Origin of the sequence: Pseudomonas sp. P108 (assembly GCF_032613195.1) — a bacterium.
GTDB lineage: Bacteria > Pseudomonadota > Gammaproteobacteria > Pseudomonadales > Pseudomonadaceae > Aquipseudomonas.
In genome coordinates, this window is sequence record NZ_CP126691.1 from 5,687,141 (window position 1) to 5,744,365 (window position 57,225).

Consider the following 57,225-nt stretch of genomic DNA (forward strand, 5'->3'; position numbering starts at 1 on the left):
GGTCGCGACAATGCCCGGATCAGCATGCGCCACGGCAATGCCGTGTACTTGCTGCAACCAGGCAGGCTGTATAGAGAATTGCTCGGTCAGGCGCCGACGGTTCTCGGCCACAGCCTCAGGACGATCATCAACATGATCGCCCAGATTGAGGCTGTCGAACGGCGCCTCGCTGACACCGCCCTCGCGGGTGGTGACGCAGGCTTTGACGCTGGCCGGCGCAGGCCAGTCCGGCGTCAGCCAGTTCATCCGACGAATGCCTCGCGATCCTGCTTGAGCAGGGTCAGCAGCCAGACGAAATCTTCTGGCAGCGGCGATTCCCAGCTCATGCGTTCACCGGTCGTCGGATGATCCAGCTCAAGGAAGCGCGCGTGCAGGGCCTGACGCGGGAAATGCTTGAGCGATTCAACCATCGTCGGGTTCGCCGCTGGCGGAATGCGGAAACGACCGCCATACGCCGGATCACCGACCAACGGGAAGTTGATGTGCGACATGTGCACGCGAATCTGGTGAGTACGACCGGTTTCCAGTTTCACCCGTACATGGGTGTGGGAACGGAAGCGCTCCAGCACGCGGTAGTGACTGACGGCTGGCTTGCCGCCTTCCATCACCGCCATGCGCTGGCGCTGCTGGCCGTGACGACCGATCGGGGCGTTGATCTTGCCACCCGCGGTGACCACACCAATCACGATGCACTCATAGATGCGGCTGACGCTGCGACTCTGCAACTGAGTAACCAGTTTGGTCTGCGCCTGAATGGTCTTGGCCACCACCATCAGACCGGTGGTGTCCTTGTCCAGACGATGCACGATGCCGGCGCGCGGGACATTGATGATGTCCGGCACGTGGTGCAGCAAGGCGTTGAGCAAGGTGCCATCGGCGTGACCGGCAGCCGGGTGCACCACCAGGCCCGCAGGCTTGTTGATCACCAGGATGTCGTCGTCTTCATAGACGATGTCGAGTTCGATGTCCTGGGCGATCCACTCGCCCTGGGCTTCCTGCTCGGCAGTCAGCTCAAGGATGGCACCGCCGTGCACGATGTCGCGCGGGCGGATGACCGCCCCGTCCACAGTCAGGCGACCTTCTTTGATCCAGGCGGAAAGGCGCGAGCGAGAGTGCTCAGCGAAGAGTTGGGCAGCGACTTGATCGAGGCGTTGGCCGCCCAATTCGGACGGCACCTCTGCGCGAAGTTCAATTTTATCGGACATGCTCTGACTGTGCGTCGGCACAGCTTTTGGTTTCGGCTGCGCGCTTGTGGTTAAATACGGCGTCTTTTGCCCCGAGGCTTTTCAACGGGGCGCTCATCATAACAGGACGGCCCCGCCCAAGACAGCGGCCGTCATAGGGACGCAAGCCGCCATGCAAGTGAAACACCTGCTGCTGATCGCCATCCTCGCATTGACCGCTGCTTGCTCATCGAAGGAAGTCGTAGACGAAAACCTCAGCGAAGCCGAGCTGTATCAGCAGGCTCAGACTGACCTGGACAACAACAGCTACACCAGCGCCACAGCCAAGCTGAAGGCTCTGGAGTCGCGTTATCCGTTCGGTCGCTACGCCGATCAGGCACAGCTGGAGCTGATCTACGCCAACTACAAGAACGCCGAGCCGGAAGCTGCAAAGTCTGCCGCCGAGCGTTTCATTCGTTTGCACCCGCAGCACACGAACGTGGATTACGCGTACTACCTGAAAGGTCTGACCTCTTTCGACCAGGACGTCGGCCTGCTGGCGCGCTTCCTGCCGCTGGACATGACCAAGCGTGACCCGGGCGCCGCGCGCGACTCGTACAACGAGTTCGCCCAGCTGACCAGCCGCTACCCGAACAGCCGCTACGCGCCGGACGCCAAGCAGCGCATGATCTACCTGCGCAACCTGCTGGCGGCCTACGAAATTCACGTGGCCGACTACTACCTGACCCGTCAGGCTTATGTAGCCGCAGCCAACCGTGGTCGTTACGTCGTGGAAAACTTCCAGGAAACCCCATCGGTCGCCGACGGCCTGGCGGTAATGACTGAAGCCTATCAGCGTCTGCACCTGGACGAACTGGCGGCCACCAGCCTCGAAACCCTGAAGCTCAACTACCCGAACCACCCGAGCCTGCAAGATGGCCAGTTCGTGCCACGGGTTGCCGAAGCCGACAACCGTTCGTTCCTGAGCAAAGCCACTTTGGGCCTGATCGAATCGCGTCCACCGCTGCCGCCGGGAGAAACCCGCGCCAACCAGGACGTGCAGAAGCAGTTCCAGGACGCGAAAGACGCGATCCCGAACGAGCTCAAGCCTAAGGACGAAAACGGCGACGTGATCGAAGAACCGGAGCCTGAGTCGAGCAGCACCGACCGCTCGTGGTTCAGCTACATGACTTTCGGCGTGTTCGACTGATCGCACCGGCAGTAGAGAAAAGGGAGATCTGCGGATCTCCCTTTTTTATTGCCACGCATTAATAGGCTGTGCGCTGGTCGGGAGCTTGGCTAAACTGCCGGATCATCAGTCGGAAAGCCGCTCATCATGCTTCGTTTATTGTTCTGGATCGTCGTGATTTTCGCCGCCATATGGTTGTGGCGTAAATTCAAGGCACCCGCCGCGTCCTCTCAGTCCAATCGCGCCCCTCGCGAACAGGACGCCCCGCCGATGGTGCGCTGCGCCCATTGCGGCGTGCATCTGCCGCGCGACCGCGCGCTGAGCGTGCAACAACAGTGGTATTGCAGCCAGGCTCACCTTGAGCAAGGCCCGGGTGCCAGTGATCGCTGAGGCCACCCACGCCGACAGCAAACAGGCTCAGCGCCTGCTGCGCCTTTATCATCTTTACCGTTTAAGCGTCGGCATCACCCTGGTGTTGCTGATCTCCAGCAACATGGACAACCGCCTGCTGACGTCGGCCAACGACGAACTGCTGCGCGGCGGCAGCTGGCTGTATCTGATCCTCAACATCTTGCTGGTAGTGTTCCTTGAGAACACCCGACGGCCGGCGCAGCTGTTCAGCCTGGCCCTCGTCGATGTCCTGCTTTTATGCGGTGTGTTCTTTGCGGCAGGCGGTGTTGGCAGTGCGCTGGGCAATTTGCTGATTGTCTCGGTGGCGATCAGCAACACCTTGCTACGCCGACGCATCGGCCTGTTGATCGCCGCCATCGGCGCGCTGGGCATCGTCGGTTCGAGTTTCCTGCTGAGCTTCAACCATCCCCTGAGCGCCAATGAATACCTGCAAGCCGGCACCCTTGGCGCCCTGTGCTTTGCCGCCTCGTTGTTGGTGCAGGGACTGATCCGGCGCCTGGAGGTCAGCGAAACATTGGCCGAACAGCGCGCCAGTGAAGTGGTCGGGCTCGAAGCGCTCAATGCGCTGATCCTGCAACGCATGCGCACCGGGATTCTGGTCCTCGACGAGGAGCGCCGGGTGCAACTGGCGAACCACAGCGCACAAACCCTGCTCGCGCAATCTCACCTTCAGGGACATTTGATCGACGACTATTCCAGTGCGCTGGTCGATCGCCTGCAACTGTGGATGAACAACCCGACCTTGCGCCCGCAAAGCCTGAAAATCCCCGGCAACGGCCTCGAACTGCAACCGAGCTTCATTGCCCTCGAGCAAAGTCCCAACCAGCAAACCCTGGTGTTTCTCGAAGACCTTGCGCAAATCGCCCAGCAGGCCCAGCAATTGAAACTGGCCGCGCTCGGGCGCTTGACCGCCGGGATCTCCCACGAGATCCGCAATCCGCTGGGTGCCATCAGTCACGCTGCACAGCTATTGGGGGAGTCCGAGGAACTCGACAGCGCCGATCGGCGTCTGACGCAGATCATTCAAGATCACTCCCAGCGCATGAACCGAGTCATCGAAAACGTCCTGCAACTGTCCCGGCGCCAACAGAGCGCGCCGCAACGACTGGATCTCAAGCCGTGGCTGGAGAATTTCGTTGCCGAAAGCCGCGAACAGGCGGGCGAGCGCCAGCAGATTCATCTGCGGATCAATTCAGGGGACTTCACCACGCTGATGGACCCCAATCAGCTCACGCAGATTCTCGACAATCTGTTGCGCAATGGCTGGCGCCACAGCGCCCTGCTGCACGATCAAGCCGAAGTCTGGCTGGCCCTGTTCAGCGATCCCGACAGCCAATTGGCGGTGCTCGAAGTGCAGGACAACGGCCCCGGCGTGCCTGCCGATGAACAGACGCATCTGTTCGAACCGTTCTTCACCACCAGCAGCCAGGGCACCGGCCTTGGGCTTTATCTGTCCCGTGAGCTGTGCGAAAGCAACCAAGCGCGCCTAGACTTTCAATCACGCCAAGGCGGCGGCTGCTTTCGCATCACCTTTGCTCACGGACGGAAACAAAGTTGAACACGAGCCCACGGCAAAAAATCCTCATCGTCGACGACGAACCGGACATCCGCGAACTCCTGGAAATCACCTTGGGACGGATGAAACTCGACACCTACAGCGCGCGCAATCTGACTGAAGCCCAGGCGCTGTTGCATCGCGAAACATTCGACCTGTGCCTGACCGACATGCGTCTGCCCGACGGCACGGGACTGGAACTGGTGCAGCACATTCAGCAGCGTTATCCACAACTGCCAGTGGCGATGATCACCGCCTATGGCAGCCTGGAAACGGCGATCAACGCCTTGAAAGCAGGCGCATTCGACTTTCTTACCAAACCAGTGGACCTCACTCGCTTGCGCGAGCTGGTCGGCACGGCACTACGCATGCCGGCGGCGGGCGGCAGCTCTACCTCGATTGATCGACGCTTGCTCGGCGATTCAGCACCGATGCGCAACCTGCGCAAACAGATCGACAAACTCGCCCGCAGCCAGGCACCGGTGTACATCAGCGGCGAATCCGGCAGCGGTAAAGAACTGGTCGCGCGACTGATCCACGAACAGGGGCCGCGCGCCAGCCAGCCGTTCGTACCGGTGAACTGCGGGGCGATTCCCTCGGAGCTGATGGAAAGCGAGTTTTTTGGTCATCGCAAAGGCAGTTTCACCGGCGCAGTCGAGGACAAACCCGGGCTGTTTCAGGCGGCCCATGGCGGCACGTTGTTTCTCGATGAAGTGGCGGATTTGCCGCTGTCGATGCAGGTGAAGTTACTGCGCGCGATTCAGGAAAAAGCCGTGCGCAGTGTCGGCGGCCAGCAGGAAAGCGTGGTCGATGTGCGGATTCTTTGCGCCACCCACAAGGATCTCGATGCAGAGGTCGCGGCCGAGCGTTTTCGTCAGGACCTTTATTACCGCCTGAACGTGATTGAATTGCGCGTGCCGTCGCTGCGTGAGCGCCGTGATGACATTGAAGTGCTGGCGGCACATATGCTCAAGCGTTTGGCCAAGGACACCGGCCAACCGGCAGCACGCTTGCATCCGCAGGCGTTGGAAGCGCTGAAGAACTACCGCTTTCCAGGGAATGTGCGGGAACTGGAGAACGTGCTCGAACGAGCGCACACCCTGTGTGAAAACCGCACGATCGAGGCTGAAGATTTACGTTTGAGTGAAGGCAACTGCGCGGCGGATGGTGGGATTGCCGATCTGACCCAGATCGATAATCTTGAGGATTATCTGGAGAACGTTGAGCGGAAGCTGATTTTGCAGGCGCTGGAGGAGACGCGCTGGAATCGTACGGCGGCGGCGCAGCGGTTGAGTCTTTCGTTCAGATCGATGCGCTACAGACTGAAGAAATTGGGCCTGGATTGAGGCCCCCCTTCGCGAGCAGGCTCGCTCCCACATTGGATTTTGTGAACGACAAAGATCAACTGTGGGAGCGAGCCTGCTCGCGAAAGCGATCTGCCAGGCTACAGAGAAATACCTGACTAAATACGGCCTTCCGGTGCATACGGCGCCGGATCAATAATCGGCGCCCTTCCCAGCATCACATCGGCAAACAGCTGGCACGACGCTGGCGCCAGTACCAGCCCATTGCGGTAATGCCCGCAGTTCAACCACAACCCGTCGAACCCCGGCACCCGGCCAATATACGGAATGCCCTCCGGCGAGCCCGGGCGCAACCCCGCCCAGTGCCCGACCACTTCGGCATCGGCCAACGCTGGCAATAACTCCACTGCCGAAGCCTTGAGGCTTTCCAGCGCAACGTCGGTCGGCGTCTTGTCGTAGCCCTCGTGCTCCAGCGTGCTGCCGATCAGAATATGGCCATCTCGGCGCGGGATCGCATAACGGCCCTTGGCCAATACCATACTCGGCAGAAAATCCGCCGCACACTTGTAGAGAATCATCTGGCCTTTGACCGGTTCGACCGGCAATGTCAGATCCAGCGTCTTGAGCAGATCACCGCTCCACGCCCCAGCGGTCAGCACGACCTGATCGCCCTTGATCACACCCTTCGACGTCTCGACGCCAGTAACTCGCCCGTTCTCGCGGACAAACCCGCTGACTTCGCATTGTTCGTGAATGGTCACGTTCGGCAATGCCTGCAACGCCGCTTTCAGCGACTTGACCAGGCGCGGATTGCGCACGTTGGCGACATCCGCCATGTAGATCGCCCGGGAGAAACCGCCACCGAGCACCGGCACCGCATCATGCGCCGCCGAGATATCCACAGCCCGCAACGGGCGATTTTCCCGCTCGGCCCAGGCCAGCGCTTCGGCTTCATCGTCCAGATCCAGCCAGTACAGGCCGGTGGTGTGTACTTCAGGATCCACCCCGGTGTCAGCGAACAAACGCTCGCCGAGCTGTGGATAAAAATCCTGCGACCAGTGCGCCAGCGCGGTGACTGCCGGGCTATAGCGCCACGGATACAGCGGCGAAACGATACCGCCGCCCGCCCAGGACGATTCCTGGCCGAGGTTCGAGCGATCGAGCAGCACCACGCTGCGCACTTCGGAGGCGAGATTGTAGGCGGTCAGCAGGCCAATCACCCCGCCACCGACAATCACCACTTGCTGTTGCCTGGTCATGTTTGTTCCAACCGTAAAAAAGACAGTGGGCGCAAAAGGCACCCGAAAGAAAGCGTCTCAGCGGCCCCAGCAATCCTTGGTGGTCAGCCCGGTAGTCGCGTTGTTCATGCTTCTGACACCGGTGTTGGTCAGGGTGAAATCCCCGCACTTGTCGGTGGCCATGGACGTACCCGTCTTGCGGGTAGCGGTCAGCAGGAAGGTTTGGTCAGCAATGGTCGGGGTGAGGGTGTAGAAATCATTGCCCGTGCTCAGACCGGTGATACCGGTGTAGACATTGTTCTTGGTGTAGAAGCGTTCGAGGCTCTGTGCCTGCTCCGAGAGCAGCGACACCACTTCGGCGCGGCGGCCCTTTTTCAGGTACTCGGTATAGCTCGGTGCGGCGATGGTGATGACGATCCCGATGATCGCAATCACGATCATGATTTCGATCAGGGTGAAGCCTCGGTTGAATCTGCGCATGCCTCAAACTCTCGCTTACTGTATTTGTCGCCACATGATACGACGGCTGCCACCGCCGCCCTTTTCCACCAGGGTGGTGATGTTACCGCTGGAATCGTTAACAATTTTGCGTGTTGCGCCGTTGACGATGGCGTTCAGGGTCGGAATGCCACCGGTAAATATCACACCACTGGAAATCGTGTCGCTGCTGTCAACCACTCCATCCCCGTTGGTATCGAACACCGCATAGTTGAGCATCTTACCGCTGAACGCATCGAGTTCGGCCACTTTGCCGGTTCCGAAACTGGAACAGGGATCGGTGGTATCGACGCTGGCGGTGGTGAAGACGATTCGCCCAAGCACCAGACTGGCCTGATTGATCACGCGCTCACCGATCAGCGCGTTGTTATACACCAAGGGCAGGTACCAGCCCTTCTCTCCCGGATAGGTCGTGTCGTTCTGGGTAGTTGTCACAAACTGCCCGGTACTGCCGGAGAACACGCCAGTCACCGCCTGCGCCTGCAAACTGCCAACAGTGATGTTTCCGGAGCCGCCATCGGCATCCCACACCGAATAGAACGCCTGCAAATCCTTGTTGGTTTTGTCAGCCGTCTCGTTGAATTTACCGGTACCGACGAAAATCTGTTTGCCGCCAAGCGCGTTGTCCGCCAGTAGCGGTTGCGCGGTGATCGGTTGAGTCGCCCCGCCCGCCGTGGTGAATAACGGCTTGCCGGAAAACGCTAAACCCCAACTGTCCGTCGAGGTCGCGCTCAAGTCGAACTTCCATAAGCGCCCTTTCAAATCACCGCCATAAGCGGCCTGCACGACGTTCTGTGAGTTGACCTTGAGTTTCACCGAGGACAAACCATTAGTGGTTTCGGTACTGTCGATGACGATTTTCTTGATCAGCGACCCATCACGTACGTCCAGCACATACAACGCCGCCACGCCGGAGTTGCTGCCGTAGCCATTGGCAATGAAAGCAGCCCAGCGACCATCGGCCAAGCGTGCCACTTCCGGGCGTGCGTAGGCGTAACCCAGATCATTGAAAGCGTTGGCGGTGCTTGCAGTCGCCGGCGCACTGACTTCCCACAATGCGCGCAAAACGTTACCCGCCGAAGCGTCAAACAGTTGCAGCGCGTAGAACGTCTTGCCTCCGGCACCGGTTCCGCCGATGGCCAGGGTTTTCCATGCGCTATTGAGCTGGGCGTCATACACGCCGACCTGGCCGTCGACCAGAAACTTGTGGCTGACGCCGTTGAAGTAGTTCGGATCGGCAATCAGCCGCAGCGACGGTAATACGCTGGAAGGCATATAAGCGTAACGACGGCTGCCGTTGGCCGAGTTGATGACGTTGACGAAACCGTCGTTGGCGTTCACCACCAGACTGGCATTCATGTTTGCCGCTTTGGTGGTCAGGTAAGCGGTGTACGTGGTGTCGCCCGACAGATCGGAGGCTGTCTTGTCCGTCGGTGAGGCCAGCACCAACGGCGAGTTGATGATGTCGCCGAGCAACACGCTACGCACTTTGAGCCCGGTCTTGTTGGTGCCTTTGCTCCACTCCACCAGATCACTACCGGTAATACCGGTGGGCAGGCCTTGGCTGAGTGTCGTCTGCTGGGGCGCGGAAAAATTACCATAGGCCAGCGCAACGGCGGCGTTGCTTGTAGTGTTCCACGACTGATAGGTCGGTGCGATCGCACTCGGTACGATAGTGGTGTCAGTGGTCCAGAGCACCGCAGAGGTATTCACCGCTCCGGATGCATTGAAGCCGAAGGACTTGATCGTGCCGCGCCAGTCCTTGGGGTCGTAACTGGTCTGAAAGTAACTGGAGCCGCTCGCCAGTGTGGTGCCGCTGGTGACACCACTACCGCCGGAACCGGCCTTGGAAGTGATATCACTCAACGCCGACGACAACGCGGCGTTGAGCCCGGTGCTGTCAGTCGCCTGGTAATACCTGCCCTGCCCGTAACTGGCCGCGTCCGACAGCATGTCGTTGTCGGCGGTGAAGCCCACGGTATAGGTGTTCAAATTCTGCTTGGGAAAATCCACCGCGTTCCAACTCTTGCCCGCCGCGTCGGTACCGGTCGAGCGCATGTCGATATCGAAGGCGAACTTGGCGATATCATCCAGATACAACGTATCCCCTTCTTTGTCGCCATAGAGGTTGTTGCCGTCATTGCTGACACCGTCCCAGTTCGGTAACCGGCTGCCGCCCAATGGGTCGTTGCTCGGAAAGGTACGGTCGAAGGTCGGCAAGCCATCGGTTATCACCACGCCATAATTTTTCTGGCAGCGGTACTGGATCGGACTGGTATAGGTCGCGGGCGCGCTGTTGTAGTACGGCGCCATGCCGCGCATATAGCGGGTGATTTCATAGTAGGTTTCTGCCAACGGCGTGTTGGCCACGGCACTCAAACCATTGATCGATGAGATCAGCGCGTTGTAGTTGGTGTCTGCCTGCGCCTGCGTGACGCTCCCGGACACCGGCGCCAAGTCGCTGATCGAGCGGGCGATATAACCGCCATTACCAGAGTCGTTGTTGGTGACCGGGTTGAAAGTCGACAGGCCAATACGCAAAGTGCGATTGCTGGTGACCAGCGCCGTCGACACGTTACGCGCGACGTTGATTCGGTAGTCGTTGGGAATCGCCCCAGTGGTGAAATCGCGTGTGCCATTGTTGATGGCCAGACTGACGACGTAGGAAATGTAGTCGCCTGTATATCGCGTGTTGCCGCCACCCACAGGGTCCGGCAGTTTCAGACACAGTGGCGCGACACTGTTGTTGTAAAACGCGTACGCGCCACCCGAACACCCGGAGGTCGGAAGGCTTGATAAAAACACAGGATCGCCAGTGATCGTTGGCGCGTTCAGAGGGGTGCATAACCCGAGAAACGCATTGCACTGCCGCGCCGGCGTGCGATCAGCCGTCGGATCGAAGCCAGCCGCATAAATGATGCTGTTCATACTCCCCGAATCGTCGATCAGCAGCATGACGTTGGGTGGCACCGCTGCCGCACTCAACAGCGGCGAATCGGAAGGCGTGAACGCATACGCCGGCGCGGCCAGATAGAAGCTCAGCAGCATGCCGATCCATAGTGATATGCAGCGCTCAATACTTCGCATAAACACTCTCCACCACGCTACGCGAAGTGCCGGCGATGCCGACCGCTGTAACCCGATACAACGTCGCCGAGGTGTTGCTCGGTACGTTCACGGCCGTCAGAGTCGTACCGATGTTCTGTACTCCATAGAATCCATTGCCGGCCGCAATCCAGGTGACCCCGGAAGTCGAGTTGAGCCCCGCCGAGCTGACCACTGACGACTCCGCTGGCGGCGCGCATTGCGTGGTACCGCTGCACACGGCCAGCGAATAACTGTCCAGTTGCACCGCACTTTCGCCAATCCGCAACGCCGCCTCGGCAGTCTGAAACGACTGATTACGCAGACTCACGCTGCCGGCCATTTTTTCCTGCAGGTTAGCGCTCTGCATCGACGACAGACCAATCAGGGTGAGCAACAACAGGAATACCAGACTGACCAGCAAGACCATGCCGCGCTGCGCCTGACGGGTGTGGAGAGTCATCCTCATCACCGCGCCCCTCACTGCAAGCGGTTGCGCAAAGCGGCAACCACGTTGAAGGTTTGATTGCGCACCCGATTGTTCGGATCGTTGAGGGTCAGGCTCAGCCGCACGCTGCGAATGCGCGCCGGATCGGCGGGGTTGGCGCTGTAGGTCGAAGCCGCCACATCCGTTGCCGTACTGGCCAGACCGAACATCACGGTGAACGCACTGACGTTGTTCACCAACACCTGCTGGGTCGGCGTACCGCTGCCGGTGCCCATGAGAATCTGATTGTTGCTGAAGCTGTAGATCAGACGCCGGATCGGAAACGCGATCTGCCCGCTCGCTGGGGATCGCAACCCGGTGTAGGCCGTTGCGCTATTGCGGCAGTCGGAGACGACCGTCCAGGTTGGAGTGCCCCCGCCGCTGCCGATATCGGCGGTGACCAGTGTCAGTTTCAGGTTGGCATTGTCCCAACTGATCGGCGTGACCTGCGCAGCGTTGAAATCACCCGCACTGCTCGAATCGGTAATGGTGCCAAGACAGCCGAACATCCCGACCATGCGAATTTCCTGAATCATTTTGCTCAACACAAACCGTGCGTCTTCCTGCATCGCCGCGGCACTGTTCTGGCTTACATAGGTGTTTTTTGCCGCGATGAAAATCTGCACCACGCCCAGCACCACGATCAGCCCCAATGCCAAAGCGATGAGTAATTCGATCAGACCGAATCCACGGTTTCGCCGCTTCATGGCGTAGCCACCGGATCAACTGCTGCGCGACTGGTCAGGACAAAACTGCGTTGAGCACTGGCGGTGTTGGCTGCCCGTGCGTCGCTCCAGTTGATGGTGATGGTATAGACCCGCTGACTGAGGGTGATGCTGCCGGTCGCCGTCGGCCCGCCAAAATTGATGATATTGGTGGTGAAATCGTAGAGGTCCTGATCGCGGGCAACGCTCAGATTGCCCGAGGTCGGCGGGGTGACGGTGTAGTCGGCGCCGGAGTTGGCGCGGATGCGGTCCATCATGTCGTAGGCGATGAAACTGGCCTGGCTGGTCATCCGCGAGCTGTCGGTGTACTTCAGCGCATTCAGTTGCACCGCCGCCGCCCCCAGCAGCCCGACCGTCAGAATCAGCAACGCGACCAGCACCTCGATCAGCGTCATGCCCTGCTGTGTGTATTGACTCCCTGCCCTCATCCGCAACTTCCACCCAATTGAATTCGTCCGTTCAAACACACGTTCAGCGTCCTGCTTTGCGTTCCCAGCGTGTAACTGATGACCACCGCCGTCGACGGTGCCGCCAGACCGCCAAGGTTGTTGAAATCCAGTGCGGTCACTCCTGAGGGTAGCGTCAGAGTCGCGCCGCTGCTCATCGCGGGAACAACCCGCAACACATTGGCCGGATTGCCAGTACTGTCATAGACCGCCAGTTCACCGGTCCAGACGCTGCCACCAGCGGTTGGGCGCAGGCGTAGGGTGGTGCCACGGTCGATGGCTTCGAGCCTGGCGAAATTGATCGCCCGTTGCAGATCGCCCATCTCGGTATCAGCCTTGCTGCTCTGTATCGATCGGGTGAACGCCGGCACGGCCAAAGTGATCAGGATCACGAAGATCGCGACCGCGACCAACAACTCGATCAGCGTGAAACCTTTTGTACGAAGATCCATCAATGCCCTCCGTTGCCGTCGGCTATACCTGCTTCTACACGCTAGAACATTCAACCGGCCCGCGTCGGTTGATTTGCCCTGCCCGGCGCACGGAGCGCGCCGTTCATCACACTCCACGGAGGGAGTTTTCATGCCGCAACAGGGTTTCAGCCTGATCGAACTGCTTATGGGACTGGCGATTGGCGCAATTGTTCTGCTGTTGGTCAGTCCGGCGTTTGCCACGCTCAGAGAATCGAACCATCGGGATCAGGCAGCGCAATCCTTGCTCGATGGCCTGCGCAACGCTCGCACCCAGGCCATCACACGCAATCAGAGCGTGGTGATCCATGGCATCAACGGCGACTGGAGTCAGGGCTGGCGGATCATTCTGGATATCAGCGGCAAGGGGTCGAAAGACAACAGCAATCCGCTGCTGCAAGAAAGTGTGAGCGACACACAGGTGCCAATTGTCGGCAATTGGTCAGTAAGTCGTTACGTACGCTTCAGCAGTCTGGGGCAACCGCTGATGCCCGGGCGGGCGTTTCAGGCAGGGACATTACATGTCTGCTCGGCTCGCGAGCCGGTCAGCCAGCGCCAGATAGTGCTGGCGGCGACCGGTCGTGTGCGCCTGAACAGCCAAGAGGCTGAGCAGGTGTTGTGTCAAAAGATCAAAAGCGTCAGATCGAACGCACGCGCAGCTCTTTAGGCATCGAGAACGTGATGTTCTCTTCACGCCCGGCCAATTCATCGGCACCGGTGGCGCCCCAGGCCTGCAATTGCTGAATCACGCCACGCACCAGGACTTCCGGCGCGGAGGCACCGGCGGTAATGCCGATACGCTCAACGCCATCGAACCAGCTCTTTTGCAGGTCTTCGGCGCCGTCGATCAGGTAGGCCGGCGTGGCCATGCGCTCGGCAAGTTCTCGCAAGCGGTTGGAGTTGGAGCTGTTCGGGCTGCCGACTACCAGCACGACGTCACACTCGTCGGCCAATTGCTTGACCGCGTCCTGGCGGTTTTGCGTGGCGTAGCAGATGTCGTCCTTGCGCGGACCACCGATGGCCGGGAAGCGCGTGCGCAAGGCATCGATGACGCGACTGGTGTCGTCCATCGACAGCGTGGTCTGGGTAACGAAAGCCAGTTTGTCCGGGTTATGCACCTGCAATTCGGCGACGTCTTTCTCGTCTTCAACGAGGTAGATCGCACCGCCATTGCTGCCGTCGTACTGGCCCATGGTGCCTTCGACTTCCGGGTGACCGGCGTGGCCGATCAGGATGCACTCGCGACCGTCGCGGCTGTATTTCGCCACTTCGATGTGCACCTTGGTCACCAGCGGGCAAGTGGCGTCGAATACCTTCAGGCCACGGCCGGCGGCTTCGGTACGCACAGCCTGGGATACGCCGTGAGCGCTGAAGATCACGATAACGTCATCCGGCACCTGATCCAGCTCTTCGACGAAGATCGCTCCGCGGCTGCGCAGGTCTTCAACGACGAACTTGTTGTGCACCACTTCGTGACGCACGTAGATCGGCGGCCCGAAAACTTCCAGGGCGCGGTTGACGATTTCGATCGCCCGGTCCACGCCGGCGCAGAAGCCACGGGGGTTGGCGAGTTTGATTTGCATGCTGTGCCTCGTGTCTTGCGCGCGAAAACAATGAATTACCAACTGGGTGGGAGCGAGCCTGCTCGCGAAAGCTGACTGACATTCAACATCGACGTCGCCTGACACACCGCTTTCGCGAGCAGGCTCGCTCCCACATTTTTACAGCGCTTTAACGTTGATGATCTCGACGTCAAAGGTCAGCGTCTTGCCCGCCAGCGGATGGTTGAAGTCGATGGTCACTTGCGTGTCGTCGAACTCTTTCACCACACCCGGCAGCTCAGTATTGGCCGCATCGTTGAAGATCACCAGCAAACCCGGCGACAACTCCATGTCGACGAACTGCGAACGCGGGATGATCTGCACGTTCTGCGGGTTCGGCTGGCCGAAGGCGTTTTCCGGCTCGACGGTCAGCGTGCGCTTGTCGCCGGCCTTGAAGCCGAACAGCGCTGCTTCGAAACCCGGCAGCAGGTTGCCGTCGCCGACCCTGAAGGTTGCCGGGGCTTTGTCGAACGTACTGTCGACCGTGTCGCCGTTCTCCAGGCGCAATGCAAAGTGCAAAGTGACTTCCGTGTTCTGGCCGATGCGTTGCTCAGCCAATACCTGTTCAGTCATGAACGGCCTCTTCGGTTTTCTTGGTTTTGAACATGTCCAGTGCCAGCATCACCGCGCCAACGGTAATCGCGCTGTCGGCGAAGTTGAACGCCGGGAAGTACCAGCGGTTCTGCCAGTGCACCAGAATGAAATCGATCACATGGCCCAGAGCAATGCGGTCATACAGATTGCCCAGCGCGCCGCCCAATACCAGCGCCAGCGCGACGGCCAGCCAGGTTTCATTGCGGCCCAGACGCTTGAGCCAGACCACCAGCACCGCACTGACCACAATTGCGATCAGGGCGAACAGCCAGCGCTGCCAGCCGGAGCTGTCAGCCAGGAAGCTGAAGGCAGCGCCGGTGTTGTAGGCCAGGGTCCAGCTGAAGTAATCGGGAATGATCACGATCTGCTGGAACATTTCGAGCTTGCCTTCGAAGTAGAACTTGCTGGCCTGGTCGATGACCAGAACCAGCAAACTCAACCACAGCCAGCTCAACCGTCCGAAACGGCCAACGGCATTAGGCATAGTGACGAACCTCGCCAGCGCCGCTGATGTTGTCGACGCAACGACCGCAGATTTCCGGATGCTCCGGGTTCACGCCAACGTCCTCGCGGCAGTGCCAGCAACGTGCGCATTTCGGGAAGGCCGATTTGACGATTTTCAGCTTCAGGCCGCTGACTTCCGTCACTACCGCATCGGCCGGAGCCTGAACGAACGGCGCAACGCTTGCGGTCGAAGTGATCAGGACAAAGCGCAGTTCGTTGCTCAGCTTGGCCAGATCGGCGCTCAGCGCGTCTTCGGCGTACAGCGTCACTTCGGCTTGCAGGTTGCCACCGACAGCTTTCGCTGCGCGCTGGATTTCCATTTCTTTGTTGACCGCTACTTTGACCGCCATCACGCGTTCCCAGTAGTCGCGACCCAGTTCAACGTCGGCTGGCAGTTCGGTCAAACCTTCATACCAGGTGTTGAGCATGACCGATTCGTTGCGTTCGCCCGGCAGGTATTCCCACAGTTCGTCGGCGGTGAAGGCGAGGATCGGCGCGATCCAGCGCACCAGCGCTTCGGAGATGTGGAACAGCGCGGTTTGCGCCGAACGGCGGGCCTTACTGTTGGAGCCAGTGGTGTACTGACGGTCCTTGATGATGTCGAGGTAGAAACCGCCCAGCTCCTGCACGCAGAAGTTGTGGATCTTCGAGTAGACGTTCCAGAAACGGTATTCGCCGTAGTGCTCTTGCAACTCTCGTTGCAGCAGCAAAGTGCGGTCGACCGCCCAACGATCCAGCGCGAGCATTTCTTCGGCCGGCAAGATGTCGGTGGCCGGATTGAAACCGCTCAGGTTCGAAAGCAGGAAACGCGCGGTGTTACGGATACGACGATAGGCGTCCGCGCTGCGCTGCAGGATCTGGTCGGAAACCGCCATCTCGCCGGAGTAGTCAGTCGAAGCCACCCACAGACGCATGATGTCGGCGCCCAGCGTGTCGTTGACTTTCTGCGGCGCAATCACGTTGCCCAGCGATTTGGACATTTTGCGGCCGGCTTCGTCGACGGTGAAACCGTGAGTCAGCAGTTCGCGGTACGGCGCGTGGTTGTCGATGGCGCAACCGGTCAGCAACGACGAGTGGAACCAGCCACGGTGTTGGTCGGAACCTTCCAGGTACAGATCGGCACGCGGGCCGCTCTCGTGACCCATCGGGTGCGAACCGCGCAGGACGTGCCAGTGCGTGGTGCCCGAATCGAACCAGACGTCGAGGGTGTCGCTGATCTTGTCGTACAGCGGCGCTTCGTCACCGAGCAGTTCGGCAGCGTCCATCTTGAACCAGGCTTCGATGCCTTCGACTTCAACGCGCTTGGCGACTTCTTCCATCAGCTCGACAGTGCGAGGGTGCAGTTCGCCGCTTTCCTTGTTGAGGAAGAACGGGATCGGCACGCCCCAGTTGCGCTGACGCGAGATGCACCAGTCCGGACGGTTGGCGATCATCGAGTGCAGGCGCGCCTGGCCCCAGGCCGGGACGAACTTGGTGTCTTCGATGGCTTTGAGCGAGCGCACCCGCAGGGTGTCGCCGCTGGTTGGCTCTTTGTCCATGCCGATGAACCACTGCGCGGTGGCGCGGTAGATCAGCGGGGTCTTGTGACGCCAGCAGTGCATGTAGCTGTGTTTGATGATGGCGGTGTGCAACAGCGCACCGACTTCGGTCAGCTTGTCGACGATGGCCGGGTTGGCCTTCCAGATGAACTGGCCGCCGAAGAACTCCAGCGACGGCGCGTAAACGCCGTTGCTCTGCACTGGATTAAGGATGTCGTCGTTGACCATGCCGTACTTCTTGCAGGTCACGAAGTCGTCCACGCCGTAGGCCGGAGCGGAGTGAACCACGCCGGTGCCAGCGCCCAGTTCGACGTAGTCAGCCAGGTACACCGGCGACAGACGGTCATAGAACGGGTGACGGAAATTGATCAGCTCCAGCTCTTTACCGGTGGTGGTCGCGATGACCGAACCTTCAACGCCGTAGCGAGTCAGGCAGGCTTCGACCAGCTCTTCAGCCAGCACCAGCAGCTTGTCGCCGACATCAACCAACGCGTAGTTGAATTCCGGGTGAACGTTCAGCGCCTGGTTGGCCGGGATGGTCCACGGGGTAGTGGTCCAGATCACGATCGAGGCAGGTTTGCTCAGCGACGGCAGACCGAACGCAGCAGCCAGTTGGGCTTCGTCAGCGATCGGGAAAGCAACGTCGATGGTCGAGGAGTCCTTGTTCTCGTACTCGACTTCCGCTTCAGCCAGGGCCGAACCGCAGTCGAAGCACCAGTTCACTGGCTTGAGGCCCTTGAACACGAAACCGCCCTTGACGATTTCGGCGAGGGCGCGGATTTCACCGGCCTCGTTCTTGAAATCCATGGTTTTGTACGGGTTGGCCCAATCGCCCAGCACGCCGAGACGGATGAATTCGGACTTCTGCCCTTCGATCTGCTCGGTGGCGTAGGCACGGCACAGTTCGCGGGTCTTGTCCGCGCCCAGATTCTTGCCGTGGGTCACTTCAACCTTGTGCTCGATCGGCAGGCCGTGGCAGTCCCAACCCGGAACGTACGGCGCGTCGAAGCCCGACAGGGTCTTCGAGCGGATGATCATGTCCTTGAGAATCTTGTTCAGTGCGTGACCGATGTGGATCGTGCCGTTGGCATACGGAGGGCCGTCGTGCAAAACGAACTTCGGACGATCCTTGCCAATCTCGCGCAACTTTCCGTACAGGCCAATACTGTCCCAGCGCTGCAGGATCTGCGGTTCGCGCTGTGGCAGGCCGGCCTTCATTGGGAAGGCGGTGTCCGGAAGGTTAAGCGTGGCTTTATAGTCGGTCATTTAAGGCTCTTCATTAGCGATGGGCGCTAGGTGCGGCTAGTGCACGGGCGGTGGCGACATCCGCATTGATCGCCGTTTTCAATGCCTCCAGAGAGGCGAAGCGCTGCTCTTCACGCAGCTTTTGGTGGAAAACCACCGTCAAACGCCGGTCATACAGATCGCCGGCAAAATCTAAAAGATGGACTTCAAGGTGGGCCTTGCCATCACCCTGTACCGTGGGCCGCACGCCGATATTGGCGACGCCGGGCCAGGTCTTGCCGTCGATATCGACATCCACCAGATACACCCCGGTGAACGGCACGCGACGACGCTTGAGTTGAATGTTGGCAGTGGGCGTACCCAGTTGCCGGGCCAGTTTCTGGCCGTGCAGCACGCGACCGGCGATGCGGTACGGGCGACCCAGCAAACGTTCGGCCAAGGCAAAATCGGCGGCGGCCAAGGCGTTACGCACCTGCGTGCTACTGACGCGAATGCCGTCCAGCTCGACGGTTTGCGCCGCTTCGACGGTAAAACCGTGCATCTGCCCGGCCTGCAACAGGAAATCGAAGTCGCCGAGGCGGTCGCAACCGAAACGGAAATCGTCACCGACCTCAAGATGCTGCACGCCAAGACCATCAACCAGGATGGTATCGACGAACTCACTGGCGCTGAGTTTGCTCAAGCGCTGGTTAAACGCCAGGCACAACACCCGGTCAACGCCTTCGGCGGCCAGCAGTTGCAGCTTGTCGCGCAAACGGGCCAGACGTGCCGGCGCGGTCTCGGGGGCAAAGAATTCCCGTGGCTGCGGCTCGAAAATCACCACGCAGCTGGGTACGCCCAACTCGAGCGCACGCTCACGCAGTCGGGCCAGGATAGCCTGGTGACCACGGTGAACACCGTCAAAGTTGCCAATAGTGGCGACGCAGCCCCGATGCTGGGGGCGCAAGTTGTGGAGGCCTCGAACCAGCTGCATAACGCGCTTCTTGCTCATAAAGTGGTCGATTATAACCACACCCGACGGCCGACGACAGGCAACACCGTAACGCAAAGTGAACGAGCCGACAAAACTGCCGGCCCGCGCCTGTTTATAAAGGGTAAAACCTTAACTCAAGGCCTTGCGATTGAAGTCACGCAAGCGGAAACCCAGCAGCAGCAACATACCGAAATAGGACACCACGCCCGCCGCGACCAATGCGCCCAGACGCAGGAAGCGCTCAAGCATGTGCCCTTGATCCCACGCTGGCATGAAGTGCATGCCAATCAGCAACACCGCCGACATCACCGCCACTGCGATCACCAGTTTGAACCCGAACTTGGCCCAACCTGGCTGCGGCTGATACATCTGTTGCTTGCGCAATTGATAGAACAGCAGCCCGGCATTCAGGCAGGCACCGGCACTGATCGCCAGGGCCAGGCCGGCATGAGCCAGCGGACCAATCAGAACGAGGTTGAACAGTTGCGTAACGACCAGCGTGAAGATTGCGATTTTTACCGGCGTACGGATGTTCTGTTGCGCATAAAAGCCCGGTGCGAGCACTTTGATCACGATAATTCCGAGCAGGCCGACAGAATACGCAATCAGCGCACGCTGGGTCATTTCGGCGTCAAAGCCGCTGAACTGACCGTACTGAAACAGCGAAACCGTCAGCGGCTCAGCAAGAATCCCCAGCGCCAGCGCACAGGGCAGCACCAGCACAAAGCACAGACGCAGGCCCCAATCGAGAATCCGCGAGTATTCGTGGCGATCCTTGCTGGCATAGGTTTTCGCCAATGTCGGCAGCAGAATCGTCCCCAATGCCACGCCAAGCACGCCGGATGGCAACTCCATCAAGCGGTCGGCGTAATACATCCACGACACCGAGCCTGCGACCAGAAACGAGGCGAAGATGGTGTTGATGATCAGCGAAATCTGACTGACCGAGACACCGAGAATCGCCGGCAGCATCTGTTTCATCACCCGCCACACGCCGGTATCGCGCAGGTTCAGTCGCGGCAGTACCAGCATGCCGATCTTTTTCAGGTGCGGCAGTTGATAGAGCAACTGCGCCAGACCGCCGACCAGGACCGCCCAGCCCAGCGCCATCACCGGCGGATCGAAGTACGGCGTGAGGAACAGCGAAAACACGATCATGCTGACATTGAGCAGGGTCGGCACGAAGGCCGGCACCGAGAAGCGGTTCCAGGTATTGAGGATCGCGCCAGCCAGCGACGACAGCGAGATCAGCAATATATAGGGGAACGTGACGCGCAACAGATCAGAGGTGAGCTGGAATTTTTCCGGTGTATCGGTAAAGCCCGGAGCCGTTGCCCAGATCACCCAGGGTGCGGCGATCATGCCCAGCGCAGTCACTACCGCCAATACCAGCGTCAGCAGACCTGACACGTAAGCAATGAACGTGCGCGTCGCTTCTTCACCCTGCTGACTTTTGTACTCGGCAAGAATCGGTACGAAAGCCTGAGAGAAAGCACCTTCGGCGAAGATCCTGCGCAGCAGATTGGGCAGTTTGAAGGCGATAAAGAAGGCGTCGGTCGCCATCCCGGCACCGAATATACGAGCAATCAGCGTGTCACGGACAAACCCCAAAATCCGGGAAAGCATCGTGATAGAGCTGACGGCGGCCAACGATTTGAGCAGATTCATTGAGGGAATTTGTGCCTGTCGATAAACAGCAGGCGAACAAAGCGCCTACTTGTGCGATACTCCGCGCCGCAGCAGCACAGAGCCAAAGCTCGCGAGTTTACAGGTCAAGCGCCGGAAATAAATATCCCGCCTCTTTATACCTACCACTTAGCGGAACGTTTCAAGTGCCCTTGACAAGACTTCAACTCATCGGCATGATTCGCGGCCTATTTTGTTTGCTATTTCCTAAAAAGTCTTTCGAGGAGCTCGACGGTGGCCAACTCACCTTCCGCCAAAAAACGTGCAAAACAGGCTGAGAAGCGTCGCAGCCACAACGCCAGCCTGCGTTCCATGGTTCGCACCTACATCAAGAATGTAGTTAAAGCCATCGACGCAAAAGACGCTGAAAAAGCTCAAGCTGCATACGTTCTGGCTGTGCCAGTTATCGACCGTATGGCCGATAAAGGCATCATCCACAAGAACAAGGCTGCTCGTCATAAGAGCCGTCTGAATGGCCACGTTAAAGCGCTGAAAGAAGCTGCTTAATCGACGTAGTCATTAAAAAACCGACCTTAGGGTCGGTTTTTTATTGCCTGTGATTTAACAAATCCAGCGCAAAAAAATGTAGGAGTGAGCCTGCTCGCGATGGCGGCGTGTCAGTCGATGCAATATTGACTGACATACCGCCATCGCGAGCAGGCTCGCTCCTACAGTTGGTTTTGCGGCGTTATTGCTGGACCGGAACCCATGGCAGGATCGGGATTGCGGTCACGGCATTCTGCGGGCTACCCTCGATCAAGCGATCGCTGTAGACCAGATACACCAGCGTATTGCGCTTCTTGTCGAGGAAACGCACCACCTGCATGGTTTTGAATACCAGCGAAGTGCGCTCCTTGAACACCTCATCGCCATCCTTCAGCTCGCCCTTGAACTTGATCGGGCCGACCTGGCGACATGCGATCGACGCCTCGGCGCGATCCTCAGCCAGACCCAGACCACCCTTCACACCGCCCGTCTTGGCGCGCGACAGGTAGCAGGTAACCCCTTCGACTTTGGGATCATCGAAAGCCTCGACCACAATGCGGTCGTTCGGGCCGACAAACTTGAACACTGTCGACACCTGACCGATTTCCTCGGCCGAGACCAGCAATGGCATCGCCATCAGCAAGCCCAACAATCCTTTTGCTAAACGCATCGAGTTTTCCTTAAACCAGAATCAGGTTGTCACGGTGAACCAATTCAGGCTCCGCCATGTAACCGAGCAAACCGACAATCGCATCCGACGACTGACCGATGATTTTTTGTGCCTCCAGCGCGCTGTAGTTGGCCAGGCCACGGGCAATCTCACGACCATCCGGCGCCACACAGACCACCATTTCGCCGCGACGGAAACTGCCCTGCACCAATTTCACCCCCACGGGCAGCAAACTCTTGTTGCCCTGAGACAACGCCGACACTGCACCATCATCCAGCACCAGCGTGCCACGGGTCTGCAGATGCCCGGCCAGCCATTGCTTGCGCGCCGCGAGCATGCCTCGCTCAGGCGACAACAACGTACCGATGCGCTCACCCGCTTTCAAGCGATCAAGCACGCGCTCAAGGCGCCCACCGACGATAATGGTGTGCGCACCGGAACGCGCCGCCAGCCGTGCCGCACGCAGCTTGGTCTGCATGCCGCCACGCCCCAGCGCACCACCCGTGCCGCCCGCGACCGCATCCAGCGTCGGATCATCAGCGCGCGCCTCGTAAATCATCTGCGCATCGGGGTTATTACGCGGATCGGCGTCGAACATGCCGTCGCGATCAGTAAGGATCACCAGCAGGTCCGCCTCGACCAGGTTAGCCACCAGCGCCGCCAGCGTGTCGTTGTCGCCGAAGCGGATTTCGTCAGTGACCACGGTGTCGTTCTCGTTGATCACCGGGATGACTTTCAGCTCAACCAATGCGCGCAGGGTGCTGCGGGCGTTCAGGTAACGCTTGCGGTCGGACAGGTCGTCATGGGTCAGGAGAATCTGCGCTGTGTGCCGACCATGCTCGGCGAAGCTTGATTCCCACGCCTGCACCAAGCCCATCTGGCCGATAGCCGCAGCCGCCTGAAGCTCGTGCATCGCACTGGGTCGTGCGGTCCAGCCCAAACGACTCATGCCGGCCGCCACCGCCCCAGAGGACACCAGCACCAACTCGACGCCAGCCTCATGCAAGGCCACCATCTGCTCGACCCAGACACCCATTGCCGCGCGATCCAGCCCTTTGCCATCAGCTGTCAGCAAAGCGCTGCCGATCTTCACGACCCAACGCTGCGCACCTGTCACCTTGCTCCGCATCATCTTCAACCTTAGCTTGAGGGCTGCGCGACCCAGCGCCGCCCATGACGTTATTTGTGACTTGCGATTTCCAGATACTAAAACGCCGCTCGATTGAGCGGCGCTTAAGTTTACTGCAACGAATCAGTCACGCACGTAAATGATTTCCGGACCGTCTTCGTCATCCACATCTTCTTCGTCCCAGTCATCATCGCCGATGTCATGGACCGACTTCACGCCGCTGCGACGCAGGGCACGCTTGTCATCCAGCGCCTGCAGTTGCGCGCGGGCTTCGTCTTCAATGCGCTGATCGAGATCGGCCAGCTCTTCCTTGTAGGCCGGGTCATTGGCCAGACGATCAGCACGGTCCTCCATGTAACGCATGATGTCATGGCACAGACGCTCGGTGCCGATCTTGGCGATGGCCGAGATCACGTAGACCGGACCGGTCCACTCCAGGCGCTCAACGATTTCCTTGACGCGCTCATCGTGCTCTTCTTCAAGGATCTGGTCGCACTTGTTCAGCACCAGCCAGCGATCACGCTCCGCCAGGGACGGGCTGAATTTGATCAGCTCGTTGACGATCACCTCAGCGGCGTCTGGTGCACTGCTGTCATCCAGAGGCGCCATATCGACGAGGTGCAGCAGCAGACGCGTACGCGCCAAGTGCTTGAGGAAGCGAATGCCCAGACCGGCACCGTCGGAAGCGCCTTCGATCAGACCCGGAATGTCGGCAATGACGAAGCTCTTCCAGCGATCGACGCTGACCACACCCAGGTTCGGCACCAGCGTGGTGAACGGGTAGTCGGCGACTTTCGGCTTGGCAGCCGATACCGAACGAATGAAGGTACTTTTACCGGCGTTCGGCAAGCCCAGCAGACCGACGTCAGCCAGTACTTTCATTTCCAGTTTCAGGTCGCGCTGCTCACCCGGCTTACCCGGCGTGGTCTGACGCGGCGCACGGTTGGTACTGGATTTGAAACGGGTGTTACCCAGACCGTGCCAGCCACCCTGCACTACCATCAGTTTCTGGCCAGCCTTGGTCAGGTCGCCGATCACTTCCTGGGTAGCAGAGTCGATCACCGTGGTGCCGACCGGCACGCGCAGGATCAGGTCCTCGCCTTTTTTACCGGTGCAGTCAGTGCTGCCACCGTTGGAGCCACGCTCGGCGTCGAAGTGCCGGGTGTAACGGTAGTCGACCAGGGTGTTGAGGTTTTCGTCAGCCATCATGTAGATGGAACCGCCGTCACCGCCATCACCGCCGTTCGGGCCACCGTTTTCGATGAATTTTTCCCGACGGAAACTCATGGCACCATTGCCGCCGTCACCAGCCTTTACGCGAATCGATACTTCATCAACAAACTTCATAACCAACGCCTCTCGCCATACGGACGAGCCGAAAAACAATCAAGACATAAGACTCTTGCAAAAATGAGCGCAGCGACCCCAAAACACGACCTGCATCGCACACCGACAGCCCATACAAACAGTTTTGCAAGAGACTCACCCCACAAACGAAAAAGCCCCGTCGCGAGACAGGGCTTTTCCAGCGATCGCGCAATTAAGCTGCGACAACGCTCACGTAACGGCGGTTGAACGCGCCTTTTACTTCAAACTTGATCACGCCTTCGATTTTCGCGAAGAGGGTGTGATCCTTACCCATGCCAACGCCGTAGCCAGCGTGGAATTGGGTGCCGCGCTGACGCACGATGATGTTGCCCGGAATGATTTTCTGGCCGCCATACATCTTAACGCCAAGGCGTTTGGCTTCTGAGTCGCGACCGTTACGGGTACTACCACCAGCTTTTTTGTGTGCCATGAGTCAATTCTCCTAGTGAGGAATTAGGCTGAAATTAAGCCTGAATACCGGTGATTTTGATCTCGGTGTACCACTGGCGGTGGCCCATACGCTTCATGTGGTGCTTACGACGACGGAACTTGATGATGCGAACTTTATCGTGACGACCTTGGGAGATCACTTCAGCCACAACGGTAGCGCCAGCAACAACTGGAGCGCCGATATTCACGTCGTCGCCATTGGCAACCAACAGAACGCGATCAAAGGTAACGGATTCGCCGGTAGCGATTTCCAGTTTTTCGATCTTCAGGTATTCACCTGGGGCGACTTTGTACTGCTTGCCGCCAGTAACGATTACTGCATAAGACATGGTATTTCTCCGATAATCCTGCTCACCCAGCTCTTTATAAGAAGAGGTATTGGCTGGCATGGCTGCATAAGGCTGGAAGGCCCGTTGCAATTGCGTAAGGCAGGTGCTGCCCAGGAAGTTCAGGGTGCGCGATTGTACGCAAGCCGCGAGAGACGCGCAAGTAGCCGTCCATCGCGCCTTGACAGCTCTGGATGTGAGTCCTAGCATGCCGCGCAACCCTTCTGGAGCGACTCTCGCTGATGCAACCCCAAGCTTTCTACCGCGCGGTGGCGGACGATTTTAGCGCCGTCGACGGCATCATCAAGAAGCAGCTGACTTCCCGAGTACCGCTGGTATCGAAAATCGGCGATTACATTACCTCGGCCGGCGGCAAACGTCTGCGTCCTTTATTAGTGTTGCTGTGTGGCAAGGCCTTGGGTCGCGAAGGCGACGACATGCGTCTTTTGGCCGCCACCATCGAATTCCTGCACACTGCGACCCTGCTGCATGACGACGTGGTCGACATGTCCGGCATGCGCCGTGGCCGCTCGACCGCCAACGCCATGTGGGGCAACGCCCCAAGCGTGCTGGTCGGCGACTTCCTGTACTCGCGCTCGTTCGAAATGATGGTCGAACTGGGCTCGATGCCGGTGATGAAGATCCTTTCCCAGGCCACGCGCATCATCGCCGAAGGCGAAGTGCTGCAACTGTCCAAGGTGCGCGACGCCAGCACTACCGAAGAAACCTACATGGAAGTCATCCGCGGCAAAACCGCGATGCTCTTCGAAGCCTCGACTCACAGTGCTGCGGCACTGGCCGGTGCCTCCGCCGAGCAGAGCGAAGCGCTGCGTACTTTCGGTGATCACCTCGGTGTGGCGTTCCAGTTGGTCGACGACCTGCTCGACTACAAGGGCGACGCGGAAACCCTGGGCAAGAACGTCGGTGACGATCTGGCCGAAGGCAAGCCGACCCTGCCGCTGATCTACACCATGCGTGAAGGTACGGCTGAACAGGCTGCACTGGTTCGTCAGGCGATCCAGAAAGGCGGGATCGAAGACCTGGAAAGCATCCGCATTGCTGTGGAAGCCTCCGGCTCGCTTGAGTACACCGCGCAACTGGCCCGTGATTACGTGGCCCGTGCGATCAAGTGCCTCGATGCACTGCCGGCCAGTGAATATCGGGATGCGCTGGTTGAACTGAGTGAGTTTGCGGTCGCCCGTACGCACTGATTCTGCCCACTGTGGGAGCGAGCTTGCTCGCGAAAGCGATCTGCCAGTCGACTTCAATGTTGACTGACCTGACGCCTTCGCGAGCAGGTCGAATCGTCGCACCGTCGCTCCCACAGTTGTTTCTGCGCTATGCCCTCCCTCGCGTAAAACCCTATACAATGTGCGACTTTTAGCGATCCACATCCCAAGGAGCCTTAGTGAGCACGTTGCCACCCTGCCCGAAATGCAATTCCGAATACACCTACGAAGACGGCACCCAACTGGTGTGCCCGGAGTGCGCCCACGAGTGGTCTGCCAGCGGCGAAGCCGAAGTGGCGTCCGATGATGCCGTGAAGAAAGATTCGGTCGGCAACGTCCTGCAGGACGGCGACACCATCACCGTGATCAAGGATCTGAAGGTCAAGGGCACTTCGCTGGTGGTCAAGGTCGGCACCAAGGTCAAGAACATCCGTCTGTGCGATGGCGACCACGACATCGACTGCAAGATCGACGGTATCGGCCCGATGAAGCTCAAATCCGAGTTCGTCAGAAAGGTCTGATTCCACTGTCATCCATCCCGCGCCAGCCGTGGGATGGAGCTTCGCCCTCCCCGCTCCGCCCCAGCAAAACCAAGCAATAGCCAAACGCCAGCCGTTTTGACCTTACGCAATCTTTACCCGGAAAATTTCACAATCCGCCAATAGACGCTTGCTATTTGACGAATAAGAATTATTCTCATTGAAACCCTACAAGGAGATGAGAACCATGACTTATTTGATCGACGCGTGGCTGGATCGCCCACACCCTTACCTCAGAATCCTCCATCGGGAAACCGGTGAAGTCTGTGCGGTGCTTGAAGAAGAAGCCCTGCATGAGCTGCAAGACCAAGGGGATCTGGACGTCAGCAGCCTCAATTCCAGCGAGCCATTGGTGCTCAAGGAGCTGGTGCGCAATCTGTTCCTGTTCTGCTATGCCCGGGCGTTGCGCCCGACCAGTGAGCTGCATCACAAGATAGAACTATGAAACTCGGTAAAAACTGTGGGAGTGAGCCTGCTCGCGATGGCGGTGTATCAGGCAACGAATTCGTCGACTGAAGAGACGTCATCGTCGGATCGCCGCCCGGAGCAGGCTCACTCCTACATTAGCCCGCCATCAAGGCAGGCCCGGTCTTACAGAACGTCCAGCAGCTCGACGTCGAATACCAGAACGCTGTGCGGCGGGATGCTGCCAACGCCTTGAGCGCCGTAAGCCAGTTCGCTCGGCACGTACAGACGCCATTTGCTGCCGGCATTCATCAGTTGCAGGGCTTCGGTCCAGCCAGCGATCACGCCGCCAACCGGGAATTCTGCAGGCTGGCCACGCTCGTAGGAGCTGTCGAACACAGTGCCGTCGATCAGGGTGCCGTGGTAGTGAGTACGTACTTGATCTTCACGGGTCGGCTTGGCGCCTTCGCCCTGAGTCAGCACTTCGAATTGCAGGCCGGAAGCCAGGGTGGTGATGCCGTCACGCTTGGCGTTTTCAGCCAGGAAGGCCAGGCCTTCGCCAGCAGCGGCTTCAGCTTTGGCAGCGGCTTCGGCTTGCATGATTTCGCGGATAACCTTGAAGCTGGCGGACATTTCTTCCTGACCCACACGGCTTTCCTTACCGGCGAAAGCGTCGGTCAGACCGGCCAGGATGGCGTCCAGGCTAACGCCCGGTGGCGGGTTGTCGCGCAGCTGGTCACCCAGCTGACGGCCGATACCGTAGCTGACGCGGGTTTCGTCGGTGGACAGATTTACTTCGGACATGACACTGCTCCGCTGTGCGGACGGCCACAAGACGTGCCGTGCGTGCACAGCGCGTCCCGGCGCGCCCGGAACCAAAAGGGCGAGCAGACTAGCACAGATGTTCCGGCGATGGCGCGCAACGCCTACAGGGCTGAACGCCAGGCGAGCGGCACCTTCAGGCTTTCCTCGCCACTGGGACCCAGACCACACATTTCGTCATGTACCGAGGTGTGTACAAGGTTGAATGGCAACACCGGAAAGGCATGCAACAAATCCCGTGCGTGCTCAACCGAGCGTAGCGTCAGCATGTTGCCTTTGAGATCACTCAACGGATACGCCGCGCCATGCATCCGTGCTTCGAGCAGGTAAATCCCGCCTTCCATGGAGATCAGGTTCAACTCATCAACCTTCCTGGCGATGGCAAACGCATTCAACTCTTGCAGGTTCATGAACGCACCTCACAACGTGGCGAGTCAGGACCTCTACAGGGATATGCCCGCGCGCACCAAAGCACAAGCCACAAACGACACCGCCCGTCTGTTTCGCAACAGACGGGCGGTGTTTTTGCAGCGATCAACGGTTGATCAGTGCTTGGTGACCTTGTCCAGGTAACCCATGGCGAACGCCGAAACGACGAAGGTCATGTGGATGATCACGTACCACATCAAGTGCTCGGGATCGACGTTCTTGGCGTCCATGAAGATGCGCAGCAGGTGGATCGAGGAGATCGCCACGATTGAGGCTGCCACTTTCATCTTCAGCGACGAAGAGTCCATGGTGCCGAGCCAGCTTAGCTTTTCCTTGCCTTCATCGATGTTCAGTTCAGAGACGAAGTTCTCGTACCCGGAAATCATCACCATGACCAGCAGGCCGCCGACCAGCGCCATATCGATCAGCGACAGCAGCACCAGAATCAGTTCCGACTCGGCCATCGAGAACACGTTGGGCAGGATGTGGAAAACTTCCTGGAAAAATTTCAGTGCCAGCGCCAGCAATCCGAGGGACAGCCCGATATAGATTGGCGCCAGCAGCCAGCGCGAGGCGTACATTGCGTTTTCGATAAAGCGTTCCATTGAGTCTCACACAGGGGGGCTGGAAATGGCGGCGAGTATAACAGCCACCTATGACAGCCAGAAACCGCCGAAAAATCCGCCACCTGCGTGTGTGAGTGATTTTTTTTCTGCTAGTGTCCAAACCATTGACAGCCCAGTGACTGTAGACAGGACGCGTGGAAATGGATGTGCGATTACCGATAACGACGGCCGGAATCTGCCTTGCACTGTTGATCAGCGGTTGCTCGCCTGGCGACGAGAAGCACGCCGCCAGCCTTGAAGAAAAGACCGCAACGTTCGAACAGTCGCTGGACGCCATCACCGATCCGAAACTCAAGGACGCCATCACCGAACTTGGCGGCTCACTGCTGTTGCTTGAACGGGCGCAACTCAAGCTGAGCGACAATCCACCGCGCACCGAATACGGCGAAGACGCACTCGCCGTGCTCAAGCACTACCCTGCCCCGCAGACGCTGGTCGACACTTTTATCAATGGCCTGTTCGTGCTGCACAAGGACGCCAGCTCCGATTACCTCACCGACCTGCAACCGGTGTTCCCCTTCAACCTGAACATTCCCGGCGGTTTCCTGTTTCCCCATGGGGTGGAATGGCAGTCGGTAACGTTGAGCAACAAACGCGTGATCGCTTATCAGCCGGAATGGTCGGAAACCGATCCGGGTATTCAGCTCAGCCCCTCCAGCTCCAACGTCACCAACCCCGATGACCTGACCGTAACCTACCCGTTCATTGACGGACTGGATGTGGACAAGAAGACCCTGCCGCAACCGGTCAGCCTCCAAGGGCGGATCGAAGTCATCGCGCCGCGCCGCCTGTACAGCTTCGACCTGACGCAAAAGGACGTCGGCCAGACCCGCACCAACGACAATCTCAGCGTCAAACTGCTGAAGCTTGAAAAGGACTACGCCGAGGTCGAATTCAGCAACAACCTGCCGCTGGCCGCGGAAGTCGCCGATGCCCAACTCAATCCGCTGATCGTCCAGGCCCGCGATAAAACCGGCCAGTATCTGGTGCGTGCCGGCTCGATCAACGAGAGTCCGGAGCAAGTCGCCTTCTACCAGAAACAACTGGCGTACCTGCAACAGCAGAAGAGCTGGAGCGATACGCTGGAAAAGCAGCTCACGCAAGAGCAGCAGGCATTCGAGGAGAAACATCCACGTCGCTATAACAAGGTCTACTTCAACGGCCCGATCGATACCCTGGAAGTCAGCGTGCTGGATTTTTCCTCGGCGACCGTGACGCGTAAACCGCTGGATCTGCCGATTCGCACGTTCAATCAGCACACCACGGAGAAAACCATCCAGCCACTGGATCCGTCAGTGACGGTTTACGACGACCTGGCGGTCAACTGGCTCAAGGGTGCGAGCCTCACCGAAGAACAACTGAAGGCCGGCATTCGCATCCATCAATCCGTGGAAGAACCGAGCGCTGCCCGCATCGAGTTCTCCCATCGCCGCACGTTCAACGATGAATTGCTGGGCGATGACTTCAGTCCGGGTGTCAGCCCCGTCACGTTTTTCACCGAAAAGCGCAGCGGCAAGCTCGATGAGCCGATCGAACTGCCGCCCGAGGCGTATCAAGTCGATCCGCTGCGCGCGACGATTACTTACGATTTGAATCTGTTCCCGGAAACCCCGGCGATTGCCGTCGGCTCAATGCCGCTGTTTCTCGCCACGGTGGCGAAACAGACGTACGACGCCAAGTCACTGCCCAAAGGCCTGGAGATCAAGAACAACATGCTGGTGGTGGACCTGAAACTGTTTGCGCCCAACGAATGGCGTTTCTTCGTCAAGGATGACAGCGGCAGCTATCTCAAGCAGATCCTTTCAGTCAGCCACGACGCGGGCGCAGAAGGCCCGGCGTTGTTTGGCGTGCATTACTTTTATGGCCGCCCAAGCCACGTGGAAACCTATCAGCGAACCGACCTCGCTACCGTGCAATACGGCTTTGAGGTCAAACTCGACAAGGCGCCAATGCCTGAGACTGCGCCTTGAAGTGCAGGATCAAAAGATCGCAGCCTGCGGCAGCTCCTGCAGGCGTAGATCCTAATTCAGGCTGCGGCCACGTCCACCGTTGATCTGCCGCAGCTGGGCTTGCAGGTGCAGGCTCCAGATCTGCGGATCGTCGGCCAGTTCGTAACCATGCAAGGTCAGGCTTTCGACAATGGTGTCGAGTATCGATTCAGCGGCGACCGGCCCATGAAACGGGCCCTGGGCTTTGATGGCGGAAGGTTGTTCGCCGGCCATGCCGGCAGCGAAGAGCAGCGTCCACATGCCGTTATCGCCGGCCAACGGCTTGATGGCGCATTCGATACGGGTCACCAGACCCAGGCATTGACGGGTGAGACAGAGGTTGCGCGACATGGCGGCGACCCTCGGTGAAGCCGGTATTCAGCCCCCACGGGGGGACTGGCTCGATCCAGTGATACTGTCGATATCCTTGAGCTGAGAATAGAAGAAAAGTCCGCTGCGCAAGCTGGATAGAACCAGAAGGCGCCGAATGGTCATTGTGTGAATATTGGCGTCAGAGATGTGGCGAATTACCTGAAGATCAACACAAAACAAATGTAGGAGTGAGCCTGCTCGCGAATGCGGAGTGTCAGGCAACTTATTCGTCGTCTGATACAGCGTTTTCGCGAGCAGGCTCGCTCCCACAGTTTGTGACCGCGTTTAGGCTCAGGCCGGTTTGGCTTCGGCCAAAGCCTCCTGCGCCAGTTCTTTCTCGGCTTCCTTGAGGTCTTCTTCGCTGATCATCTCAGCGATGTCGCGCAAGCGCTCGACCACCCGTGCGTTGATACTGCCTTCCGGGAATTCGCCGTCGGCATTCGGCTCACCGGCCGGTTCGCCAACCAACAGACTCAACGCCTCGTCGGCCTGACGCACCGCGTACACATGGAACTGCCCGGCACGCACCGCCGCCAGCACTTTCTCATCGAGCATCAGTGTTGCGACGTTGGCCTGCGGAATGATCGCGCCCTGCTCGCCAGTCAAGCCGCGTGCTTCGCAGAGGCGGAAGAAGCCTTCGATCTTCTCGTTGACTCCGCCCACTGCCTGCACTTCACCGAACTGGTTGATCGAACCGGTGATCGCGAAGCACTGCTTCAACGGCGTTTTCGACAGCGCCGAAATCAGTGTGCACGCCTCGCCCAACGACGCACTGTCGCCATCGACGTAACCGTAGGATTGCTCGAGTGCGATGCTCGCGGAAATCGCCAGCGGGAATTCCTGAGCGTAACGGCTGCCCAGATACCCGGTGAGGATCATCACGCCTTTGGAGTGGATCGGTTGACCAAGGTTAACCTCACGCTCGATGTCGACGATGCCGCTGCCGCCCGGGTACACCGTGGCGGAAATCCGCGCCGGCACACCGAACGCCGAATCGCCGACTTCGAGTACGGTCAGACCGTTGCACTTGCCGACCGCCGCGCCATCGGTGTCGATGAGGATGATCCCGGCGAGCATGTCGTCGAGAATCCGCGCCGACACACGACCAGTCCGTGTGGCTTTGGCTTTCAGCGCACGTTCGATATGCCCGGCATCGGTCATCTCATCGCCGGCCAGATGACGAATGAAATCCGCCTCGCTGACCAACTGGAACAGATCGCCTATGCGCGCCGACAAACGCCCTTGGTGTTCGGCCAGACGTGCGCTGTAAGTGGCCAGACGCGCCACCGCATCGGCAGTCAGCGGTGCCATGCCTTCTTCCGAGGTACGGGTTTTCAAGAGCTGGGCAAATTGCTCCAGACTCTCGTCGACCATCGGGATGTCTTCGTCGAAATCCACCAGAACGCGGAACATCTCCTGGAAGTCCGGATCGAGGTCTTGCAGCGTGTAGTAAAGCGAACGCGCACCGATAATGATGACTTTGACCTGCAACGGAATGTGCTGCGGGTTGAGGGTCACGGTGGCGAAACGGCCCATCTCGCCCAGCGGTGATTCCATTTTCAGTTTGCGCGATTGCAGGGCGCGTTTCAGCGCGTCCCACACGAACGGCTCGCTGAGCATTTTTTCCGCTTCAAGAATCAGGAAACCGCCGTTGGCGCGGTGCAAGGCACCCGGACGCAACTGGCGATAGGTGGTGTAGAGCGCCCCCTGATCGGTGGTGTATTCGATGCGACCGAAGAGGTTTTCGTAAGTCGGGTGCGGCTCGAACACCACCGGCGCACCGCCGCTGACCGGATGACCAACCACCAGGCTCGGCGCGTATTGCTCTTCCAGCAGCTTGCGCGCAACGGCGTCGGTCTTGCTGTCGTCGACCAGTTGCTCGACCACGGTTTTCAGCAGATAGACCTGCATCGCTTGCAGGTAACCGCACACCGCAGCGTTTTCCGCGTACTTCTCCGACAACGGCGACAACAATGGCTGCAAGGCCAGGGTGATGGTTTCTTCGTTGAGCGAGCGCAGTTGATTGTTCGACTCGCGCTTCCATTGCGGCAGGCTGGCGAGTTCTTCGTTCAGACGTTCTTCGAGGCCGGAAATGTCATCGTGGAAACGCTCACGATCGGCTTCCGGCAACTGAGCGAATTCCGCTTCGTCCAGCGCTTTACCGTCGAGCATCGGTGTGAAGGCAATGTTGCTGGCGTCGCGGTACAAGGCGACGTCTTTTTCCAGGGCCAGGCGCTCGATGATGTCGAGGGCCTTGTCGTAGCGCTGGTTGAAGGCGCGGTCGATCGCGCTTTTCTTCTGCTGGTAGGAAGGGTGTTCGAACACCGCGGGAAATGTCGCCAGCAGGTTGTCGATCAAGCCGTTGATGTCACCGATAAAGGCGCCGGCCGTGCCCGAAGGCAACTCCAGGGCTCGCGGTTCGCGCGGCTCATCGAAATTATTCACGTAGACCCAGTCCGCCGGGGTCTGCAGGCGTTTTCCTTCGGCCTTCAGGTAGCGTTTGACGAACGAGAAGCGGCCGGTGCCGGGCTCTCCCATGACAAACACGTTGTAACCGGGGCGTGGCATGGCCACACCGAACTGCAAGGCTTCGACCGCGCGTTCCTGGCCAAGCACACCGCGAAAGGGCTCCAGATCATTGGTGGTAGTGAAGCTGAACTGTTCAGCGGAAAACGGACGGGTCAGCGCTTCGGGCGCAAGACGCAAGCTGGCAGCAACAGGATCAGGCATCGGGCTTCCTTAACAATCAGGCGGGGCAGATAGCGGCATTCTGGCGCCGCCCGTGCCCCACTGGCAAGGCGCGCCACACTACAAAGCATAGACAACCGCCCGCCCCTGCCCCGGCACCCATGAAATCGGGGTTATCGCCAAATCTTTTGTAAAAACTCACGGAACCGCAGGAACGTGCCTAAACTCCAAACTGCGCGGCTGGAACTAATACTGGCCCACTGGCACCGCCAGGTGTCAGAACCCTGTCCATTGGTATGCACACAAAGAGAAAAAAGCTATGAAACGGATTCTTCTCGGTACTCTCTTCACCGCTGTATCCATCAACGCAATGGCGCAAGCTCCAGGCGGCCCGGATTGCGGTTGGGGCAACATGCTGTTCGAAGGTCAGCGTGGCACCCCTGCTCACTTCCTCGCTTCCACCACCAACGGCACTTCCGGTAACGCCACCTTCGGGATGACGTCCGGCACCAACGGCTGCTCGACCAACGCTTCGCTGACCTACGGCGGCAAATCCTGGTTTGCCATGAATGGCATGATGAACGAGCTGTCCGAAGACATGGCCAAAGGCAACGGCGAAGCGCTGACGACTTATGCCGTGGTACTGGGCGTGGCGCCGGAAGACCGTGCGCACTTCGCTGCTGTGACTCACGAGCACTTCCAGCAGATCTTCAGCAAGGCTGACGTGACCGCTGAAGACGTGCATACCAACACCCTGGCCGTACTGAAATCGGATCCTCGTCTGGCCAAGTACGCAACTCAGGCTTAAGCTCGGCCCCACCCGCTTCCTTCGGGAAGCGGGTTTTGTTTTTTCGGCCCGCCCTCCTTGGGTCTTTATTTCTTTCCTGTTCAAGTTGCCGACTATGCTCAAACGCCTTGCCTGGCTGGCGCTCTGTGTCTGCGCCCCGCTGTCCGCCGCGCCAACCATCGACCCTCAACGTTTGCAGCAACTGGCCAACGACCGTTTCTGGATTTCCCTCGGTCACTACGAAACCGCCAAGCTTGGTGGCTGGCGCAGCTATGTCAGCGACAAGAAATTCTTTCTGGCGCCCGATGGCAATGAACATCCCGATCATGAACTGGCGGCCACCGTGCAAGCGCTGTACGCCCCGGCCAGTCTCGGCGAGCAACATGCGCAATGCGTTTATCCGGCGCGCACTCGCTGGTTGAAAGCGCAGCTCAACCTGACCGATCTGCCGACGCCCGAGTGCGCCGAGTACAAAAAATGGTTCAAGGATGTCTCGCCGCACAGCGCGGTGATGATCTTTCCGGCGGCGTACTTGAACAGTCCGTCGTCGATGTTCGGCCATACCCTGCTGCGTATCGATCAGGCTGACGTGCAGGCCGACAAAACTTCGCTGCTCAGTTACGCGATCAACTTCGGCGCCTACATCGAAGGCTCGGACAACAGCATTCTTTACGCCTGGAAAGGCTTGATGGGCGGTTATCCCGGCCTGTTCGCACTGGTGCCGTATCAGGAAAAACTTTCCGAATACCGCAGCCTGGAAAACCGCGATCTGTGGGAATACCGACTGAATCTGACGCAAGAAGAAACCGCACGCATGGTTGAACATGTGTGGGAGCTGAAGCAGATCCAGTTCGACTATTTCTTCTTCGATGAAAACTGCTCGTATCGTCTGCTGGAACTGCTGCAAGTCGCACGGCCGAGCCTGCGCCTGACCGAACAATTCCCGTTGACCGCGATTCCCACCGACACCGTCAAAGCGGTGAAAGAAGCCGGGCTGGTGGAAAGCATCGAATATCGTCCGTCCCGTGAACGCGAATTGCTTAGCCGTGCCGAGCCGCTCAGCGGTGAAGAACAGGATTGGGTACTGAAAGTCAGCGCCGATCAACAAGTGTTGCAGGATCCGGCTTTCAAAGCCCTGCCACGCGACCGTCAGGCGTTGATCATCGACGCGGCGTATCGCCTGGAGCGTTACCGTGCCAACGGTCAGGAGCGTGATCCGCAACGGGCGCAGCGCAGTTTCGAATTGCTGCGGGCGATCAATAAGAACCCCGCACCCGAGCTGGAAATTCCGCAACCGGGCCTGCCGGAAGACGGCCATGAATCACGCACCTGGCAAGCGGGTCTCGGCACCCGTGGTGATCGTGCATTCGGCGAATACGGCTTGCGCATGGCCTATCACGATCTCAACGACAACGCCGAAAGCTTCCCGCTTGGCGCGCAGATCGAGATCCTGCAGATGAAGTTGCGTCAATACGAAGGCAATCACTGGCAGTTCCAGCAACTGGATCTGGCGACGATTCGCTCGCTGACACCGCGCAATGAGCTGCTGCAACCGCTGTCGTGGCAAGTCACTGGCGGTCTTGAGCGCGTACCGGGCAAGCATGATGACGAAACGCTGGTCAGCCACGTCAACGGTGGTGGCGGCGGCACGTGGGCGCTGGGTGACGATGTGCTGGGTTTTGCCCTCGGCACCGTGCGCGTTGAACACAACAATGATTTCGCCGAGTTTGTATCCCCGGCCGGCGGTTTCAATACCGGCGTGTTGTGGAAAAACCCCCTGGGCAATCTGAGCATGGAAGCCAAAGGTGATTACTTCTTCAATGGCGAAGTGCGTCGTAGCCTGAGCCTGAATCAGCAGTGGGAGTTGTCGCGTAATCTGGGTTTGCGCCTGAGTGCGCAGCGTGAGTTCAGCCATCTCGCCACGCCGGAAACCGAAGTCATGCTTGAAGTGAAGTGGTATCACTATTGATCCTGAACACATCCCCCTTGTAGGAGTGAGCCTGCTCGCGATAGCAATTCATAAGTCACTGTTGCGGTGACTGATACACCGCTATCGCGAGCAGGCTCACTCCTACAGGGGATTTGTGGCGCTCAACGAATTACTCACACGCCTTTCACCAACGCCCGACGAATCCCCTTCTAGACTTTCCCCATAAGCCGGACAACCGGCGCGGGAGAGTGCGATGTGGCGGTGTGCGGGTTTGTTGGGTGTTGTTTTGTTGCTGGGCGGTTGCCAGACCACCCATGAAGATTTGATCGCCAAGGGTTATCCACCGGCCTTCGCCGACGGCTTTGACGATGGTTGCATCAGCGGCCGTCAGGCGGCCGGTTCGATCAGCGGCGAATTCCGCAAGAACGTGCCGCGCTATCTCAAGGACAAGCAATACGCCGAAGGCTGGACCGACGGTTTTCGCCAGTGTCAGGCAATGCTCGAAAACAAGGATCGCGAGCAATACCGCAACGAACACTGGGATGAACGCGAACGTGCCTGGCAGCAACAGAAAGACCAGGACGCCGGGCGGGCCTATCGCTCGCAATAGGTCGCTCCCAGACATCCATTGAAACCAAATGCCTGCGAGCATGGCCCAAACCTCATACGAGGAGGACACCATGAGTCGCGCATTCGTCAACGAAGACAACGCCGCCGCGCAAGCCGATCAGCCGGTCGAACGCCAGGTCAGTGACCAGCCCAATTACGTCACGCCGCAAGGCTTGGCGCAGTTGCAGGCGAAGGTCGCTGAACTGCAAACCTTGCACGCCGAACAATCAGCCAAAGGCGAGCAGGCCGACAAACAACGGCTGGCGGATCTGCAACGGGATTTGCGTTATTTCAATCAGCGCCTGAGCAGCGCACAAGTGGCGGTTGCCGCTACGTCCAGGGACAAAGTGCAGATCGGCAGTTGGGTGACCTACGCCGATGAGCACGACACCGAACGCCGCGTGCAACTGGTCGGCGAGGATCAGGCCGATGCCAGCAAAGGCCTGATCAATTGGGGATCACCGCTGGGCCGGGCGCTGATGGGTGCCCGGCTCAATGACGAGGTGCTGTGGCAGCGCCCCGCCGGTGATCAAGTGATTGAAGTGATCCGCATCGAACCGGCTTAAACCACACCCTGCGCCAACATCGCGTCGGCGACTTTGACGAAGCCGGCGATGTTAGCGCCTTTGACGTAGTTGATCCGCCCGTTCTCTTCGCCGTAATGCACGCACGCGTGGTGAATCGATTGCATGATCGCGTGCAGCTTGCTGTCGACCTCGCCCGCCGTCCACAGCAGACGCATGGCGTTCTGTGACATTTCCAGACCGCTCACCGCCACGCCGCCAGCGTTGGATGCCTTGCCTGGGGCGAAGAGAATGCCGGCCTCGATAAAGATATCCACAGCCTCCAGCGTGGTCGGCATGTTCGCGCCTTCGGCCACGCATACGCAGCCATTGCGCAGCAGCGTGCGTGCAGCCTCAGCGTCGAGTTCGTTCTGCGTAGCGCACGGCAGCGCGATGTCGCACTGCAACGACCATGGCAGCTGACCGGCGCGGAACTCCAGACCGAACGCTGCCGCCAGTTCGCTGATGCGACCGCGTTTGACGTTTTTCAGCTCCAGCAACGCCAGCCATTGTTCTTCGCTCAACCCGGCTTCGCAGTACAACGTGCCTTCGGAGTCGGACAGGGAAATCACTTTGCCGCCCAGATCCATGACCTTGCGCGCCGCGTATTGCGCCACGTTGCCGGAACCGGAGATCGCCACGCGTTTGCCTTCGACGGTCTGCTCGCGGCGCTTGAGCATTTCTTCAGCGAAGTACACGCAGCCGAAACCGGTGGCTTCCGGACGAATCAGGCTGCCGCCGTAGGTCATGCCTTTGCCGGTCAGCACGCTGGTGAACTGGTTGCTCAGGCGTTTGTACTGGCCGAACAGGAAGCCGATTTCCCGCGCACCGACACCGATATCACCGGCCGGCACGTCTACGTCGGCGCCGATATGGCGATACAACTCGCTCATGAACGCCTGACAGAAACGCATGACCTCTGCGTCGCTCTTGCCCTTCGGATCGAAGTCAGAACCGCCCTTGCCGCCGCCCATGGGCAGCGAGGTCAGGGAGTTTTTGAAGGTCTGTTCGAAGGCGAGGAATTTCAGCACACCCAGGTTCACCGACGGATGGAAGCGCAAGCCGCCCTTGTACGGGCCGATGGCGCTGTTCATCTGGATGCGGAAACCGCGATTGACCTGGACTTTGCCCTGATCGTCGACCCATGACACGCGGAACACCACGGCACGCTCCGGCTCGCAGATGCGCTCCAGAATCCCCGAGTTCAGGTAATGCGGATTGGCTTCGAGAAACGGCCACAGGCTGCGCAGGACTTCTTCGACGGCCTGGTGGAATTCGGGTTGATCCGGGTCGCGTTTTTTCAGACGGGCAAGGAAGGATTCGACGGATTCGATCATGGGAAAAGTCTCGGCAAATTTATTGTCGTTGGAGGAGATTGAGCCGGACTGTAACAAACGAAATGCGCACAGGAACAGAGCGAAATGTCGCAGTTATGAAATTAAATGGTGCACAGGATATAAATCCGGCGGTTTTTTGAGCTTGTTTTGCACCTGATTGGTGAGATTGACCTTGGACAATGCACCAACAGTTATACCGCTTTCGCGAGCAGGCTCGCTCCCACAGGGGAATGCATTTCAAATGTGGGAGCGAGCCTGCTCGCGAATGCCACGCCTAAGCGTTCCAGCAGAAACCGGGCAAAAAAAACGGAGCCCGAAGGCTCCGTTCTTTTTATGCAACCAACCCGAATCAGGCCAGTTTCTTGTGACGTACCCGGTGTGGCTGGGCAGCCGCTTCGCCAAGACGCTTTTTGCGATCGGCTTCGTACTCGGTGTAGTTGCCTTCGAAGAAGATCGCTTGCGAGTCGTCTTCGTACGCCAGGATGTGTGTCGCCACGCGGTCAAGGAACCACCGATCGTGAGAGATCACAATGGCGGCGCCCGGGAAGTCCAGCAGGGCTTCCTCCAGGGAACGCAGGGTTTCAACGTCGAGGTCGTTGGACGGTTCGTCGAGCAGCAGGACGTTGCCGCCCTCCTTCAGGGTCAGCGCCAGGTGCAGACGACCGCGCTCACCACCGGACAGGTCCTTGACGAACTTCTGCTGGTCGCCGCCCTTGAAGTTGAAGCGACCGACGTAGGTGCGCGACGGGATCTCGTAGTTGCCGATGCGGATCTGGTCGGAACCGTCGGAGATTTGCTGGAACACAGTCTTGCTGCCATCCAGGTCATCGCGGCTCTGATCGACGCAGGCCAGTTGCACGGTTTCGCCGACTTCGATGCTGCCCGAATCCGGTGTTTCCTTGCCCATCAGCATGCGGAACAGGGTCGACTTACCGGCACCGTTACCGCCGATCACGCCAACAATGGCGCCCTTCGGCATCGAGAACGACAGGTTGTCGATCAGCACGCGATCGCCGTAGCCCTTGGTGACATTCTTGAACTCGATGACCTTGTCGCCCAGGCGTGGACCGGCCGGGATGTAGATCTCGTTGGTTTCGCTGCGCTTCTGGAATTCCTGCGATTGCATTTCTTCGAAGCGTTGCAGACGAGCCTTGGATTTCGACTGGCGGGCCTTGGCGCCTTTGCGCACCCACTCCAGTTCTTCTTTCATGGCTTTTTCGTGGGCCGACTGCTGCTTGGATTCGGCAGCCAGACGATCGGACTTGGCTTCGAGCCAACCCGAGTAGTTGCCTTCGTACGGAATGCCTGCGCCGCGGTCGAGTTCCAGAATCCAGCCAGCGACGTTGTCGAGGAAGTAACGGTCGTGCGTGATCGCAACCACGGTGCCCGGGAAGTCGTGCAGGAAGTGCTCCAGCCACGCCACCGAATCGGCGTCCAAGTGGTTGGTTGGTTCGTCGAGCAGCAGCATGTCCGGCGCGGACAGCAGCAGACGGCACAGCGCCACACGACGTTTTTCACCACCGGAGAGGAATTCGACCTTGGCGTCCCAGGCCGGCAGACGCAGCGCATCGGCGGCGACTTCCAGCTGGCGCTCAAGGTTGTGACCATCGCTGGCCTGCAGGATCGCTTCGAGTTTGGCTTGCTCGGCGGCGAGCTTGTCGAAGTCGGCATCCGGATCGGCGTAGGCCGCGTAGACCTCGTCCAGACGCGCTTGCGCATCCTTGATCACGCTGACCGCTTCCTCGACCACTTCACGCACGGTCTTGGTCGGATCAAGTTGCGGCTCTTGCGGCAGATAACCGATGTTCAGGTCCGGCATCGGACGGGCTTCGCCCTCGAATTCGGTGTCGACGCCGGCCATGATTTTCAGCAGCGTGGACTTACCCGAACCGTTGAGGCCGAGTACGCCGATCTTGGCGCCCGGGAAGAACGACAGCGAAATGTTTTTGAGAATTTCCCGCTTCGGCGGAACAACTTTGCCCAGCCGATGCATGGTGAAGACGTATTGAGCCATGGAGAACCTTGGGTCAGTGACAGATGAATGATTGCAGCGCAGGCGAAGCCCGGCCAGACCATGCGCGTCGTTCACTTGATGGTTATCAATGCGTGCGCGCTGAAAAAGTCTGAGTCTAGGAGCTGGAACGCTCCCGCGTAACCGGCAAAGCTACCTGAATGACGGAAGGCAGTCCAGCCGCGCGGGGCTGGCACTTCGCCACGACTCAAGGCATGCTAGCCGCCCTTTGGGCGTCCGGCTTATAGTGCACGTCGCGCCAGTCCAGCCAAACCGCAGGATTACAGCTTGTCCAATGTCACTCCGCCAGCTTCTGTGAGCAGCACCCCACCGGCGCCCGGCTCGTCCCTGCGCGGTACATTAAAGGGTGCGCTGGCGACACTCGTGCTTTTGTTGCTCGCGTTGCTGTTCTGGCAACTGCTCGATCAACTGCGCGAAACCCAGAAAAACCAGCGTCAGTACACCATCGATTACACCGCCGACCTCGCCTCGCAGGTCAGCCTGAACATGGCGCTGAACGCGCAAATCGCCCTCAATCTGCTACCGATCGTCGAACAGCCGCAATCAGCCGACGAACAGCAGGCACTGCTGCGCAAGCTTCAGCAGTCGCTGCCCGATCTGCGCAGCATGGCGTTGCTCAGTCCTTCCGGGCGGATTATCAGCGACAGCGCCGTCGACAGCGACGACGCCAACTACCTGACCGAACTGGTGCGCCGCAGTCGCGCCCAGGCGCATTATTTCAGCAACGCCGATGACGGCTCGGTGGTGCATCTATTACTCCATCAGGCTAGCGGCAGCACCCGCGGCTATTGGGCGTTGCGCCTGACCCCGACGTTCTTCGACTCGCTGACCAAACAGGGTGATACCGGTTTGCGTCCGCTGTGGCTGGTGGAAAACCGCATCAACCATCAAATCATCAGCCGCGACGAAGCGCTGCCTTCAGCCAAACCCGGCGTGCTGACCCCGGACGATCTGGCCAACACCGTGCTGACCGTGCCGCTGAGCAGCAGCGATTGGCAGTTGCGCGGCCTGTTCGACCGCCAGCGCGTGCTGGAAGAATTGCTGCCGGCGTTCATCGGCAAATGCCTGTTGGGCCTGGCATTCTCGATGCTGCCGGTGATCGCGCTGTTGAACATGCGCCGCCGTCAACGCCAGTTACATGAGGGTCGCCGACGCTATCAGGACATTTTCGAAGGCACCGGTGTGGCCCTGTGTGTGCTGGACCTGTCCGGCCTCAAGCAAGTCTTCGACAAGGCGCAGATCCAGACCAGCGATCAGCTCAAGGCGTGGCTCGACCAACCGCAGCAACGCCAGCAACTGCTGCAGGAACTGCGCGTCACCGAGGTCAACCAGGTCGCGTTGCAACTGCTCAACGTCAACTCTTGCGAGCACGCCTGGCAACTGCTGATCGACGGCCATCCGCACCGCCAGTGCGCGATCGGCAATCAAGTCCTCGATGCCGTGCTGCAGCAACAAAAGCAGCTGGAACTGGAAATCAAACTGCCGGACATCAATGGCCGCGATCAACACCTGTGGATGGTGTTGCGCCTGCCGACCGAGCAGCACGACTACAAAGCGGTGATCCTCAGCATCAACGACATCACCAGCCGCAAGCTGATCGAACTGTCGCTGCTCGAACGCGAAGGTTTCTGGTCCGACGTGGTGCGCACCGTGCCGGATCATCTGTACGTGCAAGACGTGATCAGCCAGCGGATGATTTTCAGCAACCACCATCTCGGCCAGACCCTCGGCTACAACCGCACCGAATTGCACCAGATGGGCGAGTACTTCTGGGAGATCCTGCTACACCCGGAAGACGCCGACTACTACCATCGCTCGCGCCAGTTGCAGCGCCACGCCGGTTACAGTCAGTTGCTGCAATGCCAGTTGCGTTTCCGTCATCGCGACGGCAAGTGGCGGCGTTTCGATATTCGCGAACAGGCCCTGGCCCGCGACAAACATGATCAGGTCACGCGGATCATCGGCGTGGCCAAGGACATCACCGAACAGATCGAAGCCAGCGAATCGCTGCGTGACAGCGAGCAGCGCTACCGCATGCTCGCCGAAAGCATCAGCGACGTGATTTTCTCCACCGACAGCAAGCTCTCGCTGAACTACGTCAGCCCGTCGGTGCAGGCTGTGCTGGGTTACGACGCCGAGTGGATTTTCCAGAACGGCTGGCAATCGACCATCGCCAACCCGCAGCAACTGAGCGGCATCTACACGCTGATGGATCGCGTCAGCAAGGCGTTGGACAAACCCGAGCAACTGGCCATTTTGCGTAGCCAGGTGCAGACGCAATTGTTCCTGTTCGACTGCCTGCGTGCCGATGGCCGCAAGATCCCGATCGAGCTGCGTCTGGTGCTGGTGTGGGACGAGCATGGCGCGTTTGAAGGCGTGCTCGGCGTCGGTCGCGACATCAGTCAGCAGCGCCGCGCCGAAAAAGACCTGCGCATGGCCGCCACGGTTTTCGAGCATTCGACCTCGGCGATTCTGATCACCGATCCAGCCGGCTACATCGTTCAGGCCAACGAGGCTTTCAGCCGCGTCAGCGGTTACGCAGTGAGCGAAGTGCTCGACCAGTTGCCGAACATGCTCACGGTCGACGAACAACAGGACGCGCACCTGCGTTACGTGATCAAGCAATTGCACGAGCACAACACGTGGGAAGGTGAAGTCTGGATGAAGCGCCGTAACGGCGAGCACTACCCAGCGTGGGTCGGCATCACCGCGGTGCTCGACGACGAGGGTGATCTGGCCAGTTACGTGTGCTTCTTCAGCGACATCAGCGAGCGCAAGGCCAGCGAGCAGCGCATTCACCGCCTCGCCTACTACGACGCCCTGACCCATTTGCCGAACCGCACGTTGTTCCAGGATCGCCTGCACACTGCGCTGCAATCGGCCGAACGGCAGAAGTCGTGGGTGGTGCTGATGTTCCTCGACCTCGACCGTTTCAAACCGATCAACGACTCCCTCGGCCACGCCGCCGGCGACCGTATGCTCAAAGACATGGCCACGCGCCTGCTGGCCTGTGTCGACGATGACGACACCGTGGCGCGCATGGGCGGTGACGAATTCACGCTGCTGCTGCAACACCGCTCCAGCCGCGAAATGGCGCTGAACCGGGCGATTCATGTCGCCGAGCAGATCCTTGGCAGCCTGGTGCGACCGTTCGTGCTCGAAGGCCGCGAGTTCTTTGTCACCGCGAGTATCGGCATCGCCCTGAGTCCGCAGGATGGCAACGAACTCAGCCAGTTGATGAAAAACGCCGACACCGCGATGTACCACGCCAAGGAGCGCGGCAAGAACAACTTCCAGTTCTATCAGGCCGACATGAACGCCAGTGCGCTGGAGCGTCTGGAACTGGAAAGCGACCTGCGCCACGCCTTGGAACAGAACGAATTCGTCCTGTATTACCAGCCGCAGTTCAGCGGCGACGGCAAGCGTCTGACCGGCGCTGAAGCGCTGTTGCGCTGGCGCCATCCACGTCGTGGACTGGTGCCGCCGGGAGATTTCATTCCGGTGCTCGAAGAGCTTGGTCTGGTGGTCGACGTTGGCGACTGGGTGATCGGCGAGGCGTGCCGCCAACTGAAGACCTGGCACCAGAACCGCGTGCGTGTACCGAAGGTCTCGGTGAACATCTCCGCGCGGCAATTCTCCGATGGCCAACTCGGCACGCGGATCGCCACGATCCTGCGCGAAACCGGCCTGCCGCCGGCGTGTCTGGAACTGGAACTGACCGAAAGTATCCTGATGCGCGAAGTCAGCGAAGCGATGCAGATTCTTGCCGGGTTGAAAAACCTCGGCCTGAGCATTGCGGTCGATGACTTCGGCACCGGCTACTCATCGCTGAACTACCTCAAGCAATTCCCGATCGACGTGCTGAAAATCGACCGCACGTTTGTCGACGGCCTGCCGTCCGGCGAGCAGGACGCGCAAATTGCCCGGGCGATCATCGCCATGGCGCACAGCCTGAATCTGGCGGTAATCGCCGAAGGCGTGGAAACCCATGAACAGCTGGACTTCCTGCGTGAGCACGGTTGCGATGAGGTTCAGGGCTATCTGTTCGGGCGGCCGATGCCAGCGGGGCGTTTTGAGGCGCAGTTCAGCAATGACGCGCTGTTCATGTTCGACTGAAGTCCTGCGGCGCGGCCATCGCGAGCAGGCTCGCTCCCACAAGGGATTGATGTCGGTCAGAAAATCGCAAGAGCACCTCGGTTACTGTGGGAGCGAGCCTGCTCGCGAAGCGGCCTTCAAAAGCACCGCACATCTGTCATGAACGCCACTTGTCTGCGACATGATGTCGTTTCATATGCCATCCAAAACCCATTGGGTTAGAATGCCTCCCTTTTCTGCCCCCCGATCCTTGAGGACCGCCATGTTCAGCCGTGATTTGACTATTGCCAAGTACGACGCCGACCTTTTTGCCGCCATGGAGCAAGAAGCTCAGCGCCAGGAAGAACACATTGAGCTGATCGCTTCGGAAAACTACACCAGCCCAGCGGTGATGGAAGCTCAAGGCTCGGTCCTGACCAACAAGTACGCCGAAGGCTACCCAGGCAAGCGCTACTACGGTGGTTGCGAGTACGTCGACATCGTTGAGCAACTGGCTATCGACCGTGCAAAAGAACTGTTCGGCGCCGATTACGCCAACGTTCAGCCGCACGCCGGTTCGCAAGCCAACGCTGCGGTCTACCTGGCTCTGTTGCAAGGTGGCGACACCATTCTGGGCATGAGCCTGGCCCACGGTGGTCACCTGACTCACGGCGCCAGCGTTTCCTCCTCGGGCAAACTGTACAACGCTGTGCAGTACGGCATCGACGCCAACGGTCTGATCGACTACGACGAAGTCGAGCGCCTGGCGGTTGAGCACAAGCCGAAAATGATCGTGGCGGGTTTCTCTGCCTACTCGCAGATTCTCGACTTCCCACGCTTCCGCGCCATCGCGGACAAAGTCGGTGCTTACCTGTTCGTCGACATGGCTCACGTAGCCGGTCTGGTTGCCGCGGGTGTTTACCCGAACCCGGTGCCTTTCGCTGACGTCGTGACCACCACCACGCACAAGACCCTGCGCGGTCCACGTGGCGGCCTGATCCTGGCTCGCGCCAACGCCGACATCGAGAAGAAGCTCAACTCCGCGGTATTCCCGGGCGCCCAGGGTGGCCCGCTGGAGCACGTGATCGCCGCCAAGGCAATCTGCTTCAAGGAAGCGCTGCAGCCAGAGTTCAAGGCCTACCAGGAACAAGTGGTGCTGAACGCCCAGGCCATGGCCGAAGTGTTCATCGAGCGCGGTTTCGACGTAGTTTCCGGTGGCACCAAGAACCACCTGTTCCTGCTGTCGCTGATCAAGCAGGACATCTCCGGGAAAGATGCTGACGCCGCTCTGGGCAAAGCGTTCATCACCGTGAACAAGAACTCCGTGCCAAACGACCCACGCTCGCCGTTCGTCACTTCCGGCCTGCGCTTCGGTACTCCGGCTGTGACCACTCGTGGCTTCAAGCAAGCCGAGTGCAAAGAGCTGGCCGGCTGGATCTGCGACATCCTGGCTGACCTGAACAACGAAGCGGTGATTGACGCCGTTCGTGAGAAAGTCAAAGCCATCTGCAAGAAACTGCCGGTATACGGCGCTTGATTGCGACGTTAAACCCGCAGCATGAAAAACCGGCCAAGTGATTGGCCGGTTTTTTTTCGCCCCTGATTTCCCGTGTAGGCGCTGCCGAAGGCTGCGATCTTTTGATCTGGATCTTAAAAACAAGATCAAAAGATCGCAGCCTTCGGCAGCGCCTACACGTGGCTATGGCCACTGGTCAGACCGGTCATGCCAATTTTGCTGTTTTCACTTGTCATCCCGAAAAAACCGAGCGTAGACTGCACCCGCACTGGACATACCGGTAAGACCACAATAATTAAGTCCTGAATCTGAGCGTGCAAGCGCCAGCAGCCAGGACACCGACCAGGATTCCTCCCATGCTCAGATGGTGCTCGCGTTCAATCTTCCTCCAAGTGGTTCTCGGACTGGTGCTCGGCATCGTCTGCGGGCTGACCCTCCCTGAATACTCGGCCCAGCTCAAACCGCTCGGCGACGGCTTCATCAAACTGATCAAGATGCTCATCGGCCTCATCGTGTTCTGCGTGGTGGTCAGCGGTATCAGCGGCGCCGGCGATCTGAAGAAGGTCGGGCGCATCGGCCTCAAGTCGGTGATCTACTTCGAAGTGTTGACCACCATCGCGCTAGTGATCGGTCTGGTCTTCGCCTTCAGCACCGGTATTGGCAGCGGCGCGAATATTCATCTCGAGCAACTGTCTGCGGCCGACATGGGCGATCTCGCCGAACGCGGCCAGCACATGCACACCACCACGCAATTCCTGATGGACCTGATCCCGACTTCGGTGATCGGCGCCTTTGCCGACAACAACATCCTGCAGGTGCTGCTGTTCTCGGTACTGTTCGGCAGCGCGTTGAATCTGGTGGGTGAGGCGGCCTCCGGGATCTCGCGACTGATCAACGAACTGAGCCATGTGATCTTCCGCATCATGGGCATGATCGTGCGGCTGGCACCGATCGGCGTGTTCGGCGCCATCGCGTTCACCACCAGCAAATATGGCCTCGACTCCCTGCAGCATCTGGGCAGTCTGGTCGGCTTGTTCTACCTGACCTGCATCGCGTTCGTCAGTGTGATTCTCGGTCTGGTGATGCGTGCTTCCGGCCTGCGCATGTGGCCGCTGCTCAAATACCTGCGTGAAGAACTGCTGATCGTCATGGGCACCGCCTCGTCCGATGCCGTGTTGCCACAGATCATGCGCAAACTCGAACACCTCGGCATTGGCAGTTCGACCGTGGGCCTGGTGATTCCGACCGGGTACTCGTTCAACCTCGACGGTTTTTCGATCTACCTGACCCTGGCCATCGTCTTCATCGCCAACGCCACCGGCACTCCACTGGCGATGACTGATTTGCTGACGATTCTGCTGGTGTCGCTGATCACCTCCAAAGGGGCACACGGCATTCCAGGTTCGGCACTGGTGATTCTGGCTGCAACGCTGACAGCGATTCCGGCAATTCCGGTGGTCGGTCTGGTGCTGGTGCTCGCGGTGGACTGGTTCATGGGCATCGGCCGGGCACTCACCAATCTCATCGGCAACTGCGTCGCCACTGTCGCCATTGCACGTTGGGAAAAAGACATCGACGTGCAACGCGCCAACAAAGTACTCAGCGGCCAGCAGGGCTACACCTTTCAGCCGCGTAAACCAGCAACTCCGGCGCACCAGCAGGAGTTCTGATTTCAACCCTATCGGCGCTGCCGCAAATGGCGATCTCTTGATTTCGGTTTGCGGCGCCCCTTTGGGCACATGGAGCAAGACAAGTGATTACTACATCAACCGTCGTCAACTCAGTCGTAGAAAAACTCCGTGCGGCGCTCGCCCGTGGCCAGTGGCGCTCCGGCGACATGCTGCCGGGCCAGCGCGAACTGGCCGAACAACTGGGCATCAGCCGCCCGAGCCTGCGCGAAGCGGTGATCGTCCTGGAAACCCTTGGTCTGGTGCGTTCGATGCCGGGCAAAGGCGTTGTCGTACTTGATGCGCATCTCAGCGACAGCCAGAGCCACGACAGCGCAGTCGCCGGCGCCAGCCTCGAAGACGTGCTGCAACTGCGTTACACCCTTGAACCCTTCATCGTCGGCCTGGTCGCGCAGTCGATCAGCAGCAAGGAAGTCGGCCAGTTGCGCCTGACCCTGATGGACATGCGCGAAGCCCTCGAGGCCGGCGACAGTGACGCCGGCGTCAGCGCCTACATCGCCTTCCACGAAGAGTTGTTCACGCTCACCTCGAATCCGATCTTCCAGAGCGTGGTGCAGCAAACCAGCAACGCCCTCAAGCAAAGCGCCGAGGTGTTGCGCAATTCGCCGGAGCATCTGGCCGAGCGGCTGGAAGAAAACGAGGCCGTGGTGCGCGCGATCCGCAGCAAGAACAGCGCCCAGGCCAGCGCCGAAATGCGTCGGCACATTTTGCGCGAAGGCCAGCGGATGGGGATTGAGTTGAATATTCCGGAAGACAACCTGAGTCGCTGATTTCTATTGGAGACAGGCCATGAACAGTTTCGCTTCACCGTCGCAAACCCACCCGACCACTGCGCCCCTGCCCTTCTCCCGCGTAAGAGTGCCGGCGGAGGATCTGTACCCGCGACTGTTCGACGCGATTCTCGAGCAGCGCATCGATCCGGCCAGCCGTTTCACCGAGGACAGTTTGAAAGAGATGTTCGGCGTCAGTCGTGCGGATGTGCGGCGGGTGCTGACGCAGTTGTCGCTTGAGCAAGTCATTGTGCTGCGGGCCAATCATCGACCACGGATTGCCGCACCTGATCGGGAACAAACGCGGCAGGCCCTGCATGCGCGGCGACTGGCCGAAAGCACGCTGGTGCGTCTGGCCTGCCAGCGTCCGCAAGCGGAAGGGTTGAAACGCTTGCGCGGGCTGATCGAACGCGAACGTCAGGCCGTTGAGCAGGATCGGCGGGGTGCGGCGATTCGCTTGTCCGGGGAGTTTCATCTGCACTTGGCGCAGATGGCGGGGAATGCACCGTTGGCGCATTTTCTCGGCAGCCTTGTGCCGCTGACGTCGTTGGCGATTGCCCGAAGTCAGTGCCAGACGCATAGCTGTTGCGCATGGCAGGAGCATTTGGCGCTGGTTGAGGCGGTCGAGCGTGGCGATGCTTCCAAGGCTGGCATGCTGATGAATCAGCATCTGGATCATCTTGAGCAGACGCTGCTGGGTTCAGACCTTGAGCATTGTGTTGCAGGTTAGATTGCTATCGCGAGCAGGCTCACTCCTACATTTGAAACCCGTTCCCCTGTAGGAGTGAGCCTGCTCGCGATGGCGTCATCATTGAAACTACAAACCCATCAGACAGAAGCCACTCTGGCAAACCCCGCCCGAATCTTCTCTTCCGGTAACTCATCAGCAATAAACACGATCACACTCTCCCGCGCCTCACCCTCGGCCCATTCAGTGTCCCAGTCGAAACCGTAAAGCTTCAGCACACCCTGAAACACCAAGCGCCGATCTTCACCCGCAATGTTCAGCACGCCCTTGTACCGCAGCAATTGCTTGCCGTGTTCTTCCAGCAGCTCATTCATGAACTCACTGAGCTGATCGATATCCAGCGGCTGATCGGTGCGCAGCACCAGACTGGAAATGCGATCAATCGATGGCGCCTTGCTCACCGGACGCAGGCTCAATCCACCGCCGAGATCAGCATTGAGGTTGAAGCCGCGCACATCCAGCAGTTCAGCCAAATCAATGCTGCCGTGCTCGACCACACGGATCGGTGCGCGACGGTTGATCCGCGTCAGCCGTTCGCTCAGCGCGTTGAACGTGGCTTCATCGACCAGATCGGTCTTGCTCACCAGCAATCGGTCGGCAAAACCGATCTGCGCCTGGGCGATGGTCTGGGTCAGGTGTACATCCGCGTGCGCCGCATCGACCAGGGTGATGATGCCGTCGAGCAGATAACGCTCGCGCAGTTCTTCGTCGATGAAAAACGTCTGTGCCACTGGCGCCGGATCGGCCAGTCCGGTGCACTCGATGACCAGGCGATCAAACGCAATCTCGCCGCTGTCCAGCCGCTCAAGCAGCAAGTACAGAGCCTTGGTCAGGTCGGTGTGAATGGTGCAGCAGACGCAGCCGTTGGCCAGGGTCATGACTTGCACCGGCTCGTCACCCAGCAACTGAGTGTCGATGCCGGCGTCGCTGAATTCGTTTTCGATCACGGCGATTTTCAGGCCGTGCTCGGCTTTCAGAATATGGCGCAGCAAAGTGGTCTTGCCGGCGCCGAGGAAACCGCTGAGTACCGTTACAGGTATGGGAGAAGACAAAACAGATCCCCTTCACAAAATGAATGAACAACACAAAAACAAATGTGGGAGCGAGCCTGCTTGCGAAAGCGGTGTGCCAGTCAAATCATTCATCAACTGACACTCCGTATTCGCGAGCAAGCTCGCTCCCACAGGGGATTACCTCAACCTTGCGCTGTCAGCTCAACAGCACTTCGGCCCACCCTTGCCACCGTAACGGGCTTCCTGACGTTCGCGGAAGAACATCTCGTAGCTCATCACCGGTTTGTCCGGGTGCTTGGTTTGCATATGCTCGACGTAGGTGTCGTAGTCGGGCATGCCGACCATCAGGCGCGCGGCCTGACCGAGGTATTTACCGAGGCGACTCAGGTCATTGAACATGGTGCAATCCTCTGGTTACGCATCCGGCAGAGCCTGGAATGGCGATTCTTTATCCGTGCGCTCTTTTTTGCCCCAGGCGGCGATGCCAACCTTGAGCGCATAGAACAGGATGCTGAAGACCACGAACAGGAACAGCGCGGTGAGCGTTGCGTTGGTGTAGGCGTTGAAGATCACGTGCTGCATCTGCTCGACGCTTTTTGCCGGTGCCAGCACCTGACCGTTGGCCAGCGCATCGCTGTACTTCTTGGCCAGCGACAGGAAGCCGATCGCCGGGTTGGCATCGAACAGTTTGATGAAGCCTGCAGTCGTGGTGCAAATCAGCAGCCAGGTAGCCGGCAGCAGGGTGACCCAAATGTAGCGCTGGCGCTTCATTTTGATCAGGACCACGGTGCCGAGCATCAGCGCGATACCGGCCAGCATCTGGTTGGAAATACCGAACAGCGGCCACAAGGTGTTGATGCCGCCCAGTGGATCGATCACGCCTTGGTACAGCAACCAGCCCCACATCGCCACACAACCGGCAGTGGCGATCAGGTTGGCGGTCCACGATTCGGTGCGTTTCAGCGCCGGAACGAAGGAGCCGAGCAGATCCTGCAGCATGAAACGCCCGGCACGGGTACCGGCATCGACAGCGGTCAGGATGAACAGCGCTTCGAACAGGATCGCGAAGTGGTACCAGAACGCCATGGTGTTTTCACCCGGCAGGACACTGTGCAGGATCTGCGCAATACCGACCGCCAAGGTCGGCGCACCACCGGCACGGGCCAGAATGGTGGTTTCACCAATGTCATGCGCCACGGCTTGCAGCGCTTCCGGCGTGATCGCGAAGCCCCAGCTGGAGACCACTTGCGCAACCGATGCGACATCACTGCCGACCACAGCGGCCGGGCTGTTCATGGCGAAGTACACGCCTGGCTCGATCACCGAAGCGGCAACCATGGCCATGATCGCGACGAACGATTCCATCAGCATGCCGCCGTAACCGATGTAACGGGCGTTGGTTTCGTTATCCAGCAGCTTCGGCGTGGTGCCCGAAGAAATCAGCGCGTGGAAACCGGAAACCGCACCGCAAGCGATGGTGATGAACAGGAACGGGAACAGACCGCCCTTCCATACCGGGCCGGTGCCGTCGACGAACTGGGTCAGCGCCGGCATTTTCAGCTCGGGCATGGTGATCAGAATACCGATCGCCAGGGCGACGATGGTGCCGATCTTGAGGAACGTCGACAGGTAGTCACGCGGTGCCAGAATCAGCCACACCGGCAGCGATGCCGCGACAAAACCGTAACCGACCAGCATCCAGGTAATCTGCACGCCGGTGAAGGTGAACGCCTTGGCCCACACCGGATCAGCAGCAATCTGCCCGCCGAGCCAGATCGAACCGAGCAGCAGCAACACGCCGACCACGGAGATTTCGCCGATGCGACCCGGGCGGATGTAGCGCATGTAAATGCCCATGAACATCGCGATCGGGATGGTTGCCATCACGGTGAAGATGCCCCACGGGCTCTCGGCCAGCGCTTTAACCACGATCAGCGCCAGCACCGCGAGGATGATGATCATGATCAGGAAGCAGCCGAACAGGGCGATGGTGCCGGGCACGCGGCCCATTTCTTCACGCACCATGTCGCCCAGGGAACGGCCGTTGCGCCGGGTCGACATGAACAGAACCATGAAGTCCTGCACCGCGCCCGCCAGCACCACCCCAGCTATCAGCCACAGCGTGCCGGGCAAGTAGCCCATCTGCGCGGCCAATACCGGGCCGACCAGAGGCCCCGCGCCAGCGATGGCAGCGAAGTGGTGACCGAAAAGAATGTGTTTGTTGGTCGGCACATAGTCCAGACCGTCGTTGTTGAGCACGGCGGGGGTGGCCCGACGCGGATCGAGTTGCATCACATTGTTAGCGATGAACAGGCTGTAGTAACGGTACGCAACCAGATAAATGGCCACAGCGGCGACCACAATCCACAAGGCGTTGATCGCCTCGCCGCGGCGCAATGCCACTACGCCCAGGGCGCACGCTCCTACGATTGCCAGCACTAGCCAGGGTAAGTGGCGTAGCAGGCTATTATTATTTTTCATTTTATTATTCCAGCCAGGGTGGACAAGAAAGACAGCCACCCCGAGTTTAGCGCTTACGGCGCCAAAGGCCATACCCCGACGTTGGTCTAGACGCTTTAGCGATTGGCTGGCGCCCGCATTCGCGGTCTATAGTCAGCGAACCTTCATGAGGATTGCGCCATGAGCGAGCACCCCGCCGATCGACGTCGTTTCCAACGTATTGCGTTCGATGCCAGAACCGAGCTGAGTCAGGGCGAGTACATCTGGCCGGTCAAGCTGATCGACCTGTCGCTCAAGGGACTGCTGATCGAGCGGCCGGAGCCTTGGCTGGGGGACAAGTCGCAGGACTTTCTCGTCGACATTCATTTGAGCGATGACGTCGATATCGAGATGGATGTGCAGTTGGCCCATGAAGAAAAAGGCCAACTGGGCTTTGTCTGCCGGCACATCAGCCTGGAATCGATCCAGCGTTTGCGGCGGCTGATCGAGCTGAACCTGGCTGACGAGGCCGAACTGGAACGTGAATTGGGCGCCCTGATCGAAATCTAGAATCCGCCACAGATCAAATGTAGGAGTGAGCCTGCTCGCGATAGCGATTTGTCATTCAACATTTGCGTTGACTGGTTCACCGCTATCGCGAGCAGGCTCACTCCTACAGGGGTCGGTGGTTTATTCGAAGAGTGCGTCGAGGGCCTGTTCGAGGCGGGTCACGGCAATGATCTGCAAGCCTGGTGGGGATTCCTTCGGCGCATTGCCCTTCGGCACGATCGCCCGTTTGAAGCCATGCTTCGCCGCTTCCTTCAACCGCTCTTGACCGCTCGGCACTGGGCGCACTTCGCCGGACAGGCCGACCTCACCGAACACCAGCAGATCATGCGGCAACGGCCGATTGCGCAAGCTCGACATCACCGCCGCCATCAACGCCAGATCAGACGCCGTTTCCAGCACCTTCACCCCGCCCACCACGTTGAGGAACACATCCTGGTCGTGCGTCGGAATCCCGCCATGGCGGTGCAACACCGCGAGCAACATCGCCAAACGGTTCTGATCCAGTCCCAGCGTCACCCGACGCGGATTGGCCAGATGACTGTCATCGACCAGCGCCTGCACTTCCACCAGCATCGGTCGCGTGCCTTCCCACGTTGCCATGACCACACTGCCCGGGACTTCTTCCTGCGCACGAGTAAGAAAAATCGCCGACGGGTTGGAGACTTCTTTCAAGCCCTTGTCAGTCATGCCGAACACGCCCAATTCGTTGACCGCACCGAAACGGTTTTTCACCGCGCGCAGCAAACGCAGGCGCCCATCGGACTCGCCTTCGAAATACAGCACGGTGTCGACCATGTGCTCGAGAACTCGAGGCCCCGCCAGCGCGCCTTCCTTGGTCACGTGGCCGACGAGGAAAATCGCCGTGCCGCTCTGCTTGGCATAACGCACCAGCAACGCCGCACTCTCACGCACCTGGGAAACACCGCCAGGTGCCGATTGCAGTTGTTCGGTGAAGATCGTCTGGATCGAGTCGATCACCATCACCTTGGGCTTTTCCTGACGAGCGGTGGCGATGATGGTTTCGATGCAGGTTTCGGTCATCACCCGCAGTTGATCCTGCGGCAAGCCGAGACGGCGGGCGCGCATGGCCACTTGCTGCTGGGATTCTTCGCCAGTGACGTACAGGGCCGGCATGCTCTTGGCGAGGTTGCACAGGGTCTGTAACAGAATCGTCGATTTGCCGATGCCCGGATCGCCGCCGATCAGCACCACCGAGCCATCGACCAGACCGCCACCGAGCACGCGATCGAGTTCACCAGACGCGGTGGAGAAGCGCGGAATCTCTTCGATGCTGACTTCAGCCAGGGTTTTGATCTGTGCCTGCTGTCCGGCCCAACCGGTGCGGCCGGTCGATGCCGTGGCGCCGCCGCTTTCGATCATGGTCTCGGTCAGGGTGTTCCAGGCACCGCACTCACCACACTGCCCGGCCCACTTGGGAAAGGTTGCGCCGCACTCGGTGCAGCCGTACATGCGCTTGGCCTTGGCCATCAGAACCCCCGACAAAAACCGCGATGATAACGCACGGGCCGCCGATCAGCGCGGCGCAGCATTGCGGATTTCGCCGCTGGCCAGACGCGCGGCGCTATTGCCCAACGGATCCTCGGCATTCAAGTCAGCACCCTTGGCCTTCAGCGCATCGAGCAATTCCAGACGCTTGAACAAACCGGCGTACATGGCCGCCGTCTGCCCGGCGCCGTTACGCTGATCGGGGCTGCAATCGGTGGCCATCAGGCGGCGGGCAATCTGTAATTCACCTTTGAAAATTGCGCCCATCAGCGCCGTGTTACCGCGCAGGTCCTGAGCGCAGGCATCGGCGCCGGCAGCGAGCAACCGTTCCACCGCGGGTGCCTGACCGTGATAGGCCGCCAGAATCAGCGCGGTGTAGCCCTTGGTGTCGCGGGTATCGAGGGAATAACCCGACTCGATGAACGTGTCGAGCATCGGCACATCACCGCGCCGGGCCGCGTCGAAGTAGTAGTCCTGAAGTTGGGCTTTGATCGCCTCGGGACTCTGCCCGGTCGGTGCCGCCCACGCCGCGAACGACAGGCAACCGGCCAACAGTAAAAGACAGATTCGCATCAATAGTCTCCTTGAACAGAACGGGGCCTGACTCAGGCCCCGCGTGCGCTACATCGGTATCAGTCGGCCAGTTTGGCCGCCAACGCCTTGACCCGGCTCAGGTCGCCCTTGGCCACTTTGGTCACACCGGTCCCGTATTCCGGGTCAGCCTTATAAAGGAAGGACAGGATGATGTGCTTGCTCTCGTCATCGGTGGTCGCCAGCGAGCCGCCGAAGCTGTCGATCAGGTCCTGACGCTCTTGCTGGCTGAACGAGCGATACAGATCACCGGCCTGCTTGAAGTTCTGCTCACGCTGGATCTTCGCCTGCTGGGTGCTGCCCGACAGCGTCGACTGGCTATAACGCGCACTTGGCGTCTCGTCACGGGGTTGCAGTCGGCTCGGCTGATAGTTCACACCCGAGTTGCTCGCGCCGAAGTTCATCGCGCCATCCTGATTGCCATTGTTCACCGCAACTTTTGCCGCGTTGATTGGCAATTGCAGAGCATTGGCACCCAGCCGATACATTTGCGTATCGGCATAAGAGAACACTCGACCTTGCAACAAACGGTCTTCGGAAGGCTCGATACCCGGAACAATATTCGCTGGCGCCATGGCCACTTGTTCGGTTTCCTGGAACACATTTGCCGGATTACGGTTCAACACCATTTGTCCAACTTTTCGCTCAGGAATACCTGGCCAGATCTTGGTGGCATCCAATGGATCAAAATCAAACTTGGACAAATCTTGTGGTTTCAGCACTTGGATGTACAAGTCCCATTTCGGAAAGTTACCTTTATTGATATTGCTCACCAGATCATTGGTCATATGACTGTAGTCTTGACCTTGAACGT

General features: G+C 59.3%; 53 protein-coding genes (2 of these 53 only partly in view). 20 read left to right on the forward strand and 33 right to left on the reverse strand.

The genetic code is table 11. The features are described 5' to 3' along the window. Positions 1–246 carry the start of a peptidoglycan editing factor PgeF gene (gene pgeF, locus QOM10_RS25055; RefSeq protein ID WP_316917126.1) on the reverse strand. 477 nt of this gene lie to the left of the window's left edge, so the window shows 246 of its 723 coding nt (coding positions 1–246); its start codon is at positions 244–246; the stop codon falls past the left edge of the window. Then, the gene (gene rluD, locus QOM10_RS25060) at positions 243–1,205 is read right to left on the reverse strand and encodes a 23S rRNA pseudouridine(1911/1915/1917) synthase RluD (RefSeq protein ID WP_016986220.1); all 963 of its coding nucleotides are present in this window, start codon (positions 1,203–1,205) and stop codon (positions 243–245) included. The genes pgeF and rluD overlap by 4 nt, the downstream gene beginning before the upstream one ends. Positions 1,206–1,356: 151 nt before the next feature. Between rluD and QOM10_RS25065 the strand changes: the two genes are divergently transcribed. The 4 genes from QOM10_RS25065 to QOM10_RS25080 all read left to right on the forward strand — a co-directional run bounded on the left by QOM10_RS25065 (position 1,357) and on the right by QOM10_RS25080 (position 5,664). Beyond that, the gene (locus QOM10_RS25065) at positions 1,357–2,373 is read left to right on the forward strand and encodes an outer membrane protein assembly factor BamD (protein ID WP_316917127.1); all 1,017 of its coding nucleotides are present in this window, start codon (positions 1,357–1,359) and stop codon (positions 2,371–2,373) included. 126 nt (positions 2,374–2,499) lie between these two features. Beyond that, positions 2,500–2,742 (forward strand): PP0621 family protein, encoded by a 243-nt coding sequence (locus tag QOM10_RS25070; RefSeq protein ID WP_127929827.1) that lies wholly within the window; start codon positions 2,500–2,502, stop codon positions 2,740–2,742. Continuing rightward, a complete protein-coding gene (locus tag QOM10_RS25075) occupies positions 2,732–4,321 on the forward strand; it encodes a sensor histidine kinase (RefSeq protein ID WP_316918398.1) in 1,590 nt (529 codons plus the stop codon). The genes QOM10_RS25070 and QOM10_RS25075 overlap by 11 nt, the downstream gene beginning before the upstream one ends. Continuing rightward, on the forward strand, positions 4,318–5,664 hold the full coding sequence (locus tag QOM10_RS25080) for a sigma-54-dependent transcriptional regulator (protein ID WP_127929828.1): 1,347 nt from the start codon (positions 4,318–4,320) through the stop codon (positions 5,662–5,664). The genes QOM10_RS25075 and QOM10_RS25080 overlap by 4 nt, the downstream gene beginning before the upstream one ends. 116 nt (positions 5,665–5,780) lie before the next feature. Here the strand turns inward: QOM10_RS25080 and thiO are convergent, their stop codons facing one another. Genes thiO through QOM10_RS25115 form a run of 7 tightly spaced genes read right to left on the reverse strand, consistent with a single transcriptional unit; the run spans position 5,781 to position 12,552 of the window. Beyond that, complete coding sequence (gene thiO, locus QOM10_RS25085; RefSeq protein WP_127929829.1) at positions 5,781–6,881, reverse strand: glycine oxidase ThiO; 1,101 nt, start codon at positions 6,879–6,881, stop codon at positions 5,781–5,783. A 57-nt stretch (positions 6,882–6,938) separates the two neighbouring features. After that, positions 6,939–7,340: a type IV pilin protein gene (locus QOM10_RS25090; protein ID WP_038361678.1), complete on the reverse strand. Its 402-nt coding sequence runs from the start codon at positions 7,338–7,340 to the stop codon at positions 6,939–6,941. Between the two features lie 15 nt (positions 7,341–7,355). Continuing rightward, positions 7,356–10,445, reverse strand: a complete 3,090-nt coding sequence (locus QOM10_RS25095; protein ID WP_160041878.1) for a pilus assembly protein — start codon at positions 10,443–10,445, stop codon at positions 7,356–7,358. Beyond that, entirely contained in the window at positions 10,432–10,911 is a 480-nt protein-coding gene (locus QOM10_RS25100; protein WP_160041880.1) for a PilX N-terminal domain-containing pilus assembly protein, read from the reverse strand. Before QOM10_RS25100 ends, QOM10_RS25095 begins: the two co-directional genes overlap by 14 nt. 11 nt (positions 10,912–10,922) lie before the next feature. After that, a complete protein-coding gene (locus QOM10_RS25105; protein WP_150774969.1) occupies positions 10,923–11,636 on the reverse strand; it encodes a PilW family protein in 714 nt (237 codons plus the stop codon). Next, positions 11,633–12,082 carry a type IV pilus modification protein PilV gene (pilV, locus tag QOM10_RS25110; protein WP_150774970.1) on the reverse strand — a complete coding sequence of 150 codons (450 nt, stop codon included), beginning with the start codon at positions 12,080–12,082 and terminating at the stop codon, positions 11,633–11,635. The genes QOM10_RS25105 and pilV overlap by 4 nt, the downstream gene beginning before the upstream one ends. Further along, a complete protein-coding gene (locus QOM10_RS25115) occupies positions 12,079–12,552 on the reverse strand; it encodes a GspH/FimT family pseudopilin (RefSeq protein WP_316917128.1) in 474 nt (157 codons plus the stop codon). The genes pilV and QOM10_RS25115 overlap by 4 nt, the downstream gene beginning before the upstream one ends. A 130-nt stretch (positions 12,553–12,682) precedes the next feature. Between QOM10_RS25115 and QOM10_RS25120 the strand changes: the two genes are divergently transcribed. After that, positions 12,683–13,237 carry a GspH/FimT family pseudopilin gene (locus QOM10_RS25120; RefSeq protein ID WP_316917129.1) on the forward strand — a complete coding sequence of 185 codons (555 nt, stop codon included), beginning with the start codon at positions 12,683–12,685 and terminating at the stop codon, positions 13,235–13,237. Here the strand turns inward: QOM10_RS25120 and ispH are convergent. From ispH to murJ, 6 genes are all read right to left on the reverse strand, one after another. Further along, entirely contained in the window at positions 13,209–14,153 is a 945-nt protein-coding gene (gene ispH / locus QOM10_RS25125) for a 4-hydroxy-3-methylbut-2-enyl diphosphate reductase (protein ID WP_007909838.1), read from the reverse strand. The genes QOM10_RS25120 and ispH overlap by 29 nt on opposite strands. A 138-nt stretch (positions 14,154–14,291) precedes the next feature. Beyond that, entirely contained in the window at positions 14,292–14,729 is a 438-nt protein-coding gene (gene fkpB, locus QOM10_RS25130; protein WP_316918399.1) for an FKBP-type peptidyl-prolyl cis-trans isomerase, read from the reverse strand. A gap of 7 nt (positions 14,730–14,736) precedes the next feature. Next, entirely contained in the window at positions 14,737–15,249 is a 513-nt protein-coding gene (gene lspA / locus QOM10_RS25135; RefSeq protein ID WP_053123968.1) for a signal peptidase II, read from the reverse strand. Then, positions 15,242–18,073 (reverse strand): isoleucine--tRNA ligase, encoded by a 2,832-nt coding sequence (gene ileS, locus QOM10_RS25140; protein ID WP_316917130.1) that lies wholly within the window; start codon positions 18,071–18,073, stop codon positions 15,242–15,244. The genes lspA and ileS overlap by 8 nt, the downstream gene beginning before the upstream one ends. A 13-nt stretch (positions 18,074–18,086) precedes the next feature. Then, positions 18,087–19,025: a bifunctional riboflavin kinase/FAD synthetase gene (gene ribF / locus QOM10_RS25145; RefSeq protein WP_008078544.1), complete on the reverse strand. Its 939-nt coding sequence runs from the start codon at positions 19,023–19,025 to the stop codon at positions 18,087–18,089. Positions 19,026–19,154: 129 nt separating this feature from the next. Beyond that, positions 19,155–20,693, reverse strand: a complete 1,539-nt coding sequence (gene murJ / locus QOM10_RS25150) for a murein biosynthesis integral membrane protein MurJ (protein WP_316917131.1) — start codon at positions 20,691–20,693, stop codon at positions 19,155–19,157. A 252-nt stretch (positions 20,694–20,945) separates the two neighbouring features. Between murJ and rpsT the strand changes: the two genes are divergently transcribed. Continuing rightward, the gene (rpsT, locus tag QOM10_RS25155; protein WP_003228351.1) at positions 20,946–21,218 is read left to right on the forward strand and encodes a 30S ribosomal protein S20; all 273 of its coding nucleotides are present in this window, start codon (positions 20,946–20,948) and stop codon (positions 21,216–21,218) included. Between the two features lie 181 nt (positions 21,219–21,399). Here rpsT and QOM10_RS25160 read toward each other — a convergent pair whose 3' ends face one another. The 5 genes from QOM10_RS25160 to rplU form a co-directional block, all read right to left on the reverse strand. After that, on the reverse strand, positions 21,400–21,867 hold the full coding sequence (locus tag QOM10_RS25160; protein ID WP_122607899.1) for a CreA family protein: 468 nt from the start codon (positions 21,865–21,867) through the stop codon (positions 21,400–21,402). Between the two features lie 10 nt (positions 21,868–21,877). Beyond that, positions 21,878–22,996 (reverse strand): glutamate 5-kinase, encoded by a 1,119-nt coding sequence (proB, locus tag QOM10_RS25165; RefSeq protein WP_150751790.1) that lies wholly within the window; start codon positions 22,994–22,996, stop codon positions 21,878–21,880. A 123-nt stretch (positions 22,997–23,119) separates the two neighbouring features. Next, positions 23,120–24,343, reverse strand: coding sequence for an Obg family GTPase CgtA (cgtA, locus tag QOM10_RS25170; protein ID WP_150706882.1), 1,224 nt, complete (start codon positions 24,341–24,343; stop codon positions 23,120–23,122). 193 nt (positions 24,344–24,536) lie between these two features. Next, a complete protein-coding gene (gene rpmA, locus QOM10_RS25175) occupies positions 24,537–24,794 on the reverse strand; it encodes a 50S ribosomal protein L27 (protein WP_003176049.1) in 258 nt (85 codons plus the stop codon). Positions 24,795–24,828: 34 nt separating this feature from the next. Then, on the reverse strand, positions 24,829–25,143 hold the full coding sequence (rplU, locus tag QOM10_RS25180; protein WP_003176051.1) for a 50S ribosomal protein L21: 315 nt from the start codon (positions 25,141–25,143) through the stop codon (positions 24,829–24,831). Positions 25,144–25,382: 239 nt separating this feature from the next. Here rplU and QOM10_RS25185 point away from each other — a divergent pair, with 239 nt between their 5' ends. The 3 genes from QOM10_RS25185 to QOM10_RS25195 all read left to right on the forward strand — a co-directional run bounded on the left by QOM10_RS25185 (position 25,383) and on the right by QOM10_RS25195 (position 27,353). Beyond that, positions 25,383–26,351 (forward strand): polyprenyl synthetase family protein, encoded by a 969-nt coding sequence (locus QOM10_RS25185; protein WP_127929839.1) that lies wholly within the window; start codon positions 25,383–25,385, stop codon positions 26,349–26,351. A gap of 197 nt (positions 26,352–26,548) precedes the next feature. Then, a complete protein-coding gene (locus QOM10_RS25190; protein ID WP_016986200.1) occupies positions 26,549–26,890 on the forward strand; it encodes a zinc ribbon domain-containing protein YjdM in 342 nt (113 codons plus the stop codon). Positions 26,891–27,095: 205 nt separating this feature from the next. Continuing rightward, entirely contained in the window at positions 27,096–27,353 is a 258-nt protein-coding gene (locus QOM10_RS25195) for a hypothetical protein (RefSeq protein WP_034153845.1), read from the forward strand. 146 nt (positions 27,354–27,499) lie between these two features. Here the strand turns inward: QOM10_RS25195 and QOM10_RS25200 are convergent, their stop codons facing one another. From QOM10_RS25200 to QOM10_RS25210, 3 genes are all read right to left on the reverse strand, one after another. Further along, a complete protein-coding gene (locus QOM10_RS25200) occupies positions 27,500–28,117 on the reverse strand; it encodes an FKBP-type peptidyl-prolyl cis-trans isomerase (RefSeq protein ID WP_008078561.1) in 618 nt (205 codons plus the stop codon). 122 nt (positions 28,118–28,239) lie between these two features. After that, positions 28,240–28,545, reverse strand: coding sequence for a DUF6482 family protein (locus tag QOM10_RS25205; protein WP_095121727.1), 306 nt, complete (start codon positions 28,543–28,545; stop codon positions 28,240–28,242). Between the two features lie 135 nt (positions 28,546–28,680). After that, positions 28,681–29,169 (reverse strand): TIGR00645 family protein, encoded by a 489-nt coding sequence (locus QOM10_RS25210; RefSeq protein ID WP_007909801.1) that lies wholly within the window; start codon positions 29,167–29,169, stop codon positions 28,681–28,683. Between the two features lie 161 nt (positions 29,170–29,330). Between QOM10_RS25210 and QOM10_RS25215 the strand changes: the two genes are divergently transcribed. Beyond that, positions 29,331–31,160, forward strand: a complete 1,830-nt coding sequence (locus QOM10_RS25215) for a hypothetical protein (RefSeq protein WP_316917132.1) — start codon at positions 29,331–29,333, stop codon at positions 31,158–31,160. A 51-nt stretch (positions 31,161–31,211) separates the two neighbouring features. Here QOM10_RS25215 and QOM10_RS25220 read toward each other — a convergent pair whose 3' ends face one another. Both QOM10_RS25220 and QOM10_RS25225 read right to left on the reverse strand, forming a co-directional pair. Next, positions 31,212–31,529: a hypothetical protein gene (locus QOM10_RS25220; protein ID WP_095121723.1), complete on the reverse strand. Its 318-nt coding sequence runs from the start codon at positions 31,527–31,529 to the stop codon at positions 31,212–31,214. A gap of 312 nt (positions 31,530–31,841) precedes the next feature. Then, positions 31,842–34,280 (reverse strand): Lon protease family protein, encoded by a 2,439-nt coding sequence (locus QOM10_RS25225; RefSeq protein WP_095121721.1) that lies wholly within the window; start codon positions 34,278–34,280, stop codon positions 31,842–31,844. 277 nt (positions 34,281–34,557) lie between these two features. Here QOM10_RS25225 and QOM10_RS25230 point away from each other — a divergent pair, with 277 nt between their 5' ends. From QOM10_RS25230 to QOM10_RS25245, 4 genes are all read left to right on the forward strand, one after another. After that, entirely contained in the window at positions 34,558–35,046 is a 489-nt protein-coding gene (locus QOM10_RS25230; protein WP_007909797.1) for a DUF3015 domain-containing protein, read from the forward strand. 94 nt (positions 35,047–35,140) lie between these two features. After that, a complete protein-coding gene (locus QOM10_RS25235; protein WP_316917133.1) occupies positions 35,141–36,994 on the forward strand; it encodes a DUF4105 domain-containing protein in 1,854 nt (617 codons plus the stop codon). 214 nt (positions 36,995–37,208) lie between these two features. Next, positions 37,209–37,565 carry a hypothetical protein gene (locus QOM10_RS25240; protein WP_038361731.1) on the forward strand — a complete coding sequence of 119 codons (357 nt, stop codon included), beginning with the start codon at positions 37,209–37,211 and terminating at the stop codon, positions 37,563–37,565. 70 nt (positions 37,566–37,635) lie between these two features. Further along, positions 37,636–38,130, forward strand: a complete 495-nt coding sequence (locus tag QOM10_RS25245) for a GreA/GreB family elongation factor (RefSeq protein WP_316917134.1) — start codon at positions 37,636–37,638, stop codon at positions 38,128–38,130. On the opposite strand, the gene gdhA is transcribed toward QOM10_RS25245, so the two are convergent. Continuing rightward, positions 38,127–39,464 carry an NADP-specific glutamate dehydrogenase gene (gdhA, locus tag QOM10_RS25250; protein ID WP_316917135.1) on the reverse strand — a complete coding sequence of 446 codons (1,338 nt, stop codon included), beginning with the start codon at positions 39,462–39,464 and terminating at the stop codon, positions 38,127–38,129. The genes QOM10_RS25245 and gdhA overlap by 4 nt on opposite strands. A gap of 349 nt (positions 39,465–39,813) precedes the next feature. Further along, positions 39,814–41,478, reverse strand: a complete 1,665-nt coding sequence (gene ettA, locus QOM10_RS25255) for an energy-dependent translational throttle protein EttA (protein ID WP_127929845.1) — start codon at positions 41,476–41,478, stop codon at positions 39,814–39,816. 285 nt (positions 41,479–41,763) lie between these two features. Here ettA and morA point away from each other — a divergent pair, with 285 nt between their 5' ends. The 5 genes from morA to QOM10_RS25280 all read left to right on the forward strand — a co-directional run bounded on the left by morA (position 41,764) and on the right by QOM10_RS25280 (position 50,274). Then, a complete protein-coding gene (gene morA / locus QOM10_RS25260; protein WP_150751709.1) occupies positions 41,764–45,612 on the forward strand; it encodes a cyclic di-GMP receptor MorA in 3,849 nt (1,282 codons plus the stop codon). Between the two features lie 241 nt (positions 45,613–45,853). Then, on the forward strand, positions 45,854–47,107 hold the full coding sequence (gene glyA / locus QOM10_RS25265) for a serine hydroxymethyltransferase (protein WP_007909785.1): 1,254 nt from the start codon (positions 45,854–45,856) through the stop codon (positions 47,105–47,107). A 335-nt stretch (positions 47,108–47,442) separates the two neighbouring features. Further along, the gene (locus tag QOM10_RS25270) at positions 47,443–48,756 is read left to right on the forward strand and encodes a C4-dicarboxylate transporter DctA (protein WP_316917136.1); all 1,314 of its coding nucleotides are present in this window, start codon (positions 47,443–47,445) and stop codon (positions 48,754–48,756) included. Between the two features lie 83 nt (positions 48,757–48,839). Further along, positions 48,840–49,544: a FadR/GntR family transcriptional regulator gene (locus tag QOM10_RS25275; RefSeq protein ID WP_150751711.1), complete on the forward strand. Its 705-nt coding sequence runs from the start codon at positions 48,840–48,842 to the stop codon at positions 49,542–49,544. 19 nt (positions 49,545–49,563) lie between these two features. Further along, positions 49,564–50,274, forward strand: a complete 711-nt coding sequence (locus tag QOM10_RS25280) for a GntR family transcriptional regulator (protein WP_316917137.1) — start codon at positions 49,564–49,566, stop codon at positions 50,272–50,274. A gap of 98 nt (positions 50,275–50,372) precedes the next feature. On the opposite strand, the gene yjiA is transcribed toward QOM10_RS25280, so the two are convergent. The 3 genes from yjiA to QOM10_RS25295 form a co-directional block, all read right to left on the reverse strand. After that, the gene (gene yjiA, locus QOM10_RS25285; protein WP_316917138.1) at positions 50,373–51,344 is read right to left on the reverse strand and encodes a GTPase; all 972 of its coding nucleotides are present in this window, start codon (positions 51,342–51,344) and stop codon (positions 50,373–50,375) included. Positions 51,345–51,506: 162 nt separating this feature from the next. Beyond that, complete coding sequence (locus tag QOM10_RS25290) at positions 51,507–51,704, reverse strand: YbdD/YjiX family protein (RefSeq protein WP_003228401.1); 198 nt, start codon at positions 51,702–51,704, stop codon at positions 51,507–51,509. Positions 51,705–51,719: 15 nt separating this feature from the next. Next, positions 51,720–53,786, reverse strand: coding sequence for a carbon starvation CstA family protein (locus QOM10_RS25295; RefSeq protein WP_095121699.1), 2,067 nt, complete (start codon positions 53,784–53,786; stop codon positions 51,720–51,722). 159 nt (positions 53,787–53,945) lie between these two features. On the opposite strand from QOM10_RS25295, the gene QOM10_RS25300 reads away from it, so the two are divergent. Further along, positions 53,946–54,314: a PilZ domain-containing protein gene (locus QOM10_RS25300; RefSeq protein WP_150751714.1), complete on the forward strand. Its 369-nt coding sequence runs from the start codon at positions 53,946–53,948 to the stop codon at positions 54,312–54,314. A gap of 120 nt (positions 54,315–54,434) precedes the next feature. Here the strand turns inward: QOM10_RS25300 and radA are convergent, their stop codons facing one another. The 3 genes in view from radA to katB are tightly spaced (at most 59 nt apart) and all read right to left on the reverse strand, a layout consistent with a single transcriptional unit that may run on beyond the window. Beyond that, positions 54,435–55,802, reverse strand: coding sequence for a DNA repair protein RadA (gene radA / locus QOM10_RS25305; protein WP_016986184.1), 1,368 nt, complete (start codon positions 55,800–55,802; stop codon positions 54,435–54,437). A gap of 45 nt (positions 55,803–55,847) precedes the next feature. Continuing rightward, positions 55,848–56,393 (reverse strand): ankyrin repeat domain-containing protein, encoded by a 546-nt coding sequence (locus tag QOM10_RS25310; protein WP_316917139.1) that lies wholly within the window; start codon positions 56,391–56,393, stop codon positions 55,848–55,850. A gap of 59 nt (positions 56,394–56,452) precedes the next feature. Beyond that, positions 56,453–57,225: the 3' portion of a catalase KatB gene (katB, locus tag QOM10_RS25315; RefSeq protein ID WP_127929853.1), read on the reverse strand. The gene runs 769 nt beyond the window's last position; the window shows 773 of its 1,542 coding nt (coding positions 770–1,542); its start codon lies beyond the right edge, outside the window; its stop codon occupies positions 56,453–56,455.

Excerpts from the sequence above, each read along its gene's own strand:
- QOM10_RS25270 (WP_316917136.1), top strand. The coding sequence starts at position 47,443 with ATGCTCAGATGGTGCTCGCGTTCAATCTTCCTCCAAGTGGTTCTCGGA.
- ribF (WP_008078544.1), bottom strand. The coding sequence starts at position 19,025 with ATGCAGCTGGTTCGAGGCCTCCACAACTTGCGCCCCCAGCATCGGGGC.
- QOM10_RS25105 (WP_150774969.1), bottom strand. The coding sequence starts at position 11,636 with ATGAAGCGGCGAAACCGTGGATTCGGTCTGATCGAATTACTCATCGCT.
- QOM10_RS25290 (WP_003228401.1), bottom strand. The coding sequence starts at position 51,704 with ATGTTCAATGACCTGAGTCGCCTCGGTAAATACCTCGGTCAGGCCGCG.
- QOM10_RS25280 (WP_316917137.1), top strand. The coding sequence starts at position 49,564 with ATGAACAGTTTCGCTTCACCGTCGCAAACCCACCCGACCACTGCGCCC.
- ettA (WP_127929845.1), bottom strand. The coding sequence starts at position 41,478 with ATGGCTCAATACGTCTTCACCATGCATCGGCTGGGCAAAGTTGTTCCG.
- QOM10_RS25235 (WP_316917133.1), top strand. The coding sequence starts at position 35,141 with ATGCTCAAACGCCTTGCCTGGCTGGCGCTCTGTGTCTGCGCCCCGCTG.
- murJ (WP_316917131.1), bottom strand. The coding sequence starts at position 20,693 with ATGAATCTGCTCAAATCGTTGGCCGCCGTCAGCTCTATCACGATGCTT.
- lspA (WP_053123968.1), bottom strand. The coding sequence starts at position 15,249 with ATGCCTAATGCCGTTGGCCGTTTCGGACGGTTGAGCTGGCTGTGGTTG.
- QOM10_RS25090 (WP_038361678.1), bottom strand. The coding sequence starts at position 7,340 with ATGCGCAGATTCAACCGAGGCTTCACCCTGATCGAAATCATGATCGTG.
- QOM10_RS25225 (WP_095121721.1), bottom strand. The coding sequence starts at position 34,280 with ATGCCTGATCCTGTTGCTGCCAGCTTGCGTCTTGCGCCCGAAGCGCTG.
- QOM10_RS25185 (WP_127929839.1), top strand. The coding sequence starts at position 25,383 with ATGCAACCCCAAGCTTTCTACCGCGCGGTGGCGGACGATTTTAGCGCC.
- radA (WP_016986184.1), bottom strand. The coding sequence starts at position 55,802 with ATGGCCAAGGCCAAGCGCATGTACGGCTGCACCGAGTGCGGCGCAACC.
- QOM10_RS25115 (WP_316917128.1), bottom strand. The coding sequence starts at position 12,552 with ATGGATCTTCGTACAAAAGGTTTCACGCTGATCGAGTTGTTGGTCGCG.
- QOM10_RS25195 (WP_034153845.1), top strand. The coding sequence starts at position 27,096 with ATGACTTATTTGATCGACGCGTGGCTGGATCGCCCACACCCTTACCTC.
- rluD (WP_016986220.1), bottom strand. The coding sequence starts at position 1,205 with ATGTCCGATAAAATTGAACTTCGCGCAGAGGTGCCGTCCGAATTGGGC.
- QOM10_RS25220 (WP_095121723.1), bottom strand. The coding sequence starts at position 31,529 with ATGTCGCGCAACCTCTGTCTCACCCGTCAATGCCTGGGTCTGGTGACC.
- ispH (WP_007909838.1), bottom strand. The coding sequence starts at position 14,153 with ATGCAAATCAAACTCGCCAACCCCCGTGGCTTCTGCGCCGGCGTGGAC.
- ileS (WP_316917130.1), bottom strand. The coding sequence starts at position 18,073 with ATGACCGACTATAAAGCCACGCTTAACCTTCCGGACACCGCCTTCCCA.
- thiO (WP_127929829.1), bottom strand. The coding sequence starts at position 6,881 with ATGACCAGGCAACAGCAAGTGGTGATTGTCGGTGGCGGGGTGATTGGC.
- gdhA (WP_316917135.1), bottom strand. The coding sequence starts at position 39,464 with ATGATCGAATCCGTCGAATCCTTCCTTGCCCGTCTGAAAAAACGCGAC.
- QOM10_RS25205 (WP_095121727.1), bottom strand. The coding sequence starts at position 28,545 with ATGAACCTGCAAGAGTTGAATGCGTTTGCCATCGCCAGGAAGGTTGAT.
- QOM10_RS25070 (WP_127929827.1), top strand. The coding sequence starts at position 2,500 with ATGCTTCGTTTATTGTTCTGGATCGTCGTGATTTTCGCCGCCATATGG.
- QOM10_RS25095 (WP_160041878.1), bottom strand. The coding sequence starts at position 10,445 with ATGCGAAGTATTGAGCGCTGCATATCACTATGGATCGGCATGCTGCTG.
- QOM10_RS25230 (WP_007909797.1), top strand. The coding sequence starts at position 34,558 with ATGAAACGGATTCTTCTCGGTACTCTCTTCACCGCTGTATCCATCAAC.
- QOM10_RS25065 (WP_316917127.1), top strand. The coding sequence starts at position 1,357 with ATGCAAGTGAAACACCTGCTGCTGATCGCCATCCTCGCATTGACCGCT.
- proB (WP_150751790.1), bottom strand. The coding sequence starts at position 22,996 with ATGCGGAGCAAGGTGACAGGTGCGCAGCGTTGGGTCGTGAAGATCGGC.
- QOM10_RS25160 (WP_122607899.1), bottom strand. The coding sequence starts at position 21,867 with ATGCGTTTAGCAAAAGGATTGTTGGGCTTGCTGATGGCGATGCCATTG.
- rpmA (WP_003176049.1), bottom strand. The coding sequence starts at position 24,794 with ATGGCACACAAAAAAGCTGGTGGTAGTACCCGTAACGGTCGCGACTCA.
- QOM10_RS25310 (WP_316917139.1), bottom strand. The coding sequence starts at position 56,393 with ATGCGAATCTGTCTTTTACTGTTGGCCGGTTGCCTGTCGTTCGCGGCG.
- QOM10_RS25240 (WP_038361731.1), top strand. The coding sequence starts at position 37,209 with ATGTGGCGGTGTGCGGGTTTGTTGGGTGTTGTTTTGTTGCTGGGCGGT.
- rplU (WP_003176051.1), bottom strand. The coding sequence starts at position 25,143 with ATGTCTTATGCAGTAATCGTTACTGGCGGCAAGCAGTACAAAGTCGCC.
- QOM10_RS25300 (WP_150751714.1), top strand. The coding sequence starts at position 53,946 with ATGAGCGAGCACCCCGCCGATCGACGTCGTTTCCAACGTATTGCGTTC.
- pilV (WP_150774970.1), bottom strand. The coding sequence starts at position 12,082 with ATGAGGGCAGGGAGTCAATACACACAGCAGGGCATGACGCTGATCGAG.
- cgtA (WP_150706882.1), bottom strand. The coding sequence starts at position 24,343 with ATGAAGTTTGTTGATGAAGTATCGATTCGCGTAAAGGCTGGTGACGGC.
- QOM10_RS25200 (WP_008078561.1), bottom strand. The coding sequence starts at position 28,117 with ATGTCCGAAGTAAATCTGTCCACCGACGAAACCCGCGTCAGCTACGGT.
- QOM10_RS25100 (WP_160041880.1), bottom strand. The coding sequence starts at position 10,911 with ATGAGGATGACTCTCCACACCCGTCAGGCGCAGCGCGGCATGGTCTTG.
- QOM10_RS25120 (WP_316917129.1), top strand. The coding sequence starts at position 12,683 with ATGCCGCAACAGGGTTTCAGCCTGATCGAACTGCTTATGGGACTGGCG.
- QOM10_RS25295 (WP_095121699.1), bottom strand. The coding sequence starts at position 53,786 with ATGAAAAATAATAATAGCCTGCTACGCCACTTACCCTGGCTAGTGCTG.
- QOM10_RS25215 (WP_316917132.1), top strand. The coding sequence starts at position 29,331 with ATGGATGTGCGATTACCGATAACGACGGCCGGAATCTGCCTTGCACTG.
- glyA (WP_007909785.1), top strand. The coding sequence starts at position 45,854 with ATGTTCAGCCGTGATTTGACTATTGCCAAGTACGACGCCGACCTTTTT.
- QOM10_RS25245 (WP_316917134.1), top strand. The coding sequence starts at position 37,636 with ATGAGTCGCGCATTCGTCAACGAAGACAACGCCGCCGCGCAAGCCGAT.
- QOM10_RS25210 (WP_007909801.1), bottom strand. The coding sequence starts at position 29,169 with ATGGAACGCTTTATCGAAAACGCAATGTACGCCTCGCGCTGGCTGCTG.